Here is a 57,671-nt window from a genome sequence, read left to right on the forward strand (position 1 = left end):
AAAATTTCAACTGGTGGATAAATATTGTGAGTTGTACACTGATCCCAATATTATCACTACGATCAGTAAGCGTTTACGCAAAGAAGATACCGTGATTTTTGTTTCATTAAATGGGGAAACCGAAGAATTAGTCATCGCGGCTCAAAATTGTTACGACAAAGAAATCGGATCGCTTTTGATCACCGCCTCAAAAGAAAGCCGCTTGCTGGAATTAGTCGAGCTTTCTTTGATTGGCTTCAAATCAGAAATTTCCTTTTTCCCTGATTATGAAGTCCGCTCACGACTGCCCTTATCGGTCATTGCTCGAATATTGTTGGATTCTTATGCGATTCGCATCAAGAAAAAATAAGCAGACTCACTCGAAATCAATAAAAAAAGTCTTTTCGCCCTCATAGTGTTTCTGCTATGAGCGAGCGAAAAGACTTTTTTGCTGAATGATTTGGATGCAGTCTCTTAAAATCGCTACTGACTGCTAGCGATTTTAAGAGTTATTACCTTCGCAGAAGTGTTTACTCTGCTGCTAAAATATCTTCCTTGGCATGGATCATTTGAGTCAAAAAGTCACAATAAGGCGTTGGCACTTGGTACTTGCGGCCTTTTCGTGAGATTGCGCCATTGATATAATCGATCTCGGTTTTGCGATGATTATTGATCAAATCTTGATACATGGATGGATAGTGCATTCCGATGCCTTCTGGATCATAGGTTTCCTCAATATGGTGGACTACTTCGGATACATCCAGTTGAACAGATTCATGGGTAGCAACTGCCGCAAATTCTTCCACAATCGTTTGGACCATCGCACGCGCCGTTGAGGTTTGTCCGAATTGGGCAATATTCACATTTAAAATCGAACACAAACCATTTAGTGTGCCGTTGACACAGGCTTTGCGATAGATGGAGTAGCGAATGTTCTCAGAATAAGACGCATTTAACCCAGCATCAGCCAAGACTGCCGCTAATTGACGGGCATCTTCTTCTTTGCCCGGTTCGATATTTTGCAGTTCTACAGAACCATCCCCAAACAAGCGAACATTACCAGGACCAATCAAGTCCGCCGTCCAAATGGTATTTCCTAAAAAGATTTTATCCGTGCTGACATATTTTTCAATCGTGTCCTCATGACCGATCCCGTTTAATAAGCATAAGACTTTCGTTTGCTCTCCGATCATCGGTTTGATCGTTTGCATCATTTGATCCAGTTGCATCGCTTTAGTAAAGACCAGGATCAAGTCTGCTTGTACAGTCGTTGGGATCTCATTTTGCGAATAGATCGAAAAAGGGACTGCGATCTCTTCACCGTTTAAGTTCGCTCGTAATCCGTGTTCACGGATCGCTTCGATATGCGCCGGCCAGCCGTCGATCAACGTGACGTCATTTCCGCCTCTTTTTAGCATAATAGCAAAACGGCTGCCCATAGCACCTGCACCAGCAATAACAATTTTCATCTGAATTCCTCTTTCCTCTTCCACAATTAGGTATAGTTTACTCTAAAATCGTGAAATATGCGAGAGCCTTGCGTTTTTTCTCAATAGGAAAGAAAAAAGAACAATTGGAATAGTTAGATTTTTCAGATAATTAAAAAACGGTTGTTTCCAATTTTGTCCATTCAAAAAAGTCGCACGGAAGATTGAAAACTTGACTGAGCGAAACCAGTTTTCGGACTCACGTGCGACCCTTCTATTCAATTATTTCCTGTGAAACAGTTGTCGTTTTAGGCAGTGACTGTTTCATTGTTTGTTGTAAAGTTTTTTAGCCGTTCAGCTTTTTCCGCTTCTGTGATCCCATGTTGTTCCACGTAACGGTTGTGTTCGTGGATGGCACAATCATAGCTACAGGCACCTAAATGGGCAGCCTGATTTTCCTCAGAAGTCAAAAATTGGCGATTGCATTCTGGGTTGGCACAGTTTACATAGCGCTCGCAAGGTGTGCCATCAAACCAGTCGCGACCGATAACTTTTTTATCCACATGATTGATTTCCACACTAATACGTTCATCAAAGACGTACATTTTGCCATCCCAAAGCTCGCCTTGAACTTCTGGGTCATTCCCATAAGCAAAGATACCACCATGAAGTTGGGCCACATCATCAAAGCCTTCTCGCAGCAACCAGCCTGAGAATTTTTCACAACGGATACCACCAGTACAATAAGTAACGACTTTTTTATCCATAAATTTTTCTTTATTATCGATGATCCATTGCGGCAACTCACGGAAGCTGCGGATATCGGGACGAACGGCTCCCCGGAAATGGCCTAAGTCATATTCATAATCGTTACGGGCATCGATCACCACGGTATCTTCATCTAACAAAGCTTCTTTGAACGCTTTAGGATCTAAATATTTTCCAGTCATTTCTAATGGATCGATGTCATCTTCCAGGTTCAATGAAACCAATTCTTTGCGCGGACGAACGAATAGCTTTTTAAACGCATGTTCTTCTACTTCATCGATTTTATAAAAAATCCCTTTAAAACGGGGATCAGCTTCCATTTTTTCCATATAGCGATTTGTTGCTTCAACCGTTCCAGAAAGCGTGCCATTGATCCCTTCATTGGCTACTAAAATACGGCCCTTGATGCCAATTTCTTTTCCAAATGCTAAATGCTCCTTGGCGAAGCTTTCCGGATCTTCAATTGTTGTATATTTATAAAATAATAAAACGCGGTATGTCAAACCAATTCCTCCTTTTTTTGCACCCTACAGTATAGGTTATCGCGTGACAAAAAACGAGTTTTATGCTTGTACCTTTTCACACAATCTTTTTCTTTGAGCAAACAGTGTCATGGATTGGTTTTATTGAGCTCTGCCACGAAAAAAGCTGTGACTTGATCCATCGTTTCTCCACGCACCAGATGGCGTTCTTCTCGCGAGATAAACTGCAGATTTGCTTCTGGATTTTCTGCCACAAAGGCTTCCACATCAGCATAAGGAATTTTCTCGTCTTGGGTACCATGCCAAAATAAAAGGGGACGCTGTCCTAATTTCTCTGGTTGAGAAGACAGATCGTAAGCATCCATCCAGCTTAAAAGCTGACCATAATCCTCGGGTACAAAGAACCCAGCAGCGCCGGCGTGCATTTGGATGCGGTCACGGTATTTCAACATGGAAGGAGAACCCATGATACAAGCTGCCGCTGTGATTTCTGGATGCTGGCATAACAAACCACACGTGGTCATCCCTCCCATGGAGACACCGCCAACTGCGATCTGACCGTTGACCAAACCAAGATTTTCAAAAAAATCGACTAAGTAAGAAAACTCAAATAGATTGGTTTGGATACTTTGCCAAAAAGTTAAAGAAGGAATCTCCGATAGCTGGGTCTTGCGCTCCCCATGATTGGCTGCATCTGGCAAGACCACCCGAAAACCTTCTCTAGCCAACTTTCTGCCTTGTGTCAACACTAATTCTTTGCTCGTCTGCCAACCATGATAGTAAATAATCAATGGCAGCGGTTCATAAATCATTTCTTCTGGTACGACTTCTAAGACCGGAATATTCCCGATTTTTCTTTTTCGAACAGCTAATTTCATTCTTTTCCACCTCAGCTTAAGTATACAAAAAGTCGCCAAAAGCGCCACTGATACGCTGCAAAAAAAGACCATACCCAAAGAGTATGATCTTTTTTTATTTATGAATGTAAGACCGCTTCTCGAGCCAATGCCAAACAACCGAGGGTTCCAGCGTTGTCTTCCAATGCTGGGGTCACGATATATTTGCTTAACTCAGGCGTTTCGACATACCCATTGACCAATTTTGCAAATGCGTCGTGGACGTTTTGCAGCATATGGCGCTGTTTCATCACTCCACCGCCAAAAATGATCACATCTGGAGAAAACATCAAGGTTGTATTGTAGGCACATTGAGCAATATAGGAGGCTTCGATCTCCCAATAAGGATCATCTTCTGCAACCTCTTGTCCTTTTTTCCCTAAGCGTTTTTCGATGGCTGGTCCAGCGGCCATCCCTTCTAAACAGTTGCCATGAAATGGACAGCTGCCAGCAAAGTCATCTTTTGGATGAGGGACGACCAGCATATGCCCCATTTCTGGATGACTAAATCCTTCGATAAAGCGCCCTTCTTGTAAGGCACCGCCGCCAACACCTGTACCGATCGTGTAGTAAACGACACTACTCAATCCTTTGCCACTGCCGAAGACATACTCACCATAGGCAGCCGCATTGACATCTGTTGTCCAAGAAATCGGGATCGGAAATTCTTTTTTCATGGTACCGATGAAATCAAAATTTTGCCATGCCAATTTCGGGGTTGAGGTAATGTACCCATAAGTGGCAGAATCGCGATGGATATCGATGGGCCCAAATGAGCCAATCCCAATCCCTGCTAAATCTGCTTGGTATTGTTTGAAGAAATCAATGACTAAAGGCATTGTTTCCTCAGGTGTCGTTGTCGGAAAGCTCACTCTTTCCTTGATCGTCATTTCTTCATCGCCAATGGCACACACAAATTTTGTGCCGCCTGCTTCAATCGAACCGTATAACATGCACATCGCTCCTTTTTTTCTAACTACTTGCTGAACTTGATGCTGCGGCATCATCTGCTTTGACGCGATCGATGGCTACCACTAATGCAATGATCAGGTCATCTAGATCTTCTTCATAGATCACGACTTCATAGGTATCGCCCCAAGAGATCCATTTTTTGTGGATCTCTGCGATCCGCTTGCCGTTGCGGTTGACCACAAAATCCATATCCCACCAATTGCCGTCCACATCGATGCCTTCTGCACTGATGGAATAGCGGGCTTTAAAAAATGTGAAATGTTTTTCTAAAACGATCGCTTCTTGGCCGTGGACTTCCACAAAAAATTTTGGTAATAAACTGAACACTTTTTTGGTGATCTCCGCGATCGGTCGCTGCTGCTCATTGAAGATCGTAAAACTTTTCGGGATCTTAAAAAAACTGCCTTCGACATAATAGCGAGGGTTTTGTAAGTCATCGGTCACGGTAAATTTTTCGCCGATGCTGAAAACCTTCTGTTTGATGTAAAGTTTCTTCAAATGCTACACTCCTTTCTCTTTGACATCGCCCGTATTGATCACCGGCTGAGTGCCTTTATCGGTAATGATCGACACCAATAAATTATTGATCAGTTGGACTTTGCGGTCGTCTGTGAAATTGATGTCCTGTCCGTCTTCGATTTGTTCTAACGCCATTTGTGTCATGGAGACGGCCCCTTCAACAATGATTTGCCGTGCTGATAAAATTGCTTTAGCTTGTTGGCGCTGCAGCATCGCACTAGCGATCTCAGTCGCATACGCGAGGTGATTTAAGCGGGTCTCTATGACTTCGACCCCAGCAACAGCTAATCGTTCCTGCAATTCTTTTGCCAGCTCCTCCGAGACTTCACTTGTATTGCCTCGCAACGTCAGATCATCGTCATTGAACGTGTCATAAGGGTATTGCGTCGCAATGTGACGAATCGCTGTTTCACTTTGGATCTCAATGAAGTCTTGGTAATAATCGACATCAAACAATGCTTTAGCGGTATCTACAACTTTAAAAACCACCACTGCCGAGATCTCGATCGGGTTTCCGTCTGAATCATTGACCTTCAACAGCGAACTGTTAAAGTTGCGAACTTTCAATGAAACATTGATTTTTTGGGTTAATGGGGTTGTCACAAACAAGCCGTTGTCTTTAATGGTTCCTAAATATTGCCCAAAAAAGAGGATCGCTTTGGCTTGGTTGGGTTGTACGATCGTTAACGAACTAAGGAAAAGAAACGAAACGATCCATAAAAGAATACTGAGAACGATTTCGAGAACGCTCTCATTTACGAACCCATGATAAAACAAATAACCGCCGCCAACTAATAACCCGATCAGCACAACCAGTGCTAAATACCCATTCACATGAAATGTCTGTTTTTCTGTCATTTTTATTCCTTCCCTTCTTGCTCTTATCTTACCTTGGTTAAAGCCGCTGTGCAAATGTTCTTGCGCATATCAGGGACGATTCCCAATCAAGCTATTTTGTTTTCTGTAACTTTCCCGTTACAATTAAGGTAGGACAAAATTTTTCTCAAAAAAGGAGTAATTCTTATGGCACAAAAAATTGACTTAGAAACGAGTAAATGGTCGTTGGAATCGATCATTAAAACGGTCGGCACCGATCTTTCCTCTGTTGTGGAGGTACAAAACAAAGACGGCATTGACGTTGTAGTGATCTCGAAAGACGAGTGGCAACATCTTTTGGAATTACTCGATGCGCGTCATGCAGAAGGCTATCGTCTAGAACAAGAGCTTCCTGAAGAAATTTTAATTGACGTTGCCGATACCGACAATCAGTATACAGAAGACGGCGAGTTAGAAATGGAACTGCCTGAACGTGTGCATCCAGCACCTGATTTTGAACTGGATTCAGAAGAAATCGTTGAAAGTGATGACGTACTAGATTAAATAAAAAAGCAAAACGGCCCCGGGCTCGTTTTGCTTTTTTTATAGCTCTTTTTCCTGCTTTTTGGTAATGACTGCTTGCAATCGTTCGATGGCAGGCTGCAATTCTTGTAGCGCCTCTTCTTCAGGTTCTAACTCTGCACACCGTTGCAGTCGCTCTAACCACATTTCTGGTTCTTTGACGCCCAACTGGCCAATGGCCCAATAAGCCGTTCCTCGAATCACTGGGCGCACGTCTTCTGTCGCACAGCGCCAAATCGCTGGCAAGGCACTGCGGTCTCCCACATTGGCTAAGGCGATGATGGCATTACGCTGCAGAGGTTTTTTCCCCCGCCAAGAGCCAGATAGATGGCCAAATTGTGCTTTGAAGGCTTTGTTTGATAAAGACAGCATCGGTTGCAGTTTTGGATAAACGGTATCGACTTCAGGCTCCATCTCTTGATGAAAATGGAAGTCTTTCCCCCGATTATAAGGGCAGACCAGCTGACAAATATCGCAGCCGTAAATCACGTTATGCATCTTTTTGCGGTACTCTTCTGGCATCATACCCTTCGTCTGGGTTTGATAGGACAAACAGCGCTGGGCATTCATTCGACCATCGCCCAATAACGCTTTGGTGGGGCAAGCCGTCACACAACGCATGCAATCACCACAACCAAACGGGACTTCTTCATCTGGTTCAAGAGAGATATTAGTGACGATCTCCCCTAGATAAACAAACGAACCAAATTCTTCCGTAATCAGCAAGCCATTACGACCGATAAAGCCAAGACCCGCCCGCTGCGCTGCCGCCACATCCACCAATTCCCCTGTATCGACTTGCGGTGCGAAACGCCATTCGACTTGTTCTTCCATCGTTTGCGCTTGTTCTTTGATAAAGGCGATCAAGCGATCCAATCGTTCTCGCAAAATATCATGGTAATCGATGCCCCACGAGGCACGGGCAAACATGCCGCGTTTTTCATCCCGCGGGACTTTCTCTTTGATTTTTGTCGGATAAGCTAAAGCGATCGCAATGATCGTTTGCGGATTTTCAAATGTCCGTTCAGGATAGATACGCTCTTCGATCACGGGATGCTCAAAACCAGACGTATGACCTTTGGATTTTTGTTCCCGCAAGGAAGGCTCCAATGCCAAAAACGGCTCCGCTGAAGCAAACCCGATTTTGTCAATGCCAAGCCGCTTGCTTTCTGCAATAATTTTTTCTTTTAAAGACATGCTCGCTACCCTCTTTTGTCCGCTAAGCATCTGCTTCTCGGCTTTTTCTCTTCCCCTATTATACGTAAGCACCTGAAAAAAGTCGATGGTGCGGTTTGTTCCCCCAGTTTTTTTCTTTCTTTAAAAGAACACGTGTTGATTGTTTAAGATTTTAATTAATTTTATCGTTATTTTCCTCGCAACGATTGCATTGCCTTTTTCGAATGCTAGACTATATAAAGGAATTAGAAAGAAATGAACAAATGAAATGGAGATGCTTATGACTCAATTACCCACCGGCTTGACTGCAGCAGAAGTCGCCAAGAAAACCCAAGAGGGGTTGCACAATGATTATGAAACAAAAACCAGTAAATCAACTGCTGCGATCATCAAAGACAATTTACTGACATTATTCAATTTTCTCAATCTATTGATTGGCGTTTTTTTATTTGCCGTAGGCGCCTATTCCAACATGTTCTACTTAGCGATTATTTTTGTGAATATCACCATTGGGATCAGCCAAGAATTGCACGCGCGTAATTTAGTAAAAAAACTCTCACTTGTTTCACCGCAAACGGTACGAGTGATTCGAGATGCCCAAATCCATGAGATTTCAGCCAAAGAATTGGTCTTAGAGGACGTAGTTATTCTTGGTGCTGGGGACCAAATCCCCGCTGATATGACTGTGCTTTCTGGACTAGTCGAAGTCAATGAAGCGATGCTGACTGGTGAAGCCGATCTGGTTGTCAAAGAAGCAGGTGCTTCCTTACTCTCAGGGAGTTTCATCGTCAGCGGTGAAATGACAGGAACAGTCCTTCATGTCGGTGCAGAAAACTACGCAGCGAAACTAAGCAATGAGGCAAAGGTCCACAAACCGATCCGCTCTGAGCTGCTTGCTTCGATCCGTAGTGTATCCAAATTCACCAGCTATGTAATCGTTCCTTTAGGGGTGATTTTGTTCTTCCAAGCCTTTATGATGCGAGATGCTGGGATCAAGGAATCCGTCGTCGTTTCTGCCGCTGCCTTATTAGGAATGTTACCAAAAGGACTTGTCCTGCTGATCAGTATCGCCTTGACGACAGGTGTCATTAAATTGGCAAAAAAACGGATTTTGGTCCAAGACATGTATGCCGTTGAAACCTTAGCGCATGTCGATACCCTTTGTCTGGATAAGACGGGGACGTTGACGGAAGGCCATATGGTTCTCGAATTGATCGTTCCTCTCCAAGCCGACAGCGACCCTAACATGCTCTTAGGGAATTATTTGGCAGCCAGTACGGATAACAATTTGACGATGCAAGCATTGCGTCAAGGCTGTCCTGAGCTAACGGATCATCAGCCGATCGACGTCGCTGCCTTTTCTTCACAGCGCAAATGGGGTGCTGTGGCTTTTGAACATCTAGGAAATGTCTATCTTGGTGCACCTGAAAAAGTCGCCGGCTCTGCTGCCTTGCCGCAAGTCATAGAAGCGCAAGAAGCTGGTCTACGGGTGTTGATTTTAGCCGTAGAAACTGATCCAAAAACGCCAACATCCTTTGACCCAACCAACGCACAAGCGGTGGCTGTCTTGATTTTATCCGATATCATCCGCCAAAACGCAGAAGAAACCTTGGCTTACTTAGCGGATCAAGGCATCGATCTAAAAGTGATCTCTGGCGATAATCCAATAGCTGTCGCAGCGATCGCCCATCGTGCAGGCCTAGCGAATGCCGATCAAGCCATCGATCTTTCTACCTTAACGACCGAAGCAGAAGTCCGAGAAGCTGCGACACGCTATACGGTCTTTGGTCGTGTGACTCCTGAACAAAAGAAACTACTCGTTCAAGAATTAAAAGCCAATCAACGGACCGTTGCCATGACGGGTGATGGCGTCAACGATGTGTTGGCACTACGGGAAGCCGACGTCAGCATTGCAATGGCTGCTGGCGACAGTGCGGCTCGTCAAATCGCTAACTTTGTCTTATTGGATTCTGACTTTACTACGTTGCCAGATGTTTTATTTGAAGGACGCCGCGTCGTCAATAACGTGACCAAAGCGTCGGGAATCTTCTTTATCAAGACGATTTACAGCTTCTTGCTCTCTTTGGTTTGTATCCTGACATCCAGCGCCTTTCCGTTCTTGCCGATCCAAATCACATTGATCGACTTAGCAATTGAAGGCTATCCTTCTTTCTTCCTTTCCTTTGAAGAAAACAAAGCACCGATCAAGGGGCGCTACTTGCCGACAGTCTTGCTCAATGCGTTGCCAAATGCCTTGTTGGTGTTAGTCAATTACTTTGCGATCCGCTTTTTACAAACCGATTACGGTTGGTCGCAATTTGATACGACGACCTTGTTGTACTATTTGTTGATCGGGATCAGCTGTATCGCTGTGATTCGCTCTTGCTTGCCATTAAATCCATTGCGATTGTTCTTAGCGATTACCACTACCGTGGGGATCTATGTCGCAGCAATGCTTTTCCACGGATTGCTGGAAGTCGGTTTCTTGACCGCCGTAACATTGCCTTACTTCCTTGGCATGATGGCATTGAACATCTGCCTGTACGTGGGGCTTTCTTTCCTAACGAAGCGCTTTTCAGCCAAAGTGCTCGTTAAACAATCCTAATTGATTTTGCAGCATCGCTCTTTCTTGCTTTGTCCAGAAAGACGATGCTGTTTTTTTGTCCTCTCCATAGGTGCAACCATACAAGAAGAAAGAAATTTGGTATACTGAACCTGTAGGCGGTTTCAACAAGGACGGTGTTTCTTTGGAAAAGGCAACCCCCTTGTCAAACAGCCAAATTTAATCAGAAAGTGTTGGTGAAATTGGATGAAAAAAAGTATTTTACTCGTTTCTCACAGTCAGCAACTCACCGAAGGATTAAAACAGATGATCGAAGAAATGGCTGATGGCGAGTCAGTCACGATCTATTCTTTAGGCGGGACAGCAGAAGGAGAGCTGGGTTCTGACGCCACGAAAATCGTGGATGCCGTCAACGAATCCGCAGATGCTGAACTGATCTTAGTCTTTGCCGATCTAGGCAGTGCCGTTTTGAATGCCGAACTTGCTTACGACATGCTGGAACCTCAGCAACAAGAACGCTATCACCTGATCGACGCGCCGCTGGTGGAAGGTGCCTTTGCTGCAGCGATCACCGCTGGTTTTAGTGATGATTTGGCACAAATCGTTGCAGAAGCAAAAAAAGCAGCCGAGAAAGGATGGCATGAAGCATGAAAAAAATCATTAATGATCCCTCAATGATCGTAGAAGAAATGTTGGCTGGTATCGTAGGCAGTTATCCTGAACTGGTCCATCAAGTCGCCGACTCACGGGTGATCGCTAAGAATAATCAAAAAGAACAAGTCGGTCTTGTTTCTGGCGGTGGGAGCGGACATGAGCCGGCCCATGCTGGCTTTGTCGGTGATGGGATGCTTAGCGCCGCCGTTTTAGGCGATGTCTTCACCTCCCCTACCCCCGACCAGATTTTGACGGCTATCCAAGATTCTGATCAAGGACAAGGCGTCTTGTTGATCGTCAAAAACTATACTGGCGATATCTTGAACTTTGAGATGGCCAAAGATATGGCAGAAATGGAAGAGATCACAACGGAGATCGTGGTCGTTGATGATGATATCGCTGTTGAAAATAGCACCTATACTGCTGGGAAACGAGGAGTTGCCGGTACGGTCTTAGTCCACAAGATTTTAGGCGCAGCTGCTCGTAATGGTGCCAGCTTAAGTGAATTAAAAACACTGGGCGATGCCTTGGTTGCATCGATCAAAACCATTGGGGTCGCATTAAAAGCGGCAACAGTTCCTGAAGTTGGGAAACCAGGTTTTGACTTAGCCGATGATGAGATCGAGTATGGCGTGGGTATCCACGGCGAACCTGGTTACCGTCGAGAAAAACTGAAACCCTCACGTGAACTAGCAAAAGAGTTGGTGGAAAAAATCTTGGCGGATTATGAAAAGACCCCAGAAAAAGTCGGTGTCTTGATCAACGGTATGGGTGGTACGCCGCAAATGGAGTTATTCGTTTTTGCCAATGATGTCGCGAAATTACTCGCAGAAAAAGACATCCCTGTCTCCTTCCATAAAGTCGGCAATTTCATGACTTCCATCGATATGCAGGGACTTTCACTGACCTTGATCGACTTCAGCGAAACGGATCACACCGATGCGTTAAATGAAGCCGTCACAACAATAGCCTGGTAAAGGAGCGAATAGAGATGCAATTGACAACAGAAACGGTGCAAGCATGGTTAGATACCTTCACGAAAGAAATCGAAGCAAACAAGGCCTATTTAAGCGATTTAGATACACCGATCGGCGACGGTGACCATGGCAACAATATGGCACGCGGCGTAGCCGCTTATCAAGAAGCTTATGCCAAACAACAGCCAACGACGATCAGTGATACCTTTAAAGTCTTCTCGATGGCAATGATCTCAAAAGTCGGCGGAGCTTCGGGTCCCCTTTATGGTTCGGCGTTTATGAATATGACCAAAGCAACGAAGGAACTAGAAACGATCGACTCCTTTGAACAATTAGGTACGATCGTTGAAGAAGGCTTGACCGGCATCAAAATGCGGGGAAAAGCTGAGTTTGAAGACAAAACGATGGTCGATGTGTGGCAACCTGTCGCAGAAGCCTTGAAAAAAGGTGAATTGACCAAAGACACGATCGAAGCAGCGAAAGAGCATACCAAAGAACTAGTGGCTAAAAAAGGCCGTGCCTCTTATGTTGGTGAACGTGCCATCGGTCATATCGATCCCGGATCGGCTTCTAGTGCGATTTTATTTGAGTCTTTGTTAACGGTGATAGAAAAGGATTAAAAAAACGATGCTCTTACAAAATACCGTTTAAGACAAAAGACAAACCTTATGATTGCATAAGGTTTGTCTTTTTCTTGTTTATTCATCTTGTAAAATCGTTTGGGCAACTAGCTTCACGTATTGATCCATGCCATCTGGATTTGGATGGACCCGATCTTCATAGAACCAGGACTCTTGGTCATTACTCAAATCATACCAATCGATCAAGGTCATATTGTCGTATTTTTCCGCCATGCGCTCCAACATCCGATTGACTTCATTTTGCCAACGCTGTGTCGGTACCCGTACATTGATCCAGTAGACTTTGCGATCACCGATCTCGTTCATAAAGCTGTCAAATTGGGCTTCTGTAAAGGAACCATTCGTCCCTAGCCCCACAAGGACGGTATCCCGCAAAAGATTTTTTTCTTTCAAGTCTTTGATCAATTCAGGGCTCGCATACAGCTGGCGCCCAACATCCCCATCAACTACCGCTTGGGTAAAGACTTCTTTCAAGTCAGCCGTTGCATCCAGCATCACAGAATCACCAAAAGCCGTGATTTCAAGAGATTCCGCTTTTTTCACTTGGGCTGCTGTTAAATCATACTTTTCCATGATATTTTTTTCATCTTCACTCGTGTTCGCCTCATCATCCGCTTCATTTCCTTCAGCATTCGCGTTCTTTTGCGATTGCTCTGCCGCTTTTTTATTGGCAGCAATGTTGTCTTTCAACTGCTGCTGCTGGGCATCGACATAATTCGTCGGTGCAGTCACGACGCCAAACAAAGCAACGAGGGTAATGAGTAAGCTGGGCACTAACCACGGTTTTTTCCAACTAAAAATTGGTTTACTGAACCAACCGCGGACCGTTCTGAATGTATCTTTGTACTGGAATTTACGCATTGGGTTTTCGATAAACCGATAGGACAATTCACTGATAAACAAGATCAAGAATAGTTCCACTAACGTGTGCATCAGCACGTTCTCACCGATATTTCCCACTTTTGCTTCGTAAAAAATCATCACTGGAAATTGATACAAATAGATCCCATAACTGCGCTTGCCGATATAACTGAAAATCGGATTACTCAATACACGATTCAAACTGGCTCCGGGATGAGCGGTAACTGCCACAAGAATCGTACATAGGATACTGATCAAGAACATGCCGCCATAATAGACAAAGGTCAAATGATCATCTAAGAAAAAGAACGCTGCGATCAGACCAGCCAAGGAAGCAAAACCAGAGATATTTAAGACCCGTTTGGCTTTTTGCGGTATCTCTTTCTTCAAGTGGGTACTTGGCCAAATGAATGCTAAGGCACTCCCCATCCAGATCGAAAAGAGCCGCGTATCTGTTCCATAATAGACCCGTGTCGGATCAGCGCCTGGTGTGTAAAGGACCGCTAACAGAATTGCCGATAAAATCGTGACTGCGGCAGTAAATTTAAAGGCGCGATGCCTCTGCTTGCCGATTTTCATCAACAAAATAAACACTAAAGGCCAAATCAGATAGTTCTGTCCCTCCACAGCCAGTGACCACAGATGGGTAAAGGGGGATTCATTGCCGAACCGATCAAAATAGGATAACCCATGATTGATCTGCCACCAGTTGTTGTAATACAGCAGCGAGCTAACAAAAACCCCGCGCAAATTATTCAGCAGGTTTCGCTGGAACAAAGTGATATACGCTGCTGAGATAAGCAGCATCACCACCATTCCTGGATAGAGCCGTTTCATCCGCCGAACATAAAAATCTTTGACTTTGATTTTGCCGTTTTGATCCCACTCTTGCCTCAGCAAGTCAGTGATTAAATAACCTGATACGACAAAGAATACTGGAACTCCTAAATACCCGCCTCGCATATGAGTAGGTAGTAAATGATATAAAATAACGCCGATGACTGCCAAGGTTCGAATGCCGTCAAACCCGGTAATATAGCGGCTTGTGCTTAAACGTTTATTCATTTTTCAACCACTTTTCTCTAATTGATCCAATTGTTTCATAAAAAAACAATTTCAGCATGAACGCTATTGATTCCATACTCTCATAATTTACCAGAAATCCCCCATATAAAGCTAGCAACATCTGCTATATTTCAAAAAAATTAATTTTTGGCGAAAAAAAAGTACTTCTATAAAGAAATACTTTTTTCAACTCCTTTTTTACAGTTCTTCTTCATAAAAGCGACCCAAAATCTGGACATTTTCCGCAATACTAACAAAGGCTTTTGGATCGGCTTCTTTCATAGCACTGCGCAGCATCGGCAGTTCAAAGCGTGTGACTACCGTCAGCAAAACCGTTTGTTTGTCATGCTTGTAGGCTCCTTCGGCTTCATTGATGATGGTAATGCCTCGCCGCATATGTTTTTGGATCGTTTGAATGACTTCTTCTGGGTTGCGAGTGATGATCGTCACCTGCATTTTCTTTTGCTTCGTAAAGACCGCATCCGTCACTTTTCCACTGACAAAAATCGCGATTGCACTATACAACGCATATTGCCAGCCAAACAAGATTCCGGCGGCGAACAAAATAACAATGTTAAAGAAAATCGATATCGAGCCGATCGTCTTCCCTGTCCGTTTGCGGATGGCTATGCTGACAAAATCCAGCCCTCCGGAAGAAAGACCATTCTTCAAGGCATAGCCGATCCCCACTCCATTGATGGCACCACCGAAAATCGCACAGATCATCGGGTCCGTCGTGACGGTTTCTTCTGGCAAAATTTGCACGAATAAGGATGTCAATAAAACAGTGATTCCAGTAAAGATCGTAAATTTGTGGCCGATCTTAAACCAGCCAAGAAAAAATAATGGCACATTCAACAATAATAGCGCAAGGGATAAGGGGATATAAAACCCGATCCATTCTCTTGAGATCGTAGTAATGATCTGAGCGACACCGGTAATGCCGCTGGAATAAATATTGCCCGGCTGATAGAAAAAATTGACCGCAATCGATGCCAGCAGTGCGTACACGATCGAGAATGAAAGTTTGTTGGCATATTCCGGATGAGGGAGCCATTTAAACAGAGGAGTCATTGCATTTCATAGCCTCACTTTTTTGATTTGCCTTTATTATACTTCAGCACATAAAAAAAGAAACGAGCAATGAAAGAAATGGGTGAATTCTCATGAACTTTTTTCATTCATTCACCAATTTCTATTTCATCACTCATTTCATCATGGGTTTAACGCTTATTCGTTTTCTTCAACCGTTGTTACATCAATGCTCAAGTCAAACAGTTGCATTGGCGAAACGGTACTTGGCGCTTGTGACATTGGATCAGCCGCTTTCCCATTTTTAGGGAAGGCAATGACTTCGCGAATGTTTTCTTCACCAGCCAAGAGCATCACTAACCGGTCTAACCCAAGGGCGATGCCACCATGTGGTGGGAAACCATAATCCAAAGCATCCAATAAGAAGCCAAATTGATTTTGCATCTCGCGACGTGAGAAGCCCAGCGCTTCAAACATTTGCTCTTGCACTTCCCGTGTATGGATACGCAATGATCCGCCACCTAACTCGTAACCGTTTAGCACGATATCGTAGGCTTGCGCATAGACCTTTGAAGGGTCTGTCGTTAACAATGGCAGATCGCTTTCTTTTGGCAATGTGAATGGATGGTGAGCAGAAACATAGCGGCCTGCTTCTTCATCGTATTCAAATTGCGGCCAGTCAGTAACCCATAGGAAGTTGAATTTGCTCTCGTCGATCAAGCCTAATTCTTTTCCTAATTTATTACGAATCGCACCTAACGTTGCTGAAACGATCTCAAAGGAATCGGCACCAAACATCAGAATATCGCCAACTTCCGCATTGGCTGCTGCAATAATCGCGTCGGTTGCTTCCGTCAAGAATTTAGCGATCGGTCCTTTCAATCCATCTTCTTCAACTTTGACCCATGCCAATCCTTTGGCACCAAATTGGCCAGCGTAATGGCCTAGATTGTCCATGTCTTTTCTTGAGTATTTGTCTGCAGCCCCTTTGGCATTCAAGACTTTCACAACGCCGCCTTTTTCAAGAGCCATTTGGAAGACTTTAAAATCAACGTCTTTCACAACTTCTGATAAGTCGATAAGCTCCATGTCAAACCGTGTATCTGGTTTGTCACTGCCGTAGCGTCCCATTGCCTCATCATAGGTCATCCGTGGGAATGGCAAGGTAACTTCGATGCCTTTGACTTCTCGCATCACTTTTGCCAATAGCTCTTCCGTATAGGTTTGGATTTCTTCTGCCGTCAAGAAAGAGGTTTCGATATCGACTTGGGTAAATTCTGGTTGACGGTCGCCCCGCAAATCTTCGTCACGGAAGCAACGTACGATTTGATAGTAGCGATCGAAGCCGGCGCCCATCAATAACTGTTTAAAAATTTGTGGTGATTGCGGCAACGCATAGAAATGACCTGGATAGATCCGTGAAGGAACCAAATAATCCCGCGCGCCCTCTGGTGTTGATTTTCCTAGATAAGGTGTTTCGATATCCAAGAACTCGTTCGTGTCTAAGAAATTGCGGATCGCTTGCGTCGTTTTCGCCCGCATCACGATGTTGTTCGTCATTTTTGGACGACGCAAGTCTAAATAACGGTATTTCATGCGAATCTCGTCGCCAACGGTTTGATCATCTTCAATCAAAAAGGCTGGTGTTTTTGCAGTGTTTAAAATCGTGATTTCGCTGATCATCACTTCATAGGCACCTGTCACCATTTTCGGATTGATGGCTTCTGGTGCACGATTGATTACTTGACCTGTTACTTCTAATACATATTCGCTGCGGCATTTGTCCGCGATTTCCCAGGCTTCTTTCGAAACCTCAGGATTGAAGACGATTTGCACGATCCCTTCCCGGTCGCGCAAGTCAATAAAAATCACGCCACCTAAGTCACGGCGCTTTTGCACCCAGCCTTTTAGTGTCACTGTCTGGTTTAAATGGGTCTCATTTACTAACCCGCAATATACTGTACGTTTTGTCATTCTTTTTCTCCTCACTCAAACATTTTGGTTGTCATTTCATCGTAGATCTCATCGAAGCGGGCATAAAGATCCGCTAACGGAAATTGTTTTTCTTCACGGCTTGCCATGGATTTGATATTGATCACTTGTTCTGCTAATTCTGTTTCGCCTAGAGTCAGAACCAACCGTGCCCCTTGTTTATCAGCAGATTTGAACTGGGCTTTGGCTTTACGATCCATGAAATCACGATCGGCAGAAAAGCCGAAATTACGAATCGCTTGCACGACTTTCAGCGCTTCTAAATTGGTTTCTTGTCCCAGACCAACCACATACGCATCTAACTCATTCAAAGCAGGAATCACAACTTCTTCGGCTTCCATAGTGATCAATAAACGTTCGATCCCCAAAGCAAAACCAAAACCAGGTGTTTCTGGTCCACCTAGCTCTTCCACTAAATGATTGTAACGACCGCCGGCACAGATGGTGGCTTGCGCCCCCATTTTTGGTGCATCACTCATGATCTCAAAAATCGTGTGGGTATAATAATCCAGACCACGCACCATATTCGAATCGACCTCATAAGGGATCTCCAACGCATCCAGCATACTCGTTACGGTTTCAAAATGTGCCTTGGCATCTGGCGTTAAGTAGTCTAAGATCGATGGCGCATCTGCCACAAATTTTTGGTCTCGCTTGTCTTTGCTGTCAAGGACCCGCAAAGGATTCTCATGCAAGCGGCGTTTTGAATCCTCACTAAGCTCCGCTTCATGGGGCGCTAGATAATCGATCAACGCTTGACGATAGTTTTGGCGTGTCTCTTTGTCACCTAATGAATTGATGACCAAGCGCAATTGACTCAGTCCTAATTGACGATAAAAATCCATTGCCATCGCCATTGTCTCAACATCGGTCGCTGGATTTGCTGAACCGAAAACTTCGACACCGATTTGGTGGAATTGACGCAAACGGCCTTTTTGCGGACGTTCATAACGGAACATTGGTCCCATGTAAAACACTTTATAAGGCTTCGTATGTTCTGGTCCGAATAGTTTGTTTTCGACATAAGAACGAGCGATCGGTGCGGTGCCTTCTGGACGCAACGTCACATGCCGCTCTCCTTTATCGTAGAAATCATACATTTCTTTTGAAACGATATCCGTTGTGTCCCCGACACTGCGGGCAATCACTTCAAAGTGCTCAAAAATCGGTGTCCGAATCTCATTGAATTGGTAATCGCGAAACACTAAACGTGCTGTTTCTTCCACAAATTGCCATTTTTCGGATTCTCCTGGCAAAATATCGTTGGTTCCTTTTGGACGTTGGTAACTCATCGTATGCATCCTCCTATTTGTTTCATGGTTGCCCATGTTCTTTGCTTTCATTACTTGTTTGCTTATTCACCTATTGCTTGTTGCTCGTTGATATGGGTGGGTTGTTCTCGTGTTTGGCTTTTGGGTTATTGCGCTTTTAGTGGTTGGTTGCTGCTGGTCATCATCTATTCTGTCTTGCTCCAAAAGACAATCCCAGTGATTCCTAGTTCGGTTACTACGCTCCCTAGGTCGCCTAGTACTGTTCATCATCTATTCTGTCTTGCTCCGCAAGCCAACCCCAGTGATTCCTAGTATGGTTACTACGCTCCCTAGGGTCGCCTAGTACTGTTCATCATCTATTCTGTCTTGCTCCGCAAGCCAACCCCAGTGATTCCTAGTATGGTTACTACGCTCCCTGTGGTCGCCTAGTACTGTTCATCATCTATTCTGTCTTGCTCCGCAAGCCAATCATAGTGATTCACAGCAAAAAACTCGCCCTTGTTTTTTTATACAAGGGCGAGTTTTGATTACACGCGGTACCACCTAAATTCGAGAAATGTTCTTCTCCTCTCGATTAACGCTCGGTCACGGAACAGCTTTTCTTCTGTTCATCTCCAGATTGTCTTTCCTTTACACGTCCTAAACTGCTTTCAGCCGGGGCAGTTTTCTCTTTTAAGGAATAGAATAAAGTACTCGATCCTTCACTGATTTTTGATATTATCTATAAACTACAAGAAAGCTATGAAAAAGTCAAGGTGTTTCACTGTCTTTTTCACTCCGCTGCTTTCAAGTAGCGTTTTCTCTAGTAGTCAACGCAAAGAAGTTACCCTTCTGTTTGCTTTTCTTTCTTTTTGCGTTATGCTGAATAACGAAGGTTTTGTTTCTATGAAAGGAGCTGTTTTTATGTCTTTATATTCAGGCTATATCCGTCAACCACACTACTATGAGACCGATCAAATGGCGATCATCCATCACGCCAATTATATCCGCTGGTTTGAAGAGGCCCGCGTGGAATTACTGGCGTTTTTGGATTTACCGTATCATACGATCGAAGAAGCTGGCTTGATCGTTCCCGTGCTGGAAGTCAGTGCGCAATACAAAACGATGATTCGTTACGAAGATGAGGTGCGAATCGATGTTTTGGTCGACAAATATACGGGCACGCGTTTGGATTTTCGCTATGAGATCTACAAAACTAGCGATGGTCAGTTGGCTACGACGGGGACTTCAAAGCATTGTTTTTTAGCAAAAGAGACCAATCGCATCGTGCAGCTGAAGCGTAGTTTTCCTGAAATCCATCAACGATTTGCTGATTATGCTGCCCTGTCAGGAGAATAATCAATTCTGATCACTCATTTAAGTCAAAATCCTTGCTTTTTGAAACGGCTTTCGTATAATCAAAAGTAATTTCAGGGAAGGATGATGGCGATGTACGTGATTAAAGTTTTGCATGGTTACATTGGCAAAGATGGTCGTCGCACTCGTGAAAAAATTCCAGACAAGTTATGGGTCTTTGAAGATCGGAAGCAGTCCGAAGCATTTGCAGATAAAATTGGTGGTCGCGTCAAACCGTTAACTGAAGTCAAACAGCATACGTAAAGAAATAAGCCGTTATCGTCTTTTGCGCATAGACGATAGCGGCTTATCTTTTTTACTGCGTAAAAGGATTAGTCATCCAATTCTGTTTCAAGTACTTCACCTGTTTGGGCATTGATTTTCACATCTGTTTGTTTGTTGCCATCTTCTACTTTGACTTCCCAATAGGTTACATTCATTTCTTTGTCTAATGACCAATCTGTTGCTTGACCACCGCCAGCTTCTTTCACGGCGATATCAGAAATTTCTTCCAATGAAAGCAAGTTGGTTAGGTCCAATTGATCGGCATCTTTTTTGACACCGTTTTGTTCATCGGCATCCAATTTTTCCGTTCTTTCTTCAGAAGTTTCTTTGGTTTCTGCATCGATCTTTAATTCAAACTCATTCGTTTCATCCACGCCTTCTACTTGGTAGAAGTAATTGCCAAAAGAAGTATCCAAATCAATCGAAGTGATCGCTGCATCTGGGTATTTGTCTTGGAATACTTGGATCGCTTCTTCTACGGTCACCGTAGGCAAGCCCCCATTGGCGATCGCTGCACTGCTTGAAGAGCTGTCCGCTGCTTGTGATGAGGTTGTTTCACTTGATGAGGCAACTGCTGTGCTTGAGCTGCTGTTTTGCGCAGGTTCTGAATTTCCCGTGTTGTTTTGTGTACATCCTGCCAATAACCCTAATGCGGCAATTCCGAATAAAATAGTTGTTTTTTTCATGTTTCATTCCTCCAATTGTTTGTGTATTCCTTTTTTCTATATATTTAGAATAACAAGTTCCCAAAGAAAAAGAATCAAAATTGCTTGAAGAAAATCTAAAAAAATCTTCATCTTTCTCTTTCATTTGGAAAGGCCAGCTTAAAGATACTGCCTTGCGGTTGATTGTCTGTCACGGTGATTTTGGCATGATATTTGTCTGCCAGCTGTTTTACCAGTGAAAGCCCAATGCCTGAACCGGCAATCTGGCTAGAACGAGAATCTTCTACCCGATAGAACCGTTCAAAAATCAAGGCTTTCTTATCATCGGGAATCCCAATGCCAAAATCGACGACGGTTAAAGACAACTGCCTTTGCTCTTGTGTCAAGGTCACATGAATCGGCTGATCAACAGGCGAATACTTCGCGGCATTTTCTAACAGGTTTTGGATGATTTGCTGGAAGTCACGTTTATGTCCTCGCTTCATACATTGGTTCTCCACAAAATATTCAATCGATTGCGGAACGATCGTCGCTTGTTTTTCACACTCTTCTCGGACGATCTGGGAAACATTAACAAGGGTCATTTCTTCTTGGGATTGATTTTTTTCTAGGTCTAGCAATTGATTGCTCAATGTTTCCAAACGCTTCGACTCTTTGTCAATAAATGCCATCGAGGAAGGAATGACTTCGGGATGTTTGGTTCCACGCCGCTGGATCAATTGGACATGTCCGCGAATCGCAGCCAAAGGTGTGCGCAGCTCATGGGAAGCATCGGCAACGAATCGTTTTTCCCGTTCGATCGTCTCACGCTGTTCTTTCAACAATTTATTGAACGCCAAGGCCACCGAACGAATCTCGATGGGTTCTTCAGACACTGACAATTCTCCTTGTCGGCTTTGTTCAATGGCAGCAATTTCTTGCGCCATGCCGGTAAGTTTCTGACTCCATTTCCCGACACTCCAATAAATCAGCAGGCTGCCAATCACAACAGCGATCAGATTCAAGAAACTGCTGATCATAAAGAGACCATAGGCTAATTCCACACTATCCTCCCCATTGATAGCGATCGTCACCTGATCCCCATCGACTTCTTGGGTTTTCGTGTAATAGATGCCATCCTCTGTAAAAACGATGTCTTCGAGAAATGGCATCACTCGTCCTTGATTGATATCGGCAAAAATCTCTTCCGCATCTTCTGATGAAACGACACTGCCATCGGCTAAGATCACTTGCAGGGCGTCTTCTTCATCTGCCGAAACATAGGCATTGACGAGAGTGTCCCAGGTATCCCCTGATGCCTCGCCTTTTTCGATGGCTTCAAGAATGTTGCTGGCACGATTTTCGATATGTTCAAACAAATAACCTACGGATAATAAAATAAACAGCAGATTGAAGAGAATCAGCAGACCAAAGAGTATCAAGGAAAAGCGGCTCGTCAATTGAAACTGGGCTGTTTTTCTACGTTGGTTGACTGACTTATTCTTCATGGTCGGTCCTCAAGACATAGCCTAATCCTCGAACGGTTGCGATCATTTTGCCTTTGCCGCAAACATCCAGCTTGTTCCGCAGTGTACGGATATAGACATCTACAACATTCGTTTGACCGTCGTATTCATAACCCCAAATCTCATTCAATAGGTCATCTCTGGTTTTGACGACTTCCGGCTCTTTCATCAATTCATATAAAATCCCAAACTCTTTGGGCGTCAACTCAATGGTTTCACCGGCAACCTGAACCAAGTGCTTGGCGATGTCCATCATCAGCTCCCCCGCCACTAATTGGTTTTGCTGGTTCTTTTGTTGTTTGGCTTCTCTTTGCAGCCGCCGCTCGATCACGCGAATTCTGGCAAACAGTTCTTCGATTTCAAAAGGTTTCGTTAAATAATCATCTAACCCAACATCAAGCCCCGTCACCACATCGGCGGTTTGATTTCTGGCGGTCATCATCAAAATCGGGATGTCGCTTTCTTTGCGTATCCGCCGCGCCACTGTGATGCCATCATAGATTGGCAGCATCCAATCCAATAAAATCAGATCAAAAGCATTTGCTTGCTGATTGAACAAGGTCAATGCCTCTTGCCCATCTTTGGCCCAGACCGTGCCATATCCCTCAAAAGTCAATTCGGACTGGATAAAACTGGCTAAACTTTCTTCGTCTTCTACTAGCAAGATCTTCAAAGTCATATGCGCTCCTCCTCTGGTTTTGCTTCTATCATAACGGATTTTTTCAAAACTTCCTAACTGATTGAAAGAAAAAAACATGAAGATTTTTTCATGTTCGACCAAAAAAAGACGGCATGAACCAAGGTTCACTCCGTCTTTCAGTTATTCCATATTTTTTGCCAGCTGATACGTGCCAACAAGTTCTCCTTTTTCGAGTTGAATCATGTAAGGACATGTTTCAGCTAAAAACTCACGATCATGACTGATCACGGCTAATAAATCAACTTCTTTGGCAACTATTCGCAGTAGTTTTGCGACTTCCTCCATTTGCTGCAAATCTAATCCACTCGTTGGTTCATCGAAAAACAACAAACGTTTGCCAGAAAGCAAGGCACTGCCAATCGCAACTCGTTGTTTTTCCCCACCCGACAAGCTTTGCGGATGTCGGGCAAGGAGTGGTGTTAAGTGCAACAATGAGACAATTTCTTCAAAACGAGCTGGGTTTTGGGCTTTGATCAGCAGCTCTTTTTCCACCGTTTCAAAAAACAGCTGCAAGTTAACATCCTGCATCACAAGAAAGCTTTCCTGCAGCAGCTGCTTTTGGGTCCGCTTTTGTCCATTGATGGCAAATACTGCTTCTGGACATTTTTTCAATCCTGACAGGACTTGCACCAACGTACTTTTGCCAGCACCATTTGGTCCAACGATCCCCACAGCTTGCTTCGTCGGCAATTGTAGTTCAGGCAAGTTAAGCGCCCAATTTCTGCTGTTTGCTGAGCGTTTCGATTGCTTGATCTGCAGATGCGTTGCCCTTAATCCAGACTTTTCTGGCAAAGATTCTCGGCAGTGCTGATTTTCCAATGCCGCCTCGCCTACTTTTCGCAATCCCAACTCGTGAATTGCCTCCTCGGGCAGTGACAACAGCTGAGCTGCTGGATAGGACGCCCGCAACCGCCCTGCTTCTAATAAGCAAAAGCGGTCTGCCAGTGGCGCCAAATACGCCAAGCGGTGTTCGGCGATCACAATGGTTTTCCCTTGTTGTTTTAAAGAAGCCAATCCTTGAGTCAACTTTTGGATCGCTTCTTGATCCAAATTACTGGAAGGCTCATCCAATAAGAACACATCATGGGGCAGCATCGTGGCTGCAGCGAGAGCAATCAGCTGCTTCTCCCCACCAGATAGGTCAAAGACACTAGCATCAAGCAACGGGGTCAGGGAAAACTGCTGTGCTACTTCGGTGATTCGCTGCCGAATGTTTTCTGGTGCGACGCCCGCATTTTCCATCGAAAAAGCTAACTCCGAATAGACATCCGTGGTGAAAAATTGAGTCTTGGGGTTTTGAAAGACGACGCCAATCGTCTGGGCATAATGGGAGAAATCGGCAACTGGCAAGTCTGTTTCTCCGACACGGATCTTTCCTTGCACTTCGGCGGGATACAGCTCAGGGATCAAGCCATTCAAAACATTGAGCAAGGTCGATTTTCCGCTGCCGCTAGCGCCGCACAAAACGATAACTTCCCCAGCTGCGACTGTCAAAGAAAGCTCAGATAATACGGTTCGATTTTCTCGTTTCACTGACACTTGTTCTAGTGTGATCATCCAAGCCACATCCTTTTCACGATAAAGCCGCCTAATGCTAAAAAGACCAAGCCATCCCACCAGCGCAGCTTCAGTTCGTGGACGGTGGTATGGGGAGTTTCTGATGCTAACCCGCGAACCAGCGCCGTAGCCGACAGTTCGGTTGCGGTCTTTTCAGCCGACATCAGTAATGGGATCAAAAAATACTCCGCACTTTGCAGTGGATGAAGCAAGATCGATCCTGCCGACAGCGAGATGCCGCGAAAGCGCATCGCTTGGCGAATACTTTTGAAATCTTGTACCAATGTGGGAAAAAAACGAAATAAGACTGCCAGCGGGACTAATAATACATTGGGCACGTGCATTTTTTGCAACGCCGCCATCCACTCACTGTTCTTCGTCCCACTAATGGCAAAAGCCGCCGCCATGATCGTTGGCAATAAGCGGCGATAACCGACGGAAAAGAAATCCAGCAACACGATCAATAGGTGGTTTCCTTGGCGAAACAAAAAACTATCTGCCAGTGTCAGCAAGACAAACACGCCATAGAACATCAGGCCTTTTTTCCAAAAGCCGCTGACTAAAAATAGCAGCAGCAAGAACGTGACAAAGACAAACTCATCGATCCAGCTAATGGACACCATCATAGTAAAACTAGCAAAGAGAATCACCGCCAATTTGCTGCGGGGATCAAACCTTGTTTTCGACACATTCCTCACCCTTTATGCGATTGGATCGTTGGTTGAAAATGTTTTTCCATCAAGCGGCTACCAATGCCTAAACCAGCCACCGCACCAATCAAAACGGCCAATGCACAAAGCCCCAACATCACATTGGAGGTATGAGCAAACACACCGGCAATGTAGGTTTCATCTTTTCCGCGAGCCACTAATGAATCGATGTAGGCATTTTTCATAAACCACAGGGGCAAGATTGGGCCCATCAAGCCAAAACTAAAGACGATATAACTCGCCAGTACGCGAACGTTCTCTTTGAGCTTTGTTTTGTATTGAATCAAATCAGCTGTTAAGGCACAAATCATATTGGGCAAAAAGGCCAATGGAAAATGTCCTGAAATCAAAAAAAAGAGCCCTACCACGGTACCCATAATGGTGATTGCGCCAAATTTCGGTACTTTATTCAATAAAATCAGATAGATAATGCCAGAAAACAAAGCGGTGACTGCTGGAATAAATAAATTATGAAAACCTGGGATCACAAAACGCAAAATCAATAGACAGACGCTCATTAAAAGAAAATAGATCGCTGTATAGATCCCCACTGCAATTAAATCTTGAACCTTTAGTTTTTTCACTGCGTATACGCTCCTTCTTGCAAGCAATCAATGAAAAAACCGTTGCTGCTTGCTTGTACAAACTTATTTTTACAAAGCCTCAGTATAGCACAAAGCAGACGTTTTTATGGGGAGATATGCTTATCAACAGTCGATTTTCTTCTAGAACAGAACCAACAAACAGACGTGACTTCTGAATGGCTCCATTTCAACACACAGGGACTTTTAAAGATCCACTAATGGAAAAATGATGCTTTCACACGCTTAGTTGTTTTCTCCTCTTCCCATCTTTGCGAAATTAATGAATAATAGATAAAGACAAACATTAAAAATCAGCACATGCTCTTCATCATTTTCTTTATTAAGAAACCAGCAGGTGCTTCTAAAAAAAAACAATAAGAAAGCTGACTGTCGCTTATTCGTTGAAGAAAATCAACGCTGTACTGCTGTGTAAACAGCATAAACCCAACTGTAAAAACATTTTGACACTTGACTTCAAGGCGTTGTCAAAGACATTTGATCGTTAAAAAGCAGACATTGGCCTACACTAATGGTAGAAGGAGCGGATAAAATGAACTTAAGCAAACAAATAAAAAAACATCGGGAACGATTAAGTCTCTCTCAGGAAGGGCTGGCAGAAAAACTCTATGTCTCCCGACAAACAATCTCAAATTGGGAGAATGAAAAAAGTTATCCTGATGTTCACAACTTATTATTGCTCAGTGTTCTATTTGATGTTTCTTTAGATGAATTAGTCAAAGGGGATATTGAACAAATGAAAGAAACGATTGAGAAAACAGCAATGGATCACTACACGAAAATAATGTTAGTCTTTACATTGTTGGCCGCATTATCTGTTGGGCCTGCTCTCTTTTTACCAGGACACTGGTGGATTGCCCCTCCTCTATGTTTTTGGCTCGTCTCCATGTATGCCGCATTGAAGATCGAAAAAATCAAGAAAACCCAAAATATCAAAACGTATAAAGAGATCGTTGCCTTCATGGAAAATCAAGAACTCGATGCCATTAGGAAAAAGCGGGACATCAAAAAAGATTTCCTCTCAAAAACAGTCATCGTCTTGGTCTTTGCCTTGATTGTCGGCATGCTTGCATGGCTTAGTACACTGCCGCATTTACTGATGCGCTGATCAAAACACAGGTTGAAGCTGCTTTTATGATGAAGCCGCTTCAACCTGTGTTTTTTTCAATTCAATGATCTCATCCGCATAAATCAAATTTTTCGGGCGATGGGTGATCATAATGACTAGTTTATTTTTCAATTGGTCTTTGATCGCTGCAAAAAGCTTTTCTTCTGTTGTTTCGTCTAAAGCAGATGTGGCTTCATCAAGGACAATGACTTCTGCGTTTGTGAAAAACAATCGGGCAAAAGCGATCCGCTGTTTTTCCCCACCAGAAAGGTTGGCTCCTTTTTCTCCAATTTCAGCAGACATTCCTCCCTTGAGTGCCTGATAGAATGCGCCTAATTGACATTTTTCTAATACCGCTATGATTTCCTCGTCTGCGATTTCCTTATCAAAAATGATATTTTCTTTCAGCGTTCCTTGGAATATTGGCGCATCTTGCGATAGATAAAAGACATGCTGATAGTAATCATTTAAGTTGTAAGCAGCCAAATTTTTGTGATTGATCAGAACTGCACCGGTCGTCGGCTGATACAAGCCTAAAATCGTTTTGATCAGCGTTGATTTTCCTGCGCCGCTTTCTCCTACTAACCCATAAATCGCTCCCCGCTTCAGCTCCAGTGTGCTATCGGTTAAGATTTTCTTTTCTTGAAGTATGACGGATAGATCCTTAACTGTGATATAGTTGATGGTCTCAGACAATGCATCTCCTTGTGTTAATGCTTTGTCCTCTGGCAGATAGAAAAATTCATTTAACCGTGCAAAGGCAACTTTATCTAAGCTGTATTGAACAAAAATCACGTTAAATATTGCAACAGGCGTATAGATTCGATCCACATAAATAATCAGTGCTGCTAAACCGCCCAAGCTGACTGTAATCTGATTTGTGAATGCCAATACCACAATTGCGACTTTGATCAATGCGACTAAAACTGCAAAAAAACCAAAGAAAAACTCATGGATCATCGTCATTTTCGTCAAACGTTCTGTTGTGTCAGCAGACATATTTTTATATTGTGCGATCTCTTTTTCAAACCGTTTATTGATCCGAAACGTGACCATTTCCGTTAATCCGCGGATAAAGGTGCTGTTCATGGCTTCTTCTGAAACTAGCGCACGTTCTTTGAGAGAGCGTAAAACTTTCAAAAGCAAATTGGTCACGATAAACACCACTAGATAGCCCACAAGGATCGCTGGAATCAACCTTTTATCGATCATAGCAATAAAAGCTAAGTTAAACAGTGTTTCGGGAAGCAATTCTTTAAACAAGCGTCCATAAAAATTCAAATGGATATTTCTACCCGCCGCTGCTCCCGCTTCAGTTTTCTGTAAGAGTGCTCCAGAGCCAATCTGCAAGTATTCAGAATAGGTAATCTTGCTGATTTTCACTAAAGCTTGTTCTTTGAGATAGAAATACATGCTGTTGTGCAATTTCGTTTTGGGTTTCTGCTCGAGATAGGACAAAAGCGGTACCAGTACAAGCGTTAACCCATAGATAAAAATAACTGACCAATAAAATGTCTTGCCAAATGAATCGAGTAATTTTTGAAAATAAAAGACATTCGCGGCACTCAAAAATGAGACCGCAATTCCAATCCCAATATATACCGTCAATCCTTTTTTAAAATGCCGCCATAAATCAATCGCCATCGTAAGCTCCTTTTGCTGCAGTGTTCGTGGAAAAGTCGTGAGATAAATAAAATAACCGCTTTCAAAAGTATAATCTATTTTTCGCTTAATGGAAAGAAACGTATGAAAGATAGTGAGAAACCATTCCTCGGTCATCGAGAAAAACAAAAAAACCCCGCTCAAAGAGCGGGGCTAACGTTGTTGCCAACGATTGATTATTTGTTTAAAGCGTCTTTTGCTTGGTCAGCTAATGCAGTAAATGCTGCTGCATCGTTTACAGCCAAGTCAGCTAACATTTTGCGGTTGATGTCGATTTCAGCTAATTTCAAGCCGTGCATCAATTTTGAGTAGCTTAAGCCATTCATACGAGCCGCTGCGTTGATACGAGCGATCCACAATTTGCGGAAGTCGCGTTTCTTTTGACGACGATCGCGGTATGCGTAGTTGTATGAATTCATTACTTGTTCTTTTGCTGTTTTAAATAGAGTGTGTTTAGAACCGTAGTAACCTTTTGCTAATTTAAGCACTTTTTTACGACGTTTACGAGTTACTGTTCCACCTTTAACACGTGCCATGTATAATTCCTCCTAATATGAAAATCGATAATTGTTTGTATACGTGAAGCTTGGGTTACGCAATTATTTCATGCGTGCTAGTTGTTGACGGATACGTTTGTAATCGCCAGCTGAAACCATTGAAGCTTTACGCAATTGACGACGTTGTTTTTTTGTTTTGCCGTGGAAACGGTGACTGGTAAAGGCACGGAAGCGTTTCAATCCGCCGCCGCCAGTGCGTTTTACGCGTTTTGCTAATCCGCGGTGTGTTTTTTGTTTTGGCATAACTAATTTCCTCCTCAAAATCTTTCGTTATCTGACTTTAAACTGAAACTCAGTGAGTCATTATTTATCGTTTTTTGGTGCTAAGACTAAGAACATACTGCGGCCATCCATTTTTGGCTTTTGCTCAACAGTTGCCAAATCAGCAGTTTCTTCCGCCAAACGATCTAACACTTTCTGACCAATTTCTTTATGGGTAATGGCACGGCCTTTGAAACGGATCGAAGCTTTCACTTTGTCCCCTTTTTCAAGGAATTTACGTGCATTACGCAATTTTGTATTGAAATCATTGACGTCGATCGTTGGACTTAAACGAACCTCTTTAATGTTGATTACTTTTTGTTTCTTACGAGCTTCACGGTCTTTTTTCTGTTGCTCAAAGCGGAATTTCCCGTAATCCATAATTCTTGCTACTGGCGGCTTAGCATTTGGTGCCACCAATACCACATCAAGGTTTGCTCGTTCTGCAATTTGCAATGCTTCAGCTTTACTCTTTACACCAAGTTGTTCGCCGTTTTGATCAATCAAACGCAATTCACGTGCACGAATGCCGTCGTTTACCATCATATCCTTTGCTATGGTCATTCACCTCCGAGTTTTTTGAGAGAAAGAAAAGCTTGTCGATTCGAAATCAGACAATAAAAAAACGAGTTCTTCACGAACCCGCACGTACTCCACACAAATAAATGGTAGGAATCCTATTCTGCCCAGCGATATCTTCACTCAGGCGAGAAGCGGGTGCTTCTGCTTTTATTTCTCAACTTTTATAGTATACTGCTTTTTCCTCTTATTGTCAACAGTTTTCATGATTGTTTCAAAAAAAAGCCGGAGCATACGCTCCGACTTTCGTGTTTCTTATTCTGCTTTCAACGCAGCCATCGTGATGTAGTTGTATGGTTGATTGAAGTGAGGCAAGAAGAAGATATCTAATAGCTTCATCTTGTCGATCGTTACGCCTTCTTCGATCGCTAGTGAGAACATGTGGATGCCCATTGCGATTTCAGATGTACGTGATGCCATTTGTGCACCAACGATGCGGCGTGTTTCTTCTTCATAGACGATGCGGATCTTAACCGTCGCATTTTCTTTCATGAAGCCTGGTTTTTGGGTATCTTCGTAATCAGAGTATTTCACTTTCATGCCATTACGTTCGGCAGCTTCGACTGACAAGCCAGTTGAAACCATGTTGTAGCCGAAGATCGAAATCCCGTTTGATCCTTGAACACCTGTTGATTCTAGAGACGTTCCGCCGATATTATGGGCAGCGACGATCCCTGAACGTACGGCATTCGTTGCTAATGCGATATACGTTGTTTGTTGCAAAGCATTTGAGTACACCGTTGCACAGTCACCGACTGCGTAAACATCTGCATCGCTTGTCCGTTGATGGCGGTCCACTAAGTACGCGCCGTTAGCAAACAATTCCAAATGATCTTTGCCTAACTCGTTGTTTGGTAAGAAACCGATCGCGTTGATCACTAGATCAACTGGGTATTCGCCGTTGTCTGTTACAACTGCTTCTACTTTCTCTGTTCCTTTGTATTCACGTGCTAATTCACCGAAATGCAATTCAATACCATTGTCAGCTAAGTTTTTGTCCATATCTTCTGTGAACCATTTGTCGTAGTAGTTTGGCAATGCCCGTGTCGCTGCATCAAAAAGCAACACATTTTTGCCACGGCGTTTTGCTGCTTCAGCAATTTCAACACCGATGTAACCAGCACCGATAACGGCAACGTTTTTCACGTCTTCTGAGGCTAACTCTTTATCAACCGTTTGTCCATCTTGGAATTTTTTCAAGAAATGGATGTTTTTCAAATCACGTCCAGGTACTTTTGGTGAAATTGGCACAGAACCAGTTGCGATGACAACTTTATCATAAGATTCAACGATCGTTTCACCGTCATTGGTTACAGCGTGCACTTCTTTTTTCTCAAAATCGATATGGTCAACCACTGTTTCCATATGAATTTTTGCACCTTTTGCTTCAAAATCTTCACGTTTTGTATAGAACAAGCCTTCGTATGAATCGATTTGACGTCCAACCCATAAAGCAGTCCCACAACCTAGGTAGCTTAAGTTTGTATTACGGTCGATCATTACGACCTCTTGGTCTTTGTAGTTATCTAATAGTGTATTGGCAGCAGCAATCCCCGCGTGGTTTGCACCGATAATAACTGTTTTTGTCATGGAAAATTTCCTCCTTTTGTTTACATTGTCATTATAGCTCGCTTGTGAATTTGAAAACTATCAACTTTTTCGCGATTTTAAAAATTTGTGACAGTTTTCCGTTGATATACGTCACTTTCAGCGGGTTAAGTTTCTATATCAAAATTATTTTCGTCTTGCAAGTAAAAAGATTGTGAAAAAATATGTATTCAAAATCAAAGGTTTTCCTTGTTATAAAAGCATTCTGCAAACCGATTGAATAAATTTCACAATGCCCCACCGCTTTTTCGTAACTATCGCGGCATCGATTCGCCGTGTTATACTGAGAGAAAAACATACAGGATGGGATCTTGATGAAGAAAAAAATCGTATTGCCACTACCGCCCTTATTGTCGGCATTAGAGCCACAGGATTTTTATTTAGAAGAAGAACTGCTTTTCGAAGGGGGGGTGTTCGAAGGCGGTGATTATAGCTATGATACTTGCAAAAACCTTATCTTGAAGCAATGTCATTTCAAGAAAGTGACGATGCAAAAAACACGCTTGATTCAATGGGAATGTCAAAATGTCCTCTTTGAGAACTGCGATTTTTCTAATCTGGAATGTTTTGGTGCCAGCTTTCATCGCGTTCACTTTAAACAGTGTAAATTGACTGGTACGAATTTTGCGGAAAGCTATTTCCGTGACTGTACCTTTGAAGATTGCGTGGCAAACTTTGCTTCTTTTAGCAATACCAATTTACGGACGATGCTGTTTCGTCAGTGCCAACTAAACGACTGTGAGTTTTATGAGATGGATTGGAAACACTTGACGCTACAAGAAAACCAGTTGAACAATAGCAACTGGTTTCACACAAAATTAGCAACTTTAGATTTTCGGACCAATCAATTTCAAAAGATCGCGTTGTCCTTTGAACACTTGCGAGGACTAACAGTCGATCAAGAACAAGCCTTGGTCATCGCCGCCGGTCTAGGTTTGGTGATCGACTAACGAATTCTGCGCCATAAAGCAATCAACATCCAGACGGATAACACTAAACTGATCAACAAGGCAATACCCCAACCGAAAATACTATTGGTAAAAGGCAGCGGAACATTCATGCCAAAGAAACTGGTGACGATGGAAGGCACAGTCAATAAGAGGGACCAAACGGTCAAAAACTTCATGGTATCATTCAAGTTATTGTTTAATAGATTATTGTAGGTACCAGACAATTGTTCCAAAATTTGGAATGCCAGTTGGGTCATTTCCACTGCCTGTTTGGCTTCGATCAAGGCATCATCCAGTTGTTCCCGCTCATCATCATCCATCAAACGATAAATGGATAATGCTTTGATTTGCTCCAAGAGGACCGCATTTTGTTTCGTGGCAGACACTAAAAAAACCAGTCCAACTTCCAAATCAGACATTTGCAGTAAGTTTTTATTGGTTGTTTTTTCCCGTAGTCGCTGATTCAAGCGAATCCGCTCACTATTGACTTCTTCGACTAACGGAAAAAACGTGCCAGAAATCAAGAACAAGCTTTGAAACAAAAAATGAATGGGCGTTTGCAGCGGGTTTTGCAGGATCAAGCGCTCCATCATTGGAATCACATAACGGGTATTGTGGGATGCAAAAGTAAAGAGTTGCTTCCTTTTTAAAATAAACGTCATCGGGCTGGTCTCAAAATGATTTTCACGCTTTTCTTGCTGAGGTACATTGAAAACCAGCAGCAATGCTTCCTCTTCGGCATCATATTCGACCCGCGCGCGTTCGTTTTTATCTAAAGAGTACGTAAGCATCTCGTCAGACAAATGATATTGTTTTTGCAGTGCCATCACGCTTTTTGCGTCTTGTTGGTCGACTTGAATCCATTCATAGTTTCCGTCATAAAAGACATGTTTGTTTTCCACAATCCATCCTCCACTCTTGCTTTCTTCTATTATAAAAGAAAACAGCCAGAAGCCCAATCAAAGGACTTTCCTGGCTGTATCAGCTATTACTTATTTACGGGCGTCTTTCAAGGCCTCTTCCACCATCGTTAAAACGGCCTGTGCCGCTTGCGGGTCTTCGACAAAATTGAATTGATCGCCATCGATCTGGATCTTTGGACTCTCATTGTACTCTTCGTACCATTGATCGTAGCGTTTGTTCAACTCTTTGTAATAGTCGTATAACGAAGGATCAAAGGTCAACTGCTCATATTCCCGCCCACGTTTTTCAATACGCTCGAGCATCGTTTCAAAAGAAACGCGAATATGCACCAAAAGATCTGGATGCTTTTTGTGGGCTGCATACGGCAGCTCTTCTAACATATTGGCTAACAATTCATCATAGACTTTGACCTCGGTATCGGTCGCTCGCCCAAGGTCCGCATTTAAATGGAACAACAGTGAATCCTCATAAATGGAACGGTCCAGGACGTTATTGTCGTCTTTCATGGCTTGCTTGATACTTTCAAATCGTTTATTTAAGAAATAGATTTGCAGTAAAAACGCATATTTATTTGGATCTGCATAAAATAATGGTAACACTTCATTGTCATCGATCGATTCATAAAAGGCTTGACTGCCAAAATGATTGGCGATCAATGCGGTCAAACTTGATTTACCGGCACCAATCGTTCCTGCTAATACGATCACGCTCATATCCCCCAACTCACTCATCACTAAATATTGTATGTTGCATTTGCGATATCAACTATACAACACTATATCTTGTGCCGTCAACTGAAACTTTTGAAGCACAGATCAAGAATTTTTTCAATAAAAGTTTAAAGATTTTTGCTTTTTTTTGAAATCTCATACGGAATGCTTAACGAAAGAGCCTTCTTCTAGTAAAATAGGAAAGGATCTTTAATTAAATTGTGTTTTTGTCAGGAGATAGTTACAATTGACTGACAAACGATAAATGAATCATGTGGGGTAAGCTCCCTAGAGAAATGAGGAAAATAATGTCAATTGGTACTGGCATAGCTACAGGAAAAATCATCTTAATGGGTGAACATTCAGTTGTTTACGGTGAACCAGCAATTGCTTTCCCTTTTGCGGGAGCAAAAGTACAAGTCGAGATTACAGCAAATGCAACAAACACCTTGATTTCAAGTTACTATCACGGTCTGCTTGAAGAAGTCCCCAGCCACTTAAAAAATGTCAAAGACTTGCTGCATCGTCTGCAACAAGACTTCCACACGGGTCCTTTTGCAACCTCCATCGTCAGCACTATCCCTTCTGAACGGGGAATGGGTTCTAGCGCGGCGGTCGCTGTTGCACTGACTCGCGCTTTTTTTGATTGGATCAAAAAAGACTTTACAAAAGAAGAATTGATGACCTATGTCAACTTTTCTGAAAAAATCGCTCATGGCAATCCTAGCGGGATCGATGCTGCGGCAGCCAGTGGGACAGATGCCATTTACTTTATCAAAGGGCATCCCATCACTTCGTTTCCCCTCACGATCGACGGTTATTTGCTCGTCGCTGATACTGGAATCAAAGGGCAAACGAGAGAAGCAGTCAAAAGTGTCGCCCATCTTTTTGAAACCAGCAAGCAGCTGGCTAGTCAAGCAATCCAGCGTTTAGGGATCGAAACCAAAAAAGCTAAAGAGGCCATCATAGCCAATCAATTAGAAGTATTAGGTGAAAGCATGAACAACGCCCATCAGGCACTGCAGCAGCTAGGGGTCAGCAATCAGCAACTGGATCAGTTGGTTTCCTTAGCGTTGGCACACGGTGCTTACGGGGCAAAGCTGACCGGCGGGGGCCGGGGCGGCTGTATGATCGCACTAACCAAAACGAAGGAACAGGCTGAGAATATCAGCCGTATTTTATTGTCCGATGGCGCTCGTGCGGCATGGATACAAGGATTAGGAGTTTATGAACATGTATAAGGGAAAGGCTCGCGCCTACACGAATATCGCATTGATCAAGTATTGGGGAAAACAAGATGAAACTTTCATTTTACCGATGAACAATAGTTTGTCCCTGACCCTCGATGCTTTTTACACAGAAACAACGGTGGCTTTTTCACCTGATTTTCCAAAGGATTGCTTTACGCTGGATGGTGTGGTGCAAACAGACGCTGCCACAAAAAAAGTTGCGGACTTTTTGGATCTGGTACGAAAAAAAGCGGACTGCCCGTGGTATGCCACGGTGGAAAGTCAAAACTTCGTCCCAACCGCTGCTGGACTTGCCTCTTCTGCCAGCGGATTAGCGGCCTTGGCGGGTGCCTGTAGTGAAGCACTGGACTTAAACTTGTCGGAGCAAGAGTTATCCCGTTTGGCCCGTCGCGGTTCTGGTTCGGCGTGTCGGAGTATCTACGGCGGCTTTGCTGAATGGCATCAAGGCACCGATGAGACTTCTTTTGCCACGCAAGTGCCGTCGAATGGCTGGGAAGAAGAATTGAGTATGATCTTTATTTTGATCAACGCACAAGCCAAAGAAGTCTCCAGTCGTGAGGGGATGCGCCGAACCGTTGAAACCTCGAGCTTTTATCCAGGCTGGCTTTCTGCCACTGCCACCGATCTCGTGAAAATGAAACAAGCGATTGCCGAAAAAGACTTTACTGCTTTAGGGGAAACGACCGAGGCCAACGCCTTGAAAATGCATGGAACGACCTTAGCCGCCGAACCACCTTTTACTTATTGGTCTTCTGAATCTTTACGAGCTATGGAATGTGTCCGAATGCTGCGAAAAAAAGGATTGGCTTGCTATTTCACGATGGATGCTGGTCCCAATGTCAAAGTTTTATGCCAAAAACAAGAAGAACAAACGATTTTACGTGAATTAAGTGCTCACTTTGCCTCAGAACAATTAGTAACTGCTCACGCGGGCAAAGGATTAGCCTTTTTACCGGTGGAAGAATCTTCTGCCATCAACTAAGAAGCCATTAAGAAGCCATCGATTAGGAGTGTCGAAATGATTGAACTATCCGTTCCCGGAAAACTATTTATTGCTGGTGAATACGCCGTTGTCGAACCTGGTCATCCTGCAATCATCGTTGCCGTTGACCAATTTATTACAGTCAATGTGGAAGAGGCCCGTAAAAACGGCAGCATCCAGTCTGCCCAATACAGCGACCTGCCGATTCGCTGGACGCGTCGCAAAGGCGAATTAGTCTTAGACCATCGGGATAATCCTTTCCACTATATTTTGGCAGCCATTCGTCTGACGGAAAAATATGCCCAAGAAAAAGGCATCCCCCTTTCCTTTTACGATTTAAAAGTGACCAGTGAACTGGATAACTCGAATGGTCGCAAATATGGCCTCGGTTCCAGCGGTGCCGTGACTGTTGCCACGGTCAAAGCATTGAATCTGTACTATCAAATGGAAATGGATCGGTTGACCCAATTCAAAATTGCGGCTCTTGCCCATCTCGCTGTTCAAGGCAATGGGTCGTGCGGTGATATTGCGGCCTCTTGTTATGGCGGCTGGATCGCTTTTTCAACCTTCGATCACGACTGGGTCTTAGCCAAACAAAAGGACCATACCTTAACAGAATTGATTGCTTTCGATTGGCCAGGATTATCGATCCGTCCCTTGACGGTTCCGAAATCTCTTCGACTATTGATTGGTTGGACAGGCTCTCCTGCCTCTACTTCTGATTTAGTGGATCAAGTCTATCAATCCAAAGAAGAAAAAGAAAACGCCTATGCCGCCTTTTTAGCAGCCAGCAAAGACTGCGTCAATCGATTGATCGACGGCTTCTTAAATGAAGACAGTCGCACGATCAAAAAAATGATCACGGAAAATCGAAAGCTCCTGCGAGAGTTGTCTGCACTAACTGGTGTACCGATTGAAACCCCCGCACTTAAAAAGCTTTGTGATCTAGCAGAAAATTATTGTGGCGCAGCCAAATCTTCTGGTGCCGGCGGTGGCGATTGCGGCATCGTGATCGTTGACCAGAAAACCGGTATTTTACCATTGATGAGTGCGTGGGAAAAAGCCGAGATCACCCCATTGCCGCTGCATGTTTACCATTACCGGGAGGACCTATCATGAATCGAAAAGATGAACATGTTTCCTTAGCAAAAGCGTTTCATAAAGAACACAGCAACGATTTTGATGCAGTTCGCTTGGTCCACCAGTCCTTTCCGCAAATTGACGTGGCTGATGTGGCAATTACGACGACTGTCTTTGACCGCTCATTTTCCAGCCCTTTTTTCATCAATGCCATGACAGGCGGCAGTGAAAAAACCTTAAAAATCAATCAAGAGTTAGCAGAGATCGCGCAAGCCTGTGATTTGATGATGGCAACCGGCTCCGTTTCGGCTGCCTTAAAAGACCCAAGTGTCGCCGATTCTTTCCGCATCGTCCGCAAAGCCAATCCTGACGGCTTCTTATTAGCCAATATTGGTGCGGGCAGTCCCGTTGAAAATGCACAACGGGCAGTAGAACTGTTTGGCGCCGACGCCTTGCAGATCCATCTTAATGCACCACAAGAATTAGTGATGCCCGAAGGCGATCGTCAATTTAGCCAATGGCTGTCCTTATTGGAAAAAACGATTGCTTCCGTTGCCGTTCCGGTTGTCATCAAAGAAGTCGGCTTTGGGATGTCCCGTGAAACGATCCAGCAGTTACTGGCGATCGGCGTACAAACGATTGATGTTGCTGGTAGCGGCGGCACAAGTTTTACGCAAATCGAAAATGCTCGTCGAAAAAAACGTGAATTGGCGTATCTTGATACCTTCGGCCAATCCACCGTGATTTCCTTGCTGGAAGCAAATGAGATCCAACAGCCCTTTACCCGCATCGCTTCAGGCGGCGTTCGGGATGCTTACGATATCTTCAAAGCACTTTGCCTTGGTGCGGATAGCGTAGGACTATCCGCCACGATCCTCGTGCTGCTTTTGTCAAAAGGCAAAGAAGAAACCATCGCCACCTTACAATCATGGAAGGAACAGCTGCAGCTGCTCTACACAATGGCAGGACAGACAAGCACTAAAGACCTCACCAAGGTTCAGCTGATTTTTTCTGGCGCTGTCAAAGAGTGGTGTGAAGCACGTCAAATTCCCTTAGCAAAGTATAGTTTGCGTTGAGAGATCCAATCGCTGACTACCACATCAAATAAGTAAAAGCAGTACAATTCGTTTTTTATTGTGCTGCTTTTTTTGTGTTCTTTTTTCTATAATAGTGAGTTTCCATTTATCATTTGGATAGTAGCGTTATTTAATCGCTACTTGATAATCACTTTCATTATCAGGTACGTTGTTTTTTTACCATCTTGTTTTCGAATGTGCTATGCTCAAGTTGAGGGAGGAACAATCGATTGTTTCTTGAGAAAAGGATCGGTTTTTTCATTCCTAGACTACATTCAAAAGGAGGCGTTTCTTATGAGTAAATCCGAATCGTCGGCTGTTTTTTCAACGATTGCTTGTTTGCTATTGATGGCAACTGGCTTTCTTATGGCATCTTTTTCCATTCCTTATAGCTTTGTCCCTTATCTGTTAGCGATTCTTGCCGGGGGTTGGAAACAAACCTGGGAAGGCACGCAAGAATTGGTGCACGACAAACGGTTGAACGTCGATCTACTGATGGCGTTAGCCGCCATTGGTGCCTGTATCATTGGGCATTGGTTTGAAGGGGCGATGCTGACCTTTATCTTTTGTTTGAGCGGTGCCCTTGAGGAATATACGACCAACAAAAGTACGCGAGAAATTAGTTCATTAATGGCACTGCAACCAACGACTGCCTTAAAAATGATTGAATCTGGGGAGCTCGTCGAAGTACCAGTCGAAGCCCTTCAGTTAAAAGATACGATTATGGTGGCAAAAGGCAGTGCGATCCCGATCGACGGTATCGTGATCCAAGGAACCAGCAGTGTTGATGAGGCGGCCATCAGTGGCGAATCCATTCCTGTCGAGAAACGTTTAGGCAGTGAAGTCTTTGGGGGAACCATCAACCTTGGGCAGCCATTGTACATTGAAGTTACTCAAACGAGTGAAAACACCCGCTTTGCAAAAATCATTCAATTGGTGGAAGAAGCGCAGCAAATGCCAAGTCAAACGGCGACCCTGATCGAAAAAATCGAACGGATCTATGTGCCGATCGTCCTGATCGCCGTCCCACTAATGATCGTTTTGTGTACGTTTTTCACGAATTGGGGGTTCCAAGAAAGTTTTTATCGTGGCATGGTCTTACTAGTAGTGGCATCCCCTTGTGCCTTAGTCGCCTCTGCTACTCCTGCGACGTTAGCAGCCATTTCTCACGCTGCTCGTTTGGGCGTTTTATGCAAAGGCGGACAAGCCTTGGATGCCTTTGCCAATGTCAAAGCGATCGCTTTTGACAAAACCGGAACGCTGACTCGAGGCAAACCTGCTGTCACTGATGTTCATCTATTGCTGGATGAACCGTTTATCCCCCAACTGATTGTTGGGATGGAAAAACAATCAAATCACCCATTGGCTGAAGCGATCTTGGCGTATTTCCACGATGAAAGACCATTGGAATTAGCAGTGGAAGAACAAGCGGGGGTCGGTCTAGCCACCACTTACCAAGCTGCCCATTGGACGATTGGAAAAGAAGTCGATCTAACCTCTGTTGCTGTCAGTGAACAAACCCGCATCCAAGAATTGAAAGCAGCCGGAAAAACCTTGATTTATATCAATCGTGACCGTGTATTAGCAGGGTATTTAGCACTATTGGATCAGCCCCGTCCTGAAGCTCGTGAGAGTCTTGCCTACTTCAATAAGCAAGGAATTCACACGACGATGCTGACGGGTGATCATTTAGGTACTGCCAAAGTGATCGCCGCAGAAATCGGCTTGTCTGACTACGAAAGTGATTGCCTGCCTGATGAGAAAACCACTCGGATCAAAGAAATGAAAGAAACCTACCAAATCAATGCGATGGTCGGTGATGGGATCAATGATGCCCCCGCCTTAGCGACCGCAAGTGTAGGGATCGCGATGGGCGAAGGAACAGATGTCGCAATGGATGTGGCGGAGATCGTCTTGATGAAAAATGATTTGCTGCGTTTGGTCGACAGTCACCGTTTGGCTAAGAAATTACAGCGGATCATCAAACAAAACATCGTCTTTTCTATCAGTGTCATCTTGTTGCTGATCGCTTCAAACTTCCTTGAATTTCTCACGCTACCTCTAGGGGTCGTGGGTCATGAAGGAAGCACGATCTTAGTTATCTTAAACGGGTTGCGTATGCTTTTGCCATTACACAAAGAAACACCCCAGCAAGCCAAACCAACCCGCAAAGATTGCGATGATTGTGTCTTGTATCAACAGTCTTTGCATACGTGACCACTATTTGCACTAGCAAAAACGCCCATTGTTGGCACTTCACTAGAAGTCCATCAACGGGCGTTTTGCTGTTTTTTCTACTTATGCTTGATTGGCAAGTTGTTCCGTGTAGAGTTTGCCATCGTACATCTTAAAGAATGGATAATAGCAGAGAATGGAAACCCCTAAGTTGATCAAAGCGATCAGGATGGCTCGGAAATCACCGCCGGTTCCTAAAAACGCCCCTATGCCCACCGGTGAAATCCAGGGAATTCCCGTAATGACTTTATCGACAAAGCCAAACGAGCTAGCAAAGTAAGCAATCGTCACGTTGATCAAAGGTGTTACGATAAAGGGGATGATCAAATACGGATTGTAGACGATCGGTGCCCCGAAGATCACTGGTTCATTGATGTTAAAAAGCCCCGGTAAGATCGCTGCTTTTCCTAAGACTTTGAGCTGTTGTGATTTTGCCACAAACAGCATCAATAAAACCAATCCAAGTGTACTTCCTGCGCCACCCATAAAAATATACATGTTCACAAAATCCCCAGCAAAAATATTATTGGCACCATCGATATTTTCAGTTAGAGCCACCAATAGGATGGGATTGATGAAACTATTTTTTATAACTGCCGTCCCATGAACCCCCACTGCCCATAAGAGATGGATAAGGAGCATAATCACGATGATTCCTAACCACGAACCCGTCAACTCCTTCACGAATTCAAATGGTTTGGATAGCAATCCGTGAAGATCCGTGTGGAAAACCGCCAGTACTCCATTGATCGCCACCATCAAAAAGGCAATCAAAATCGCTGGGATCAATGACGCAAATGCTTTGCTGACTCCATCAGGAACCCCTTCAGGCATCTGGATGGTGATCTTTCTTTTTACACAAAAACGATAGACTGACGTAGCAAGTACTGCAGTGATAATCCCGATGAAGATCCCTACTCCACTGAAGCGAGTGATCCAACCGCCTAAAGCGACCCCATTATAAACAATGGCGGTTTCGCTCTCTGACTGCAGCAATTGTGCCGCACCATCTGTGATATCGACTTGGACGATCGTCATTAAAAAGGCAAACAAACTTAATAACGCCCCTACAAAACTGCTCATAGTCAAATGCTCTTCTTTATGATAGATCTCAGTTAAATAATACCCTGTTGCTAAACAATAAAAAACAGCAATCGAGCCAACAGACATGGTAGTTACGACACTATAAAGCGGTGAAAATCGTAAAATCGTTTGTTCGAAAAAGCCAGCCAGTGGTGGAATGATTTGTGGTAAATTATTGATGATTAAAAAAATCGATCCGACGATCGTAAAAGGGACCGTAATGATCCCAGCTTGCATGATTGCGCGAATAAAGCGTAAATTCGCCAACTTATTCAATGGCGGCATCAAACGCGTTTCTAAAAAGGTAAAAACACTTGTCATCATTACTCCTCCAACGAAGGGATCGCCCCTTCTTCAATCAGCTTTTGATACCAATAAAAGCTGTCTTTTCTCACTCGTTTTTGTTCTTTTTCCTCTGCATCATTGCGATCTACGTAAATAAAACCATACCGTTTTCGAATCCCTTCATGCACACTAATCAAATCAATGGCAGACCACGGGCTATATCCGATCAGATCCACCCCAGCATTGATCGCGGCTAAGCATTGATTGATATGCTGCGACAAATAATCGATACGGTACGGATCATGAACCGCGCCATCTGCTTCTAGATGGTCTTCGGCCCCTAAGCCGTTTTCAGTAATGATGATCGGCAAGTGGTAACGATCATAAAGTGTTTGCAACGTCGTTTTCAGTCCCAAGGGATCGATGGTCCAATTGAAGGCATTTTTCTTCAAGAACGTATTGGTGAACCCTTTGTAAAAACCACGCTCCATAATGTCTTCACTTTGCTGATCACTGATGCCGTTTTTCATGTCCCCAGCTTCCGTCGGCTGCTCCACTGTCACCGTGGTGTAGAAGTTCATTGCGACAAAGTCAGGCAGAGCCCGTTTCATCAACACCTCATCTTCCGGACCAAAGTCAATCGTGAGGCCGTTTTGGTTCAAATAATCTTGAAAGACCGTATTGTAACGACCGAAGCAGGCGAAATCAAGGTACGCCCAGTTCCGGACACTGTTGAAATACAGCGCCGCTTGGTTGTCTTCTGGTCGACTAGTCGCCGCATAGACCAACGAAATATTCGGCACCGGTCCGATTTTGCCATTCGGTACGATTTCATGACACGCTTCGAAAGCATATTTTTCAGCGATCATCAGGTGATGAAATTGCTGGTATTTTTCTGATAATGGAATCTTTTTCCCTAATATTTTTTGATCCACCAACAGCATGATATTTGGTTCATTGATCGTCAGCCAGTGCGTCACTCGATCCCCATAGGCTGTAAACAGCGTTTTGGCGTATGCGGCAAATGCCTCAACGGTGCTGCGTTTTGTCCAGCCGCCTTCGTCTTCCAATGCTTGCGGCAAGTCAAAATGGTTCAACGTTACAAAGGGCTGAATGCCGTGTTTCAGCAATTCATCAATGACATCGCTGTAATGATCCAATCCTTTTTGATTAATAGTACCGCGCCCTTCTGGAAAAATTCGCGACCAAGCGATCGAAAAACGGAAAATTTTGATCCCCATTTCTGCTAACAAGGCGATATCCTCTTTGTACTGGTGGTAATGGTCGACAGCCACAGTAAAATCCGCGATCTTGTGGTTGTCTCTTGGACGAGTATCTTGGACACTCATTCCCTTGCCATCGGTTTGATACGCTCCTTCGGTTTGGTGAGCGGAAATCGATGCTCCCCATAAAAAATCAGTTGGAAATGTTTGTTTCATATCGTACTCCTTATCCTAAATAAGATGCGTTTAACATCTTAGAATTATTGCTTGCATGGCAAAGACAATATTCTGAATTATCTCTTATTTTTCGCACTAAAGCAAAAAATAACTCCTGTCAAGTAAGACCCTTTTGAAGATGTGCTACTTAGACAAAAAAAAAGCAAAGTCCAGTTTCCTAGACTTTGCTTATGATTTAGAAGTAGCAGCTTATTTTTGCTCTGCTTTATCTTCGTTCAATAGTGCTTTTCTTGACAGGTTCACACGGCCTTGTTTGTCGATTTCTGTGACCTTCACTAAGATTTCGTCGCCTTCTTTGACAACGTCTTCTACTTTGTTGACCCGTTCGTTCGCAAGTTGTGAAATGTGAACTAAGCCGTCTTTGCCTTTTATTAAGTTGACAAACGCACCGAATTTTTCAACACGGACAACTTTCCCAAGGTACACTTCGCCAACTTTTACTTCTTTCGTCAATTCTTCAATGATCTTGATAGCTTTTTGGATCATTTCTGCATCAGCAGAAGCAATCGAAACTTTTCCGTCTTGATCAATATCGATTTTCACGCCAGTTTCATCAATGATGCCATTGATGGTGTCGCCGCCTTTACCGATTACATCTTTGATCTTCGCAGGATCGATTTGGATCATTTCGATCTTCGGTGCGTATTGGCTTAACTCTTCACGAGGAGCAGCCAATGTTGATGTCAATTCATTTAAGATTTCCATCCGTGCTTTTTTCGCTTGACTTAATGCTTCTGTCAAGATTTGTTCAGTGATTCCTTGGATCTTGATATCCATTTGTAACGCAGTGATCCCATCTTTGGTTCCAGCAACTTTAAAGTCCATATCGCCAAGGTGATCTTCTAAGCCTTGAATATCAGTTAAGATCGTGTAGTTTTCACCATCAGATACAAGTCCCATTGCGATACCTGCAACTGGTGCTTTGATTGGCACCCCTGCATCCATCAATGCTAAGGTTCCTGCACAGATACTTGCTTGAGAAGAAGAACCATTTGATTCTAATACTTCTGCAACGAGACGGATTGTGTAAGGGAAGTCTGTTTCATCAGGAATCACTTGTGCTAAGGCACGTTCGCCTAATGCACCATGACCGATTTCACGACGTCCTGGTGAGCCGGCACGACCAGTCGAACCAACAGAAAATTGAGGGAAGTTGTAATGGTGGATGAATCGTTTTGATTCTTCAACCCCTAATCCATCAATGATTTGGTGTTCGCCTAAAGGTGCTAATGTACAAGCAGACAATGCTTGGGTTTGTCCCCGAGTAAATAGACCAGAACCATGAACACGTGGCAATAAGCCAACTTCTGATGCCAATGGACGGATTTCGTCTAATTGACGGCCATCCGGACGAATCTTGTCGATGGTGATCAATTCGCGAACCACATCTTTTTCAAGATCTTCCGCGATTTGTTTCACTTCTTTCAAGAATTGTGCTTCCTCTTCATGTCCAGCAAATTTTTCTGCATACACTTCTTTCACTGTGTCTTTGACTTTATCGATCTCGTCTTCACGAGCCAATTTTTCTTCAGTCATAACAGCAGTTTTCATTGTTTGGTAGTAGCCGTCGAAGATTTCTTTTTTCAAGTCAGCATCTACTTGTAACAATTTGACTTCCATTTTTGGTTTACCCACAGCTGCGACAACTTCTTCTTGGAAGGCAACCAATTCTTGGATAGCATCAAAACCGAATAATAACGCACCTAACATGTCTTCTTCAGAAACTTCTTTCGCGCCTGATTCAACCATGTTGATAGCTTTTTTCGTTCCAGCTACTGTCAATTCGATATCAGTTTGTTCTGCTTGTTCTACTGTTGGATTCAAGACATACTCGCCATTGACCCGACCAACATCAACACCAGCGATCGGTCCGTCAAACGGGATATCTGAAATAGACAATGCTAAAGAAGAACCTAACATTGCCGCCATTGCTGGCGTACAATCTTGTTCAACACTCATTACGATGTTTGTTACTTGTACTTCGTTACGGAAACCTTCCGCAAACATTGGACGGATCGGACGATCGATCAAGCGGGCAGTCAAGGTTGCTTCCGTACTTGGACGTCCTTCCCGTTTGATAAAGCCACCAGGTACTTTCCCTACGGCATACATTTTTTCTTCGTAATTGATTGTTAATGGGAAAAAGTCGGTATCTTTTGCTTCCTTAGATGCAACCGCTGCACTTAGGACAACCGTATCACCATAACGAACCAATACAGCTCCGTTTGCTTGTTTGGCTAATTGGCCAACTTCTACTTCTAATGGGCGGCCGCCCCAAGTTGTTTTGAATACTTGTTTTTCTGTCATGTTCTGCTCCTTTTCATCGGATCCCAGCAAGTCACTACTAAACAAATGAAAAAATCGGAATGTCGTTCCGCTGCTTTCATTTGGTTAGTAGGATGCTGCTTACAAGGACCCAAAATTCTTTTTAGCTGCGCTTTTTGATTCACCAGTCAAAAGGCCGCTCTTTCGGTGTTTCACTTTTTAGATGGCTCGAGATCACCTGTCAGACTGCATCAGCTGTTTTAGCCGACACTGCAGTCGCAGTGATTCCGCTGCTTGGTCACTACGCTCGTTTCCCTCGCCTAGTAGGTTTCATCATCTGCTCTGTGCGGCTTGCGCCGCTCAGTCGCAGTGATTCCGCTGCTTGGTCACTACCCTCGTTGCTCTCGCCTAGTAGGTTTCATCATCTGCTCTGTGCGGCTTGCGCCGCCCAGTCGCAGTGATTCCGCTGCTTGGTCACTACGCTCGTTTCCCTCGCCTAGTACTATTCATCATCTGCTCTGTGCGGCTTGCGCCGCCCAGTCGCAGTGATTCATAGCAAAAAAGTGAGATTCGGGTTGAACCTCACTTTTCTTTGTTTGATTAACGACGTAATCCTAAAGCTTGGATTAATTCGCGGTAACGTTGTACGTCTTTTTGACGTAGGTAAGCTAATAAGTTACGACGATGTCCAACTTTTTTCATCAACCCACGGTATGAATGGTGGTCTTTTTTGTGCATACGTGCATGTTCGTTCAAATGGTTGATTTCTTCTGTTAAAACAGCGATTTGAACTTCTGGAGAACCAGTATCTCCTTCATGACGTGCAAATTTGTTGATGATTTCGTTTTTGCGTTCTTTTGAAATTGCCATGTTTTTCACCTCTTTTTCTTTTTCCCCTGCGACTGAGTAAAACGTTGGTGATTCGTTAAACCAAGTAACAGGTACTGTGCTTTTCACACGTAATTACTTTACTTGATTCTAAGGAAAAAAGCAAGTTTATCTACCTATTCTTTTCGTTTCTTTTGAAAGCTCCTCCAAAACTTATGTTATACTTAGGATACTACTCTATCTAAAGGAAGTGTAAGGATGAGCGTTCTTTCCCGAATCGAGAGCATGAAAAATGAATTATCGCTTTCTGAGAAGAAACTCTTCGCATTCATGGAGGCCAATCCTGAAAAAGTGCCGTCGATGACTGCGAGTCAATTAGCAGAAGCCACTGGGATCAGTGCACCGACTGTCGTACGCTTTGCGAAAAAAACCGGCTTTGCTAGTTTGACAGATTTAAAAATACAATTATCTGCGGAATCCGGCTTGCGCCAAAATGCCAATGAAAACTTGGGCTATGCCGATGTTGAATTAAATGAGCCCTTTCATGCCATCACATCTAAATTAAGCCACAATGCACAGGTGACTATGAATGAGACGGCCCAATTGTTAGAAGAACAGCTGATGTTGGCTGCCGCTGAACTGATCGCGACTCGTGAGCGAATCTTTGTCTGCGGGATCGGTGCTTCTTCATTGATCGCACAAGATATCCAACAAAAATGGACCCGTTTAGGCAAAATCGTCGTGTTTGAAAATGACTACAATCTCTTGTTGCCGCAACTCGTCAAAAACGAGAAAAAAAGTCTCCTCTGGGTCATTTCCAACAGTGGACACACGCCTGAGATGGTTCACTTAGCAGAAATCGTTAAAAATCTTGGCGTCCCGATTCTGTCACTCACCCGATTTGGCAGTAATCCGTTAACAAAGTTGGCGGATGTTCCCCTGCAAGTGTCCCGTTCCAAAGAAGCCAACCAACGTAGTGCTGCTACGAATTCGATTATCGCCCACCTATTGGCGGTCGATGTCCTTTTCTATGTCTTTTTAAGCAAGAATGAAAAGCTGGCACGCAATATCTATGCCTCACGCCAAGCCATTGCCGATTTTCGTGAGAAGTATTTATAAAATATTCATAGCCAAAGAAGTCCGCAGGAAAGTTTTCCTGCGGTATTTTTTCTTCTAAGGACACTTTGATCAATCAAGGGCATTCTTGGCAGCTACTTCTGCCAACCAAAAACTGGACGCTTTGGGATAACGCTCGAAGTCATTTTTCAAATCCACTCGATAAAACCCATAGCGGTTTTTATAAGCGTTCAACCAGCTCCAGCAATCCATAAAGGTCCACATATGGTAGCCGAAGCAAGGTGACCCATCTTCGATCGCGCGATGCAGCTGACGCAAATGGTCTTCAACAAAGGCGATCCGATACGTATCATTGACCTGCCCCGTGGCGTCCATGAACCGTTCTTCCTCAGATACCCCCATGCCATTTTCGGAAACAAACCATGGCATGTTTTGATAGTCATTCTTTAGACGCATCGCGATATCGTAAATCCCTTCTGGATAGATTTCCCAGCCGCGATGAGGATTGATTTTTTTCTCTGGCCAATCGTACCCACGAAATAACTGACGTGGCTCAAAGGGACCGGATGCTGCCTTCTGCGGAAGTGGTGCTTGGATCCGCAACGGTTGATAATAATTGCAACCAATAAAATCTACGGTATTTTCACGAAAAATTTCCGCATCTGTTGCTTCATATTCAGGGGACAATTGATGCTCCTTGAATAAGCTCGTTAGCTTTTCTGGAAATTGTCCATAAACGACACAGTCCAAAAAACTGCGAATATACAAGAGATCTGCCCATTCAGCGGCTTCTCGATCAGCCGCTTCTTGACTTTTTGGATAAACAGGTGACAAATTCAAGATGATACAGATTTCTCCATCAGGAAGTGTGATTTTACGAAACTCAGCAACTGCCTTCGCATGGGCTAACAAGGTATGATAACCAACTTGAATTGCCCGCTTGAAATCACGCACTTGCGGCCAATGAGCATCTCCGTAATACCCACATTCAATATGCACCAATGGTTCATTAAAGGTCGCCCATTTTTTCACTAAATCGCCAAATTGTTCAAAAGCAGTTTTTGCATAAAATACAAAATGGTCCACGGATTCCCGCGCCTCCCAACCTCCTTTTTCCATCAGCCACCAAGGCATGTCAAAATGAAACAAATTAATGATCGGTTCGATGCCTTGATCCAGCATTTCCTGAAAATATGCCCGATAAAACCGGACTGCCGTCTGATTCAATGTTTTTCCATCTGGTAATAAGCGGGTCCATGCAATCGATGTCCGATAGGAATTCAAGTTCATGGCCTTCATGTTTGCTACGTCTTCCCGGTATTGATAGTAGGTATTTGAGGTGTCGCTTGGTCCGACACCATCGTAAAAGCGTGACGGCTCCAACTCAAACCATTTGTCCCATGTAGAGGGACTTTTGCCGTCAACCACTGCGGCCCCCTCGGTTTGCGGTGCTGACGCGGCCGCTCCCCATAAAAAGTTTTTTGGAAAGTGAATCATTCTTTTGCTCCTTTCTGAATTACCTGCCACGTGCGGTCAGGGTTGGACCGTTGAAATACAAATCGATACTGCTGACCTGCTGTTTCGACTTCCAGACAAAACGATGTTGTTTCTTCCAAGGAAATTGCCAGCTGCTGCAATGATGCTTCACCGATCACGAGTTGAAAAGTTGCTTGTCCTTGACTAGGCACCCATACTTTTTGAAAGCCGCATAAGACTTTTTTCCTCGGCACATATGCTTTTGTATACTCTTTTAGATAGCATTGGACCACTTCTTTACCAGACACAGTAGAATGATTTTCAAGTGTGCCACTGACGATAATGCCTTCCCCTGCATATTCAGCCGAAACCGAGCTGCAAATAAAAGAGGCATAACTAAGCCCATAACCAAAAGAATATACTGGTGCGCCTTTTTGATCGAGGTAGTCTTTTTGAAACGCTGTGTTGCGATAATTATAACAGACAGGCAGTTGTCCAACTGTATCAGGAATAGAAACTGCTAATTTCCCACTAGGTACCGTTTCACCAAAAAGAATCCGAGCAATCGCTTCCCCTCCATATTGGCCGGGATAGCCAACGTAAAGCACCCCATCGAACAAGTCTTGCAAAGGAGCTAAGCAATGCGGTCGACCGGAAATCACGATCCCAATCAGCGGCTTTTTACTCTTCTTCAACGCAAACAGTAAATCCAACTGGCATTGCGGCAAATCGAGGGTAGCCAAGTCGATGTTTTCTCCACTGGTCATTTCCTGAGATCCCCTTAAGACGGCACCGTTTTTGTCAAAATCCGTTGTGAAATCACGGGCACTGGAGCCACCGATCGTCACTAAGACGACATCCGCTTTTTCTGCAATCTGACAGGCTTGCCTTCGTTGAGCCAGTGTGCCACTAGAGATTTCGCAGCCTTTCTCGTAGAAGAAGTCAGCTTGATGCGTACTTAAACTGGTCAAACCTTCCCAAAGGGTCGTACATATTGTTTCTTCCTTGAATGGCGTATAATCCCCCAGCTGATGATAGAGCTGTTTAACGTGAGGACCGATGACGGCAATCTTTTGTCGCGTTTTCTTCAAAGGCAAAATACCATTGTTCTCTAGTAAAACAATCGATTCCTCCGCCAATTTCAAGGCAACTTGTTGCGCCTTTTCTTTACGGGGCAATGAAACACGGGGCGTTGCTTCTTTAAACAAGCCAAGTTTTTCTTTCAAAAGAAGCACACGACGGACTGCATCATCGATCGCCGTTTCCGCAAGTAGCCCCTCAAGGACAGCTTCTTCTAACACTGGGAAAACTTCATCCCATAAACTAACATCCACACCGCTGGTCAAGGATTTGGCGGCCGCTTGTGGGTGGCTCCCCAGCCAGTCAGCAATTCGATCCAGCCCACACCCATCGGCCATCACAATTCCCGTAAAGCCACTTTCTTCTCGTAAAACATCTTGCAGCAAATAAGCATTGGCATGGCATGGGATACCGTCTAGATCATTGTATGCAGCCATACACCCCAAGGCCCCAGCAGCAATCCCCGCTTTCATTGGTGGCAGATGGATCTCGCGGAATTCCCGATCACCAATTGCCACTGGCCCTGCATTGTGTCCCCCAATTCCTGCACCTTGGGCAGCAAAGTGCTTCAATACCGCTAAAACGTTCTGCTTTTCTATCGTTGTTTTTGATCCTTGTAATCCTCTGACGGCTGCTTTGGTAAAGCTACTGGTCAAAAACGGATCTTCACTGAAACATTCTTCTGTTCGCCCCCAACGAGGATCTCTAGCAATGTCCAATGCGGAAACCAAGCCAACATGGGCTCCTTTTGCCCGAATCTCTTGAGCAGTGATGGTTTGGGCCGCTTGATACAGCTCTGGATTCCAACTAGAACCAACACTAAAATTGACCGGAAACGTCGTCGCTTCTAAACCTTGGTGCCCGTGAGGACACTCTTCACTGAGAAGGGCCGGAATCCCCAGCCGAGTGTGCTCCTGCAAATAAGTTTGAATCATAAGGGATAGCTCATAGGACTCCGTGGTCGTCAGGCCTGTTTGCTGATTTCTACCTGACCAAGGATCAGCTCGAAACACGCCGTAAATCCAGCCAAGACTGCCAAAACGAGCTACTTCTTTTTTAAAGGTTTCAGTTAAAATAATTTTTCCATTGTTTTTTTCGTAAACTTCCCAACCATACAGACGCTGATTCAGCTGGCCGATTTTTTCTTTCAATGTCATTTGCCGTAAAAGTGTCTCAATCATATGCTTCTCCATTTCTATTTAGTCTTCTAAATAAAGCATGATGGTCTGGATCTCAAAAGGCTGAAAATGGATTGTGATGCTTCGGGCATCCAGCGGCTCGACCGACAGTTCAGCGACGGTTTCTTCCAAAAGATTCGTTAAAACCGCTTTTTTGATTCTTTTCTGGCAGCGCATTTGACAGGCGGTGGTTTGATTGTGATATTCATACAACCGCACGATCAGTGCCTCTTCATCTTCGGCTTTTTTCACCGTATCCAGTAAGACATTCTTTTGGTCGACTGCTAGAAAAGCATCCCCTGATAGTTGTGACACCCTTGGAACCGTCAGAACGGGAACATTTAATGCCAATGCTTCTTCCATCGTTTGCGCTTCTTGCCAAGTTCCTTCGTGGGCGTACAAGGAATAGGTAAACTCATGAAGGCCTTGATCCGCTTCAGGATACGGATCGATCGGCGATTTGATCAAAGAAAGCCCGATTTTTTGATAATCCGTATTGAACCCATATTTCGAATCCGTCAAAATACTAACCCCATAATTCCCTTCTGAGAGATCTACCCATTTTTGTCCACAGCTCTCAAAACGTGCTTGGTCCCATGTCGTGTTTTGATGCACAGGCCGTTTTACCTGCCCGAATTGAATATCAAACGTTGCTTCCAATGTGTTAACATCAATCGGCATCAATGCCTTTAACAGCAGTTGATGCTGGTGCCAATCAACCGCTGTTTCAAAATTGATTCTTCCCGTGCCATGGTAAAAATGCAGCCATTGCGTAATAAAAGAATCTTCAAACTGACGTTTGATCTTCAAGGTATCGCGAATCTCCCCTTGCTCAACAACCTCAGCTGAGAGAACTTGCTTCACAGGATAAGGCTTCTTCTGGTAATAAATATCAATGTCCCACGCATCATAATCCATTGGCAGATCTTCGTAAGCCACTAACTGATTCAACCGCTCGCCTTTTGGCACGATTTCTCGCTGCTGCCGTTTGTCAAATAAAGAGATGATGTCAAAGTGTTTGTCAAAAATCACTTTAAAGTCAGCCGTTTCAAACGATTCCTCTAGTCGTATCGCTACTTGCTTTGATTGAGGCACAGCTGAGATAGGAGTCAATTTTTTGCTACTCAATCCAGCCATGGCGGGAATTTTGACTAAGAGCCGGTCATCATAGGTCCGCTGAGTCAGGTAAGCTTCTTTGATCCCTGTCTGATCGTCTAAATAGACCAGACCCGTCCGCTCTTGTCCCAGCGGATTAAAGACATGCCATGACGTAGCTTCGGCTGCTTGCGCCGCTGGAATCAAAGCTTCGATCAGCTTGCAGCCTTTATCAAAGAGCTGTTGATATTCTTGATCCGTCTGATCATAAACTTCTTTGATCGAGCTTCCCGGCAGAATGTCATGGAATTGATTAAATAGCAGCTGTTTCCAAAGTTGTTCTAATTCAGCTTGCGGATAACGATTGATTGCACAAATACTATAAAGTTTTTCAATCGTCTGTAAGAAAAATTCTCCTTGGCGATTGGCCTTCTTGTTTTTGCCAATCGAAGTCAGTGTTCCACGATGGTATTCAAAGTACAATTCGCCGTACCAGACCGGGCCAGGTTTTTCCTTAAAAGAATCTGCCAGTCGATCAAAAAAGCCCCCCACATGATTGCCAGTAATCGTCGGCATATCTGGCAGTGTCTTTTGCAGCCGTTTCTGGACTTCTAGCATCTCTTTCGTCGGGCCTCCGCCACCGTCACCGTACCCATAGGCAATCAAAATTTCGTCGTGCTGATCTTTTTGCTGATAACGTTCAAAACTGCCTTTGATCGTGTAAGGATCTAGCAATCCATTATACGTCGTATAATAATCTCTTGGACTGTATCCTTCACTGATGGTGGTAATAAAATGCGTCAAAACGCGGCTGCCATCAATTCCTTGCCAATAGAAGGAATCATAAGGAATTTGATTGAACTGGTTCCATGACAGCTTCGTCGTCATAAAGTAGGGCGTATTTGTTTTGCGTAAAATTTGCGGCAAGGCGGCTGAATAACCAAAGACATCCGGTAGCCATAAGATGCGGCTATCGACTTGAAATTCCTCTTTCATAAACCGTTTGCCATAAAGGATCTGACGAACCAGCGATTCCCCTGAAGTCAAATTGCAATCGGCTTCCACCCACATCGCCCCGTCAACTTCCCATCTTCCTTCTCGAACTTTTTCTTTGATTGCAGCGTAAAGTTCAGGATAATGTGTTTTCATGGAGAGATACAGTTGTGGTTGGCTTTGAAAAAACGTGTAATCTGGATACTCCTCCATCAATTTCAAGACCGTCTGGAAACTGCGCTCACCTTTTTCAATTGCTTGCTGTGCCGTCCAAAGCCACGCCAGATCGATGTGGGTATGGCCGACAGCCGTCACTTTTTGTTTTGGTGTATGCGCTGGTAAGTAACATGACGCAAGCAGTTGCTTGGCTTTTGCGAGACTTTCATAGAATGCCGCTGAGTAGGGCGTACGAAAATCCAAGACATTGGCGACTTGACCAAGAACTTGTTGATAAAATGCTTCGTCACCGCCAAACGCACGAATGGCACGCCAACTATCAAACAGCGTATAAAAATCAAACCAGAGTTCATTGACGACAGGATCCAATGCCAATAAGTTGATATGCAGTGGGAATGGTTTATCGGAACGGCCCGAGAACAGATCAATCTTCAGTTTGACTGCTTTTTGTTGATATCCTTCAGCCAAAGTGACCTCTCGATGATTGACATCGATAGCTTGGACATAGGTATCGTCCAAATAAATTTTGATTTGGGTATTGGTGGTGTTGTCCCACTCTGAGAGACTTGAATAGACTTGTAAAACACAAGGTTTCCCTACCCAGTCAGCGGGAACTTGAAAGCTGCCTTTCAACTGGTAATAGGTGTTTTTTTCTCCGAAATAACTCCCTTGTTCATACGGTACCCAATCCTCTTGCTTAAAAAAAAGCAGGTCTATTGGCTGTTGATAGCGTACACGGTACTGTTTTAATTTGTAGAAAATTTTTCGGATGCGTTCAAACTCGTAAGGCTGCATAACTCTCATTTTTCTTTTGACTCCTCTATCTATTTTTTGAAAAAAAACGGGTGGAGATTGATTGTCTCGACCCGTTTCCCTTATCGTATGATATTAGTTTGCTTTCCAGCGGTCATAGGCCGTTTGATAGACTTCGACATATTCGTCAATGCCCATTGCTTCGATCGTTTTCACATAATCGTCCCAATTGTCTAATGGCTCGACACCTGTGATAAACTTAGCTTCCATTTGTTCTACATAAGTTGTCAAATCAGTGGCAGTGGCTGCTACTTTGTCATTTTCTTCAATCGTTAAATACAGTAGCGGAAATGGTACTTCAGCGATGTCTTCCATCTTTTCTGCCGTTTCTTGTGCAACCCAATCACTAAAACGAGTATCTGGTTCTTCATCAGCCGTTTTGCGAATATGGTATTCACCTGTTGTATCAATGACAATGTTTGGTGTAGTCAATCCATATGCCGGCGTGATTTTGCCGCGTTCGTCTTCCGTGTTGTCTGTATCAATGCCATCCACATAAACCCGGACTTTTTCGCCATCCGCATTTTCTTGGTACTCCCAAAGAACACCTTCTGGCCCTTGTTCAATATATTTTGTGCCTTCTTCCGAATAGAAGTAATCCACCCAACGCATGGAACCTTCTGGGGAAGGATTGACATTGGTCAATGCAAAAGTTCCCCGAGAGATTCGTGGACTGCCAGGAATCTTGGCTTCTGGTGCCCATTCAGAGGTCAACGGTTGGAACATCGGATCGTTCATCGCCTCTGCCTCACTGCGACCAGTAGTAAAGAAGCTGAAATAGTCGGCAAAAAGCCCTAGTTGATTGTTTTCACCCTTCGCTTTTTTCTGCTCATCTGACTGTCCATAAACTTCTTTATCCAGCAAGCCTTCATCGTAAAGTGTATTCATGTATTCCAAGAATGCTTTGTAGTTTTCTGATGTCGGTGTGTAGGAGACCACATCATCGTCCACTTGAATCCCGCGAGTCCGTAAGCCAAAGGCGGCCATCAACCAAACACGTGTCGAGTTCATATCGACATCCGTCAATGGAATCTCGTCTGCTTGACCATTTCCGTTAGGATCTTCGTCTTTGAAACGCGTCAACAATTCTTGCAGTTCCTCTGTGGTTTTCGGCAGTTCTGATACGCCTAAATTATCTAGCCACGTGCCGTTGTACCACATCGGGCCTTGCCACCAGATTGAAGTCGCATTCCGAGAGATCATTGGTAAGGAGTAAATGTGCCCATCTGGCGTGGTGATCGATTTCAAGATTGAGGGATCTTCTTGCGTCAGTGCATAAAGATTTGGCATGATTTCTGGCGTGATATACTCCTCTAAGGGAAGTAAAATCCCTTGTGAACCGTAATCGATCTCCATCGAAGCCGTCAGTGCTTGCGAACCAGCACCGTAAACGATATCCGGCAAGTCGCCGGAAGCAAAGGCTAAGTTCAGTTTCGTACTAAAGTCAGCCGATGGCGGTGTCGTATAAGTCAGTTTGATACCGGTTTTTTCTTGGTAATCCTGTAGCGTCGGCATGTCTTCCCACTCGGCCATTCCCACACCTGGTGCCATGATATTCAAGGTCAGCTCTTCGCCTTCTTTGATGATTGGAAATTGGCTGTCATGATTGATAGCAACCTCTTTTTTTTCTCCAGTTCCCTCATCTGAAGAATTGCCGCAGGCACCCAAGACGAGGGTACTGCATAAAGCGACACCCGCCATTCCTAAAAGTTTCTTTTTTAATCCCATTTTCTTCCTCCTTTGATTTTTTTATCCTTTAATTGAACCGACCATCATGCCCTTGACAAAATACTTTTGTAAGAACGGATAGACGATGATTACCGGTAACGAAGAAACGATCATGACACCGTACTTGATGACTTGAGCGAGTTGCTGTTTGCTATATAGCATATTCGCCATTTCTGAAGTCACATTGCTGACGGTATTTGAAGACATATCTTGAAGAATCAAAATTTCTCTTAAAATCATCTGCAGCGGGTACATCGATCGATCAGAAAGATAGATCAATGCGTTAAAGAAGCTGTTCCAATGTCCGACGCCATAGAACAAAGCCATTACCGCAATGATCGGCGTTGATAATGGTAAAACGATCTGCATGAATAGACGAAAATCGGAACAACCATCCACAATCGCTGCTTCTTCCATCTCTCGCGGAATTGTGGATTGAAAAAACGTTCGTGTGACAACCACATTGTAAACCGAGACGGCCCCTGGAATCACCAGTGCCCAAACGGTATTCAGCATACCTAAGCTGCGAATCAGCAAATAGCTGGGAATCAAGCCACCAGACAGGAACATGGTAACCAGCATAAAATTGGTGAAGGCTCGTCGCCCATAAAAATCTTCTCGCGATAACGCATAGGCACAAGGCAAGGTTACCAAGAGATTGATCGATGTTCCTAACACTGTATAGTAGATCGTGTTCAAATAGCCACGCCAGATACTGCTGTTGCCCAATAATGTTCGATAGCCTTCGAAGGTGATTCCTTTTGGTAAAAGCCACATTTCACCTGAGTTTACCAGATGCGGATTTGAGATCGAAGCACTGACGATATAGATCAGCGGATATAAAACGATCAGCAATGAAATTGCTAAAAACACATAAACAAAGATCAAAAAGATTTTATCAGCACGGGTATCTTTTATTAAAGAAGTTGTTTTCACTTTTGGTCCTCCCTCCTACAATAGACTAGAATTGCTTAAACGTTTGGCAATATGATTGACTACGATCAACAATACGGAATTGATCAATGAGTTAAATAGGCCGACTGCCGCAGCAAAACTGTACTGCGCATCTAACAGCCCTTGCTGGTAAACAAAGGTCGCAATCACATTCGAGGATTGCAT

Annotated in this window: 50 protein-coding genes and 2 other annotated features (2 of these 52 cut by a window edge); of the genes, 16 read left to right on the forward strand and 34 right to left on the reverse strand. The window is 43.9% G+C overall.

The annotated features are described in order from the left end of the window. On the forward strand, positions 1–349 hold the 3' portion of the coding sequence (locus ACIPK1_RS03135) for a MurR/RpiR family transcriptional regulator (protein WP_008380325.1). Its footprint begins 401 nt before the window's first position; the window shows 349 of its 750 coding nt (coding positions 402–750); its start codon lies off the left edge, out of view; its stop codon occupies positions 347–349. 160 nt (positions 350–509) lie between these two features. Here the strand turns inward: ACIPK1_RS03135 and ACIPK1_RS03140 are convergent, their stop codons facing one another. From ACIPK1_RS03140 to ACIPK1_RS03165, 6 genes are all read right to left on the reverse strand, one after another. After that, complete coding sequence (locus ACIPK1_RS03140; protein WP_086316570.1) at positions 510–1,448, reverse strand: 2-dehydropantoate 2-reductase; 939 nt, start codon at positions 1,446–1,448, stop codon at positions 510–512. 266 nt (positions 1,449–1,714) lie between these two features. Continuing rightward, positions 1,715–2,677, reverse strand: a complete 963-nt coding sequence (locus ACIPK1_RS03145) for a rhodanese-related sulfurtransferase (RefSeq protein ID WP_016612875.1) — start codon at positions 2,675–2,677, stop codon at positions 1,715–1,717. Between the two features lie 107 nt (positions 2,678–2,784). Next, a complete protein-coding gene (locus tag ACIPK1_RS03150; protein ID WP_008379569.1) occupies positions 2,785–3,534 on the reverse strand; it encodes an alpha/beta fold hydrolase in 750 nt (249 codons plus the stop codon). Positions 3,535–3,632: 98 nt separating this feature from the next. Next, entirely contained in the window at positions 3,633–4,505 is an 873-nt protein-coding gene (gene scrK, locus ACIPK1_RS03155) for a fructokinase ScrK (protein WP_002347415.1), read from the reverse strand. 19 nt (positions 4,506–4,524) lie between these two features. Further along, positions 4,525–5,022, reverse strand: a complete 498-nt coding sequence (locus ACIPK1_RS03160; protein WP_005233908.1) for an LURP-one-related/scramblase family protein — start codon at positions 5,020–5,022, stop codon at positions 4,525–4,527. 3 nt (positions 5,023–5,025) lie between these two features. Beyond that, positions 5,026–5,901 carry an SPFH domain-containing protein gene (locus tag ACIPK1_RS03165; protein WP_008379560.1) on the reverse strand — a complete coding sequence of 292 codons (876 nt, stop codon included), beginning with the start codon at positions 5,899–5,901 and terminating at the stop codon, positions 5,026–5,028. 165 nt (positions 5,902–6,066) lie between these two features. Between ACIPK1_RS03165 and ACIPK1_RS03170 the strand changes: the two genes are divergently transcribed. Next, positions 6,067–6,423 (forward strand): hypothetical protein, encoded by a 357-nt coding sequence (locus tag ACIPK1_RS03170; protein WP_008379558.1) that lies wholly within the window; start codon positions 6,067–6,069, stop codon positions 6,421–6,423. 39 nt (positions 6,424–6,462) lie between these two features. Here ACIPK1_RS03170 and queG read toward each other — a convergent pair whose 3' ends face one another. Beyond that, complete coding sequence (gene queG / locus ACIPK1_RS03175; protein WP_008379556.1) at positions 6,463–7,638, reverse strand: tRNA epoxyqueuosine(34) reductase QueG; 1,176 nt, start codon at positions 7,636–7,638, stop codon at positions 6,463–6,465. Between the two features lie 259 nt (positions 7,639–7,897). On the opposite strand from queG, the gene ACIPK1_RS03180 reads away from it, so the two are divergent. The 4 genes from ACIPK1_RS03180 (at position 7,898) to dhaL (ending at position 12,431) form a co-directional block, all read left to right on the forward strand. After that, positions 7,898–10,222 (forward strand): HAD-IC family P-type ATPase, encoded by a 2,325-nt coding sequence (locus ACIPK1_RS03180; protein ID WP_008379554.1) that lies wholly within the window; start codon positions 7,898–7,900, stop codon positions 10,220–10,222. Between the two features lie 204 nt (positions 10,223–10,426). Further along, a complete protein-coding gene (dhaM, locus tag ACIPK1_RS03185; RefSeq protein ID WP_005228160.1) occupies positions 10,427–10,831 on the forward strand; it encodes a dihydroxyacetone kinase phosphoryl donor subunit DhaM in 405 nt (134 codons plus the stop codon). Next, complete coding sequence (dhaK, locus tag ACIPK1_RS03190; protein WP_008379550.1) at positions 10,828–11,811, forward strand: dihydroxyacetone kinase subunit DhaK; 984 nt, start codon at positions 10,828–10,830, stop codon at positions 11,809–11,811. The genes dhaM and dhaK overlap by 4 nt, the downstream gene beginning before the upstream one ends. Before the next feature lie 14 nt (positions 11,812–11,825). After that, positions 11,826–12,431, forward strand: a complete 606-nt coding sequence (gene dhaL / locus ACIPK1_RS03195) for a dihydroxyacetone kinase subunit DhaL (protein ID WP_005233893.1) — start codon at positions 11,826–11,828, stop codon at positions 12,429–12,431. A gap of 78 nt (positions 12,432–12,509) precedes the next feature. On the opposite strand, the gene ACIPK1_RS03200 is transcribed toward dhaL, so the two are convergent. From ACIPK1_RS03200 to hisS, 4 genes are all read right to left on the reverse strand, one after another. Further along, positions 12,510–14,378, reverse strand: a complete 1,869-nt coding sequence (locus ACIPK1_RS03200; RefSeq protein ID WP_061053302.1) for an acyltransferase family protein — start codon at positions 14,376–14,378, stop codon at positions 12,510–12,512. A 198-nt stretch (positions 14,379–14,576) separates the two neighbouring features. Beyond that, entirely contained in the window at positions 14,577–15,452 is an 876-nt protein-coding gene (locus ACIPK1_RS03205) for a YitT family protein (RefSeq protein ID WP_005233887.1), read from the reverse strand. Positions 15,453–15,608: 156 nt separating this feature from the next. Then, the gene (gene aspS, locus ACIPK1_RS03210) at positions 15,609–17,384 is read right to left on the reverse strand and encodes an aspartate--tRNA ligase (RefSeq protein WP_016612881.1); all 1,776 of its coding nucleotides are present in this window, start codon (positions 17,382–17,384) and stop codon (positions 15,609–15,611) included. 11 nt (positions 17,385–17,395) lie between these two features. Further along, on the reverse strand, positions 17,396–18,694 hold the full coding sequence (hisS, locus tag ACIPK1_RS03215; protein WP_034872142.1) for a histidine--tRNA ligase: 1,299 nt from the start codon (positions 18,692–18,694) through the stop codon (positions 17,396–17,398). A gap of 488 nt (positions 18,695–19,182) precedes the next feature. Beyond that, positions 19,183–19,387, reverse strand: a binding site (T-box leader). A gap of 189 nt (positions 19,388–19,576) precedes the next feature. Between hisS and ACIPK1_RS03220 the strand changes: the two genes are divergently transcribed. Further along, a complete protein-coding gene (locus ACIPK1_RS03220; protein ID WP_008379539.1) occupies positions 19,577–20,011 on the forward strand; it encodes a thioesterase family protein in 435 nt (144 codons plus the stop codon). A gap of 90 nt (positions 20,012–20,101) precedes the next feature. Then, entirely contained in the window at positions 20,102–20,272 is a 171-nt protein-coding gene (locus tag ACIPK1_RS03225; RefSeq protein ID WP_008379536.1) for a hypothetical protein, read from the forward strand. 68 nt (positions 20,273–20,340) lie between these two features. On the opposite strand, the gene ACIPK1_RS03230 is transcribed toward ACIPK1_RS03225, so the two are convergent. The 6 genes from ACIPK1_RS03230 to ACIPK1_RS03255 form a co-directional block, all read right to left on the reverse strand. Next, complete coding sequence (locus ACIPK1_RS03230) at positions 20,341–20,979, reverse strand: PepSY domain-containing protein (protein ID WP_061053303.1); 639 nt, start codon at positions 20,977–20,979, stop codon at positions 20,341–20,343. A gap of 107 nt (positions 20,980–21,086) precedes the next feature. After that, positions 21,087–22,445: a cell wall metabolism sensor histidine kinase WalK gene (locus ACIPK1_RS03235; protein WP_301387896.1), complete on the reverse strand. Its 1,359-nt coding sequence runs from the start codon at positions 22,443–22,445 to the stop codon at positions 21,087–21,089. Further along, positions 22,435–23,142, reverse strand: coding sequence for a response regulator transcription factor (locus ACIPK1_RS03240; RefSeq protein WP_034878320.1), 708 nt, complete (start codon positions 23,140–23,142; stop codon positions 22,435–22,437). Before ACIPK1_RS03240 ends, ACIPK1_RS03235 begins: the two co-directional genes overlap by 11 nt. Positions 23,143–23,283: 141 nt before the next feature. Then, positions 23,284–24,720, reverse strand: a complete 1,437-nt coding sequence (locus tag ACIPK1_RS03245; RefSeq protein ID WP_086316578.1) for an ABC transporter ATP-binding protein — start codon at positions 24,718–24,720, stop codon at positions 23,284–23,286. After that, positions 24,717–25,418 (reverse strand): energy-coupling factor transporter transmembrane component T, encoded by a 702-nt coding sequence (locus tag ACIPK1_RS03250; RefSeq protein WP_008379524.1) that lies wholly within the window; start codon positions 25,416–25,418, stop codon positions 24,717–24,719. Before ACIPK1_RS03250 ends, ACIPK1_RS03245 begins: the two co-directional genes overlap by 4 nt. Continuing rightward, positions 25,415–26,014: an MptD family putative ECF transporter S component gene (locus tag ACIPK1_RS03255; protein WP_005233871.1), complete on the reverse strand. Its 600-nt coding sequence runs from the start codon at positions 26,012–26,014 to the stop codon at positions 25,415–25,417. The genes ACIPK1_RS03250 and ACIPK1_RS03255 overlap by 4 nt, the downstream gene beginning before the upstream one ends. Before the next feature lie 550 nt (positions 26,015–26,564). Here ACIPK1_RS03255 and ACIPK1_RS03260 point away from each other — a divergent pair. After that, positions 26,565–27,140, forward strand: coding sequence for a helix-turn-helix transcriptional regulator (locus tag ACIPK1_RS03260; RefSeq protein ID WP_042890653.1), 576 nt, complete (start codon positions 26,565–26,567; stop codon positions 27,138–27,140). A 24-nt stretch (positions 27,141–27,164) separates the two neighbouring features. Here ACIPK1_RS03260 and ACIPK1_RS03265 read toward each other — a convergent pair whose 3' ends face one another. From ACIPK1_RS03265 to nox, 5 genes are all read right to left on the reverse strand, one after another. Next, the gene (locus ACIPK1_RS03265) at positions 27,165–28,784 is read right to left on the reverse strand and encodes an ABC transporter ATP-binding protein (protein ID WP_400449901.1); all 1,620 of its coding nucleotides are present in this window, start codon (positions 28,782–28,784) and stop codon (positions 27,165–27,167) included. A gap of 194 nt (positions 28,785–28,978) precedes the next feature. Next, positions 28,979–29,338: a 50S ribosomal protein L20 gene (gene rplT, locus ACIPK1_RS03270; RefSeq protein ID WP_010749133.1), complete on the reverse strand. Its 360-nt coding sequence runs from the start codon at positions 29,336–29,338 to the stop codon at positions 28,979–28,981. Positions 29,339–29,401: 63 nt separating this feature from the next. Next, complete coding sequence (gene rpmI / locus ACIPK1_RS03275; RefSeq protein ID WP_003128650.1) at positions 29,402–29,602, reverse strand: 50S ribosomal protein L35; 201 nt, start codon at positions 29,600–29,602, stop codon at positions 29,402–29,404. 60 nt (positions 29,603–29,662) lie between these two features. Further along, positions 29,663–30,184 (reverse strand): translation initiation factor IF-3, encoded by a 522-nt coding sequence (gene infC, locus ACIPK1_RS03280; protein WP_005228103.1) that lies wholly within the window; start codon positions 30,182–30,184, stop codon positions 29,663–29,665. Positions 30,185–30,231: 47 nt separating this feature from the next. Beyond that, positions 30,232–30,355, reverse strand: a sequence feature (ribosomal protein L20 leader region). Positions 30,356–30,454: 99 nt separating this feature from the next. Further along, positions 30,455–31,789 (reverse strand): H2O-forming NADH oxidase, encoded by a 1,335-nt coding sequence (gene nox, locus ACIPK1_RS03285; protein ID WP_005228102.1) that lies wholly within the window; start codon positions 31,787–31,789, stop codon positions 30,455–30,457. A gap of 332 nt (positions 31,790–32,121) precedes the next feature. Here nox and ACIPK1_RS03290 point away from each other — a divergent pair, with 332 nt between their 5' ends. After that, positions 32,122–32,757 (forward strand): pentapeptide repeat-containing protein, encoded by a 636-nt coding sequence (locus ACIPK1_RS03290; protein WP_400449907.1) that lies wholly within the window; start codon positions 32,122–32,124, stop codon positions 32,755–32,757. Here the strand turns inward: ACIPK1_RS03290 and ACIPK1_RS03295 are convergent. Then, entirely contained in the window at positions 32,754–33,659 is a 906-nt protein-coding gene (locus ACIPK1_RS03295) for a magnesium transporter CorA family protein (protein ID WP_008379505.1), read from the reverse strand. The two genes, ACIPK1_RS03290 and ACIPK1_RS03295, sit on opposite strands and share 4 nt — an antisense overlap. A 90-nt stretch (positions 33,660–33,749) precedes the next feature. After that, entirely contained in the window at positions 33,750–34,394 is a 645-nt protein-coding gene (locus ACIPK1_RS03300) for a deoxynucleoside kinase (protein ID WP_008379503.1), read from the reverse strand. Positions 34,395–34,699: 305 nt separating this feature from the next. Between ACIPK1_RS03300 and mvk the strand changes: the two genes are divergently transcribed. From mvk to ACIPK1_RS03325, 5 genes are all read left to right on the forward strand, one after another. Then, on the forward strand, positions 34,700–35,632 hold the full coding sequence (mvk, locus tag ACIPK1_RS03305; RefSeq protein ID WP_301387873.1) for a mevalonate kinase: 933 nt from the start codon (positions 34,700–34,702) through the stop codon (positions 35,630–35,632). Next, positions 35,625–36,623 (forward strand): diphosphomevalonate decarboxylase, encoded by a 999-nt coding sequence (gene mvaD, locus ACIPK1_RS03310; RefSeq protein WP_400449910.1) that lies wholly within the window; start codon positions 35,625–35,627, stop codon positions 36,621–36,623. Before mvk ends, mvaD begins: the two co-directional genes overlap by 8 nt. Positions 36,624–36,659: 36 nt before the next feature. After that, the gene (locus tag ACIPK1_RS03315; RefSeq protein WP_005233792.1) at positions 36,660–37,742 is read left to right on the forward strand and encodes a phosphomevalonate kinase; all 1,083 of its coding nucleotides are present in this window, start codon (positions 36,660–36,662) and stop codon (positions 37,740–37,742) included. After that, positions 37,739–38,779 (forward strand): type 2 isopentenyl-diphosphate Delta-isomerase, encoded by a 1,041-nt coding sequence (fni, locus tag ACIPK1_RS03320; RefSeq protein ID WP_060791520.1) that lies wholly within the window; start codon positions 37,739–37,741, stop codon positions 38,777–38,779. Before ACIPK1_RS03315 ends, fni begins: the two co-directional genes overlap by 4 nt. Positions 38,780–39,073: 294 nt before the next feature. Continuing rightward, complete coding sequence (locus tag ACIPK1_RS03325; protein ID WP_051154593.1) at positions 39,074–40,996, forward strand: heavy metal translocating P-type ATPase; 1,923 nt, start codon at positions 39,074–39,076, stop codon at positions 40,994–40,996. Between the two features lie 81 nt (positions 40,997–41,077). On the opposite strand, the gene celB is transcribed toward ACIPK1_RS03325, so the two are convergent. From celB to rpsO, 4 genes are all read right to left on the reverse strand, one after another. Next, positions 41,078–42,418, reverse strand: coding sequence for a PTS cellobiose transporter subunit IIC (gene celB / locus ACIPK1_RS03330; protein ID WP_034872146.1), 1,341 nt, complete (start codon positions 42,416–42,418; stop codon positions 41,078–41,080). A 2-nt stretch (positions 42,419–42,420) separates the two neighbouring features. Further along, positions 42,421–43,821, reverse strand: a complete 1,401-nt coding sequence (locus ACIPK1_RS03335; RefSeq protein ID WP_301387865.1) for a glycoside hydrolase family 1 protein — start codon at positions 43,819–43,821, stop codon at positions 42,421–42,423. Positions 43,822–44,031: 210 nt separating this feature from the next. Beyond that, a complete protein-coding gene (gene pnp / locus ACIPK1_RS03340) occupies positions 44,032–46,149 on the reverse strand; it encodes a polyribonucleotide nucleotidyltransferase (protein ID WP_034878301.1) in 2,118 nt (705 codons plus the stop codon). Between the two features lie 558 nt (positions 46,150–46,707). Next, positions 46,708–46,977: a 30S ribosomal protein S15 gene (gene rpsO / locus ACIPK1_RS03345; RefSeq protein WP_005228072.1), complete on the reverse strand. Its 270-nt coding sequence runs from the start codon at positions 46,975–46,977 to the stop codon at positions 46,708–46,710. 216 nt (positions 46,978–47,193) lie between these two features. On the opposite strand from rpsO, the gene ACIPK1_RS03350 reads away from it, so the two are divergent. Then, on the forward strand, positions 47,194–48,054 hold the full coding sequence (locus ACIPK1_RS03350) for a MurR/RpiR family transcriptional regulator (protein WP_008379484.1): 861 nt from the start codon (positions 47,194–47,196) through the stop codon (positions 48,052–48,054). Positions 48,055–48,123: 69 nt separating this feature from the next. On the opposite strand, the gene ACIPK1_RS03355 is transcribed toward ACIPK1_RS03350, so the two are convergent. The 6 genes from ACIPK1_RS03355 to ACIPK1_RS03380 form a co-directional block, all read right to left on the reverse strand. Then, positions 48,124–49,509 (reverse strand): glycoside hydrolase family 1 protein, encoded by a 1,386-nt coding sequence (locus ACIPK1_RS03355; protein WP_301387859.1) that lies wholly within the window; start codon positions 49,507–49,509, stop codon positions 48,124–48,126. After that, complete coding sequence (locus ACIPK1_RS03360; RefSeq protein ID WP_306425326.1) at positions 49,506–51,761, reverse strand: glycoside hydrolase family 3 N-terminal domain-containing protein; 2,256 nt, start codon at positions 51,759–51,761, stop codon at positions 49,506–49,508. Before ACIPK1_RS03360 ends, ACIPK1_RS03355 begins: the two co-directional genes overlap by 4 nt. A 6-nt stretch (positions 51,762–51,767) precedes the next feature. After that, a complete protein-coding gene (locus tag ACIPK1_RS03365; RefSeq protein WP_301387855.1) occupies positions 51,768–54,815 on the reverse strand; it encodes a glycoside hydrolase family 38 C-terminal domain-containing protein in 3,048 nt (1,015 codons plus the stop codon). 84 nt (positions 54,816–54,899) lie between these two features. Then, positions 54,900–56,552 (reverse strand): extracellular solute-binding protein, encoded by a 1,653-nt coding sequence (locus ACIPK1_RS03370; RefSeq protein ID WP_005233773.1) that lies wholly within the window; start codon positions 56,550–56,552, stop codon positions 54,900–54,902. A 21-nt stretch (positions 56,553–56,573) separates the two neighbouring features. Next, the gene (locus tag ACIPK1_RS03375; RefSeq protein WP_008379474.1) at positions 56,574–57,488 is read right to left on the reverse strand and encodes a carbohydrate ABC transporter permease; all 915 of its coding nucleotides are present in this window, start codon (positions 57,486–57,488) and stop codon (positions 56,574–56,576) included. A gap of 15 nt (positions 57,489–57,503) precedes the next feature. Next, positions 57,504–57,671, reverse strand: the end of a protein-coding gene (locus ACIPK1_RS03380; RefSeq protein ID WP_008379472.1) for a sugar ABC transporter permease. Its footprint extends 786 nt past the window's final position; only the last 168 of its 954 coding nucleotides appear in the window; its start codon lies off the right edge, out of view — the gene reads right to left on this strand; its stop codon occupies positions 57,504–57,506.

The organism is Enterococcus sp. NPDC086594 (assembly GCF_044746145.1).
Taxonomy (GTDB): Bacteria; Bacillota; Bacilli; order Lactobacillales; family Enterococcaceae; genus Enterococcus_D; species Enterococcus_D entomosocium.

Excerpts from the sequence above, each read along its gene's own strand:
- ACIPK1_RS03150 (WP_008379569.1), bottom strand. The coding sequence starts at position 3,534 with ATGAAATTAGCTGTTCGAAAAAGAAAAATCGGGAATATTCCGGTCTTA.
- queG (WP_008379556.1), bottom strand. The coding sequence starts at position 7,638 with ATGTCTTTAAAAGAAAAAATTATTGCAGAAAGCAAGCGGCTTGGCATT.
- ACIPK1_RS03355 (WP_301387859.1), bottom strand. The coding sequence starts at position 49,509 with ATGATTCACTTTCCAAAAAACTTTTTATGGGGAGCGGCCGCGTCAGCA.
- ACIPK1_RS03265 (WP_400449901.1), bottom strand. The coding sequence starts at position 28,784 with ATGGCGATTGATTTATGGCGGCATTTTAAAAAAGGATTGACGGTATAT.
- ACIPK1_RS03300 (WP_008379503.1), bottom strand. The coding sequence starts at position 34,394 with ATGAGCGTGATCGTATTAGCAGGAACGATTGGTGCCGGTAAATCAAGT.
- pnp (WP_034878301.1), bottom strand. The coding sequence starts at position 46,149 with ATGACAGAAAAACAAGTATTCAAAACAACTTGGGGCGGCCGCCCATTA.
- aspS (WP_016612881.1), bottom strand. The coding sequence starts at position 17,384 with ATGACAAAACGTACAGTATATTGCGGGTTAGTAAATGAGACCCATTTA.
- rplT (WP_010749133.1), bottom strand. The coding sequence starts at position 29,338 with ATGGCACGTGTTAAAGGTGGAACAGTAACTCGTAAACGTCGTAAAAAA.
- ACIPK1_RS03350 (WP_008379484.1), top strand. The coding sequence starts at position 47,194 with ATGAGCGTTCTTTCCCGAATCGAGAGCATGAAAAATGAATTATCGCTT.
- mvk (WP_301387873.1), top strand. The coding sequence starts at position 34,700 with ATGTCAATTGGTACTGGCATAGCTACAGGAAAAATCATCTTAATGGGT.
- ACIPK1_RS03360 (WP_306425326.1), bottom strand. The coding sequence starts at position 51,761 with ATGGAGAAGCATATGATTGAGACACTTTTACGGCAAATGACATTGAAA.
- ACIPK1_RS03365 (WP_301387855.1), bottom strand. The coding sequence starts at position 54,815 with ATGAGAGTTATGCAGCCTTACGAGTTTGAACGCATCCGAAAAATTTTC.
- rpmI (WP_003128650.1), bottom strand. The coding sequence starts at position 29,602 with ATGCCAAAACAAAAAACACACCGCGGATTAGCAAAACGCGTAAAACGC.
- ACIPK1_RS03370 (WP_005233773.1), bottom strand. The coding sequence starts at position 56,552 with ATGGGATTAAAAAAGAAACTTTTAGGAATGGCGGGTGTCGCTTTATGC.
- ACIPK1_RS03180 (WP_008379554.1), top strand. The coding sequence starts at position 7,898 with ATGACTCAATTACCCACCGGCTTGACTGCAGCAGAAGTCGCCAAGAAA.
- scrK (WP_002347415.1), bottom strand. The coding sequence starts at position 4,505 with ATGTTATACGGTTCGATTGAAGCAGGCGGCACAAAATTTGTGTGTGCC.
- ACIPK1_RS03225 (WP_008379536.1), top strand. The coding sequence starts at position 20,102 with ATGTACGTGATTAAAGTTTTGCATGGTTACATTGGCAAAGATGGTCGT.
- ACIPK1_RS03325 (WP_051154593.1), top strand. The coding sequence starts at position 39,074 with ATGAGTAAATCCGAATCGTCGGCTGTTTTTTCAACGATTGCTTGTTTG.
- ACIPK1_RS03290 (WP_400449907.1), top strand. The coding sequence starts at position 32,122 with ATGAAGAAAAAAATCGTATTGCCACTACCGCCCTTATTGTCGGCATTA.
- ACIPK1_RS03240 (WP_034878320.1), bottom strand. The coding sequence starts at position 23,142 with ATGACTTTGAAGATCTTGCTAGTAGAAGACGAAGAAAGTTTAGCCAGT.
- nox (WP_005228102.1), bottom strand. The coding sequence starts at position 31,789 with ATGACAAAAACAGTTATTATCGGTGCAAACCACGCGGGGATTGCTGCT.
- ACIPK1_RS03235 (WP_301387896.1), bottom strand. The coding sequence starts at position 22,445 with ATGAAGAATAAGTCAGTCAACCAACGTAGAAAAACAGCCCAGTTTCAA.
- mvaD (WP_400449910.1), top strand. The coding sequence starts at position 35,625 with ATGTATAAGGGAAAGGCTCGCGCCTACACGAATATCGCATTGATCAAG.
- ACIPK1_RS03230 (WP_061053303.1), bottom strand. The coding sequence starts at position 20,979 with ATGAAAAAAACAACTATTTTATTCGGAATTGCCGCATTAGGGTTATTG.
- dhaL (WP_005233893.1), top strand. The coding sequence starts at position 11,826 with ATGCAATTGACAACAGAAACGGTGCAAGCATGGTTAGATACCTTCACG.
- ACIPK1_RS03315 (WP_005233792.1), top strand. The coding sequence starts at position 36,660 with ATGATTGAACTATCCGTTCCCGGAAAACTATTTATTGCTGGTGAATAC.
- hisS (WP_034872142.1), bottom strand. The coding sequence starts at position 18,694 with ATGAGTTACCAACGTCCAAAAGGAACCAACGATATTTTGCCAGGAGAA.
- ACIPK1_RS03245 (WP_086316578.1), bottom strand. The coding sequence starts at position 24,720 with ATGATCACACTAGAACAAGTGTCAGTGAAACGAGAAAATCGAACCGTA.
- dhaM (WP_005228160.1), top strand. The coding sequence starts at position 10,427 with ATGAAAAAAAGTATTTTACTCGTTTCTCACAGTCAGCAACTCACCGAA.
- ACIPK1_RS03170 (WP_008379558.1), top strand. The coding sequence starts at position 6,067 with ATGGCACAAAAAATTGACTTAGAAACGAGTAAATGGTCGTTGGAATCG.
- ACIPK1_RS03200 (WP_061053302.1), bottom strand. The coding sequence starts at position 14,378 with ATGAATAAACGTTTAAGCACAAGCCGCTATATTACCGGGTTTGACGGC.
- ACIPK1_RS03140 (WP_086316570.1), bottom strand. The coding sequence starts at position 1,448 with ATGAAAATTGTTATTGCTGGTGCAGGTGCTATGGGCAGCCGTTTTGCT.
- ACIPK1_RS03260 (WP_042890653.1), top strand. The coding sequence starts at position 26,565 with ATGAACTTAAGCAAACAAATAAAAAAACATCGGGAACGATTAAGTCTC.
- ACIPK1_RS03335 (WP_301387865.1), bottom strand. The coding sequence starts at position 43,821 with ATGAAACAAACATTTCCAACTGATTTTTTATGGGGAGCATCGATTTCC.
- ACIPK1_RS03165 (WP_008379560.1), bottom strand. The coding sequence starts at position 5,901 with ATGACAGAAAAACAGACATTTCATGTGAATGGGTATTTAGCACTGGTT.
- dhaK (WP_008379550.1), top strand. The coding sequence starts at position 10,828 with ATGAAAAAAATCATTAATGATCCCTCAATGATCGTAGAAGAAATGTTG.
- ACIPK1_RS03205 (WP_005233887.1), bottom strand. The coding sequence starts at position 15,452 with ATGACTCCTCTGTTTAAATGGCTCCCTCATCCGGAATATGCCAACAAA.
- infC (WP_005228103.1), bottom strand. The coding sequence starts at position 30,184 with ATGACCATAGCAAAGGATATGATGGTAAACGACGGCATTCGTGCACGT.
- celB (WP_034872146.1), bottom strand. The coding sequence starts at position 42,418 with ATGACAAGTGTTTTTACCTTTTTAGAAACGCGTTTGATGCCGCCATTG.
- fni (WP_060791520.1), top strand. The coding sequence starts at position 37,739 with ATGAATCGAAAAGATGAACATGTTTCCTTAGCAAAAGCGTTTCATAAA.
- rpsO (WP_005228072.1), bottom strand. The coding sequence starts at position 46,977 with ATGGCAATTTCAAAAGAACGCAAAAACGAAATCATCAACAAATTTGCA.
- ACIPK1_RS03220 (WP_008379539.1), top strand. The coding sequence starts at position 19,577 with ATGTCTTTATATTCAGGCTATATCCGTCAACCACACTACTATGAGACC.